Source organism: Gemmatimonadota bacterium (genome assembly GCA_016712265.1).
In the GTDB taxonomy this organism is placed as follows: Bacteria; Gemmatimonadota; Gemmatimonadetes; order Gemmatimonadales; family Gemmatimonadaceae; genus RBC101.
Map to the genome: position 1 here is coordinate 979,909 of JADJRJ010000031.1, position 57,268 is coordinate 1,037,176.

Genomic DNA, 57,268 nt, shown 5'->3' on the forward strand with positions numbered 1-57,268 from the left:
ACCTCCCCACGCTGCAGCTCTTTGACCCGGTGATGACCCGCGAGCTGACGGTGCGCGACCTGCTCACCCATCACACCGGGCTGCCCGGGTCCGACCTGCTCTGGTCCGGCGGCGACTACAGCACGGCCGAGGTGATCCGGCGGATGCGGTACCTGCGACCGGCGACGTCGTTCCGCAACTCGTATCACTACCAGAACGTGCAGTACGCCATGGCCGGCGAGGTCGTGCGGGTGGCGTCGGGCATGCCGTGGGAGCAGTTTGTGGCGGAGCGCATCCACCGCCCGTTAGGCATGGGGGAGACCGTATCGCTCCTGTCGCAGCTGGCCGGCGCGCCGAATGTCGCGGCCCCCCACATGATCCTCGATGGCGCCGTGACGCCCATCGACAACCGTTCAGTTGACCCGGTGGCCGCGGCAGGTTCGGTCTGGTCCAGCGTGCACGACATGGCCAAGTGGATGCGCTTTGTCCTGGATTCGGGCCGCGTGGGCGGCCGCCGCCTGGTCTCGCCGCGCGGGTTTGCCGACTGGCTCTCGGCGCAGGTCGTCGTGCCCCTGGCGGACTTTTATCCCACGCGCACGCTCACACGGGCCCACCAGGTGAACTATGGCCTCGGCTGGTTCCTGCACGACTACCGCGGCATGAGCGTGGCGATGCACACGGGAAGTATTGATGGCCAGGTTGCGATCATTGGGCTCGTCCCCGACCAGCGGCTGGGCGTGTATGTCCTGGCGAACCTGGATCATGCCGAGCTGCGTCACGCGATCCTGCACCGGGTGCTCGATCTTTATGGTGGGGGCGCGGCACGCGACTGGTCGGCCGAATTGCAACACCTGTATGGAGCCCTCGAGGCGGCAGGCAAGGCGGCGGAGGCACGACAGATGGCCTCACAGGTCAAGGGAACCCGTCCGTCGCTCGACCTCGCGCAGTATGCCGGCACCTACAGTGACTCCTTGTATGGCGACGCGACGGTGGAGCTGCGCGACGGGCGGTTGCGGTTCGCCTTTGGCAAGGGGTTCACCGGTTGGTTGTCCCACTTTCACTACGACACCTTCGTGGTGCCCTGGGACGATCGCCGCGCCGGCCGGGGGCTGGTCTCGTTCTCGCTGGACGCCACCGGACAGCCGACCGCGATCGAGGCGCTGGGCACGCGCTTCGTTCGGCGCCCTGTCTCAAGTCGTTAGGTCGTTCCTTTACCCTCACGCCTCACGCCACCACCATGCGCCGACTCGCCCTCCTCCTTGGCGGTTTCGTCCCCGTCGCCCTCCTCGGGCAGGCTGCACCGGTCAAGCCGGGGTGGCAGTGGTCCACGGACACCGTCATGCGCGTTGTGAATGCCGTGCGCGCCGGCAAATCGCTCAAGCCGCGCACCTGGCCCGGCGGGGCACGCGTGGCCGTCCTGCTCTCGTTTGACGTCGACAATGAGACGGTCTCGCTGCGGTTCGGTGAACCAACCGTTGGGGCGTTGTCCCAGGGTCAATACGGCTCCCGCGTCGCCCTCCAGCGAGTCGTCGACCTGCTGGATCGGAACCGCATCCCGGCGTCGTTCTTTATTCCTGCCATGAGCTTGATGATCGCGCCGCAACAGGTGGACGTGATCAAGCGCTCCGGACGTCACGAGTTTGCCGTGCATGGGTGGATTCACGAGACCAACACCACGTTACCGGGACCGATCGAGAAGGAGCTGGTACAGCGCGCCATTGACACACTCACGGCGATGACCGGGACGCGGCCTGTCGGGTATCGCGCCCCGTCCTGGAACTTCTCCCCGAATACCCTGCGGATCGTGCGCGAGCTCGGCTTTACCTATGAGAGCTCGCTGATGGCCGACGACTCCCCGTACGAGCTCCTGCAGGACGGACAGCCGACGGGAATCGTGGAACTCCCCGTGGAGTGGATCCTCGACGACGCGCCGCTGTTCAATCCGCAGGGCAATGCCTATATGAACCCGCGCGACGTCGCGCAGGTGTGGATCGACGAGTTCGACCGCGCGCATGCGGAGGGCACCATGTTCCTGCTGACCATGCATCCGCACATTTCGGGACATCGGTCCCGCATCGTGGCGTTGGAGAAGCTCATCGCCCACATCAAGACCAAGCCCGGGGTCTGGTGGGGGACACACCGCGCCGCCGCAGAGTACGTGAAGGCGCAGGCGGGCATGCGCTAAGGTCACCGGTCGGCGCGATGGGCGTGTCACCGAAGACGTCGCCCCGATCTCACCACTAGGTCGGACGCACTCAGCCGGATCTCCCGAAACGCAGGGGCGCATCGCACGAGGGAGGGGATTGCTCGTGAGTGAGGTTTAGGATAGACTAACAAAAAGTTACGCCGGCCCACTCCGGGGCGTCGACCGTGAAGACCAACACCCAACCAACCGCCGTGTCCGCACCACCAGTTCTTGCGACACCTCCGTCTGAGCCCGGCTGGCGCCGGGCCCGCGAGGCACCCTCGTTGGCCGAAGTGCACCGCAGCGTCTCGGTGCATGGCTTGTCCAGATGGCGAAAGCTCCTGGCGTTCGCCGGCCCGGGGTATCTCGTGGCCGTCGGCTACATGGATCCCGGCAATTGGGCGACGGACCTCGCCGGGGGCTCGCGATTCGGCTACACGCTGCTGAGCGTGATCCTGATCTCCAACCTCATGGCGGTGTTGCTGCAGGGGTTGTCGTCCAAGCTGGGCATTGTCACCGGGCGCGACCTCGCGCAGGCCTGTCGCGACCACTACTCCGCGCCGGTGAACTTTGCGCTCTGGGCCCTGTGCGAGGTCGCCATCGCGGCCTGTGACCTGGCGGAGGTCATCGGGACGGCGATTGCGCTCAACCTGTTGTTCGGCATCTCGCTGCCCTGGGGGGTGGCGATCACGGCGTTCGATGTGCTCATCGTCCTCTACCTCCAGAACAAGGGATTCCGCCTGCTGGAGGCCCTGGTCATCGCGCTGGTCGCCGTCGTGGGGTTCTGCTTCCTCTTTGAATTGTTAGTCTCGCGTCCGGACATGGTGGCGGTCGCCCGGGGTTTCATCCCCACGGCGGAGATCCTGCGGAACCCGGAGATGCTCTACATCGCCATCGGCATCCTCGGTGCCACCGTGATGCCGCATAACCTCTACCTGCATTCGTCGATCGTGCAGACACGCAAGTACGAGGAATCGGTGGAGGGAAAGCGCGAAGCGGTTCGTTACGCCTTCGCGGATTCGACCATCGCCCTGTCGATCGCGCTCTTTATCAACGCGGCGATCCTGATCGTGGCGGCGGCCACCTTTCACCGATCGGGGAACACGCAGGTGGCCGAGATCCAGGATGCCTATCAGCTGCTGACCCCGCTGCTGGGCGTGGGGGCGGCGAGCACCGTGTTCGCCCTGGCACTCCTGGCCTCCGGGCAGAACTCCACGCTGACGGGCACGCTCGCCGGGCAGATCGTCATGGAAGGGTTCCTCAATATCCGGATGCGCCCGTGGCTGCGGCGCCTCCTGACCCGCGCGATTGCCATTGTGCCCGCCGCAATCACGGCCATCTTGTACGGCGAGCAAGGGACCGCCAAACTGCTGATCCTGAGTCAGGTCATCCTGTCGCTGCAACTGTCCTTCGCGGTCTTCCCCTTGGTCATGTTCACGTCCGACAAGTTGAAGATGGGGTCGTTCGTGAACCCCGGGTGGGTGAAGGTGCTCGCCTACACCGTGGCGACGATCATCGCCTCCCTCAACGGCTGGCTGCTGTTCCAGACCGTGCGCGGGTGGCTGGCCTGATGTACACGCGCATCCTCGTTCCGCTCGAGAACAGTGCCACCGATGCCGTGATCGTCACGCACGTCTCGGCCCTCGCGCGCCACTGTGGGGCCTCGCTGGTCTTCATCCATGTGGCCGACGGCTGGGCAGCGCGGAACATCAATCACCTCAAGCTCCGCGAGTCCGAGGAGATGCGTCTCGACCGCGAGTACCTCGAGCGCATCACAGCGGAGGCCACACGGGGCGGCCTCCAGGCCGACAGCGTCCTCGCCAGCGGCGACCCGACGCGCGAGATCGTCGACGCGGCGACGCGGGAGCAGTGCGACCTCATCGCGATGGCGACCCACGGCCACAAGTTGCTCGGTGACGTGGTGTATGGCAGCGTGGCGAACGGGGTCCGCCATGCGACGACGGTGCCGGTTCTCCTGGTGCGCGCCTCGCGCGCGGACGCGTGACCGCGCGCAAGCGCCCTTCGAGCCAGTCGGCCTCGGCCAGCGAGCGTCCCCTCACCGAGCCGGTGGAGGACTACCTCAAGGCGATCTACGCGATCGAGCAGGCCGGCGATGCCGCGGGCACGAACGAAATCGCCAGTCGACTGTCCATTGCCGCGGCGTCCGTCAGCGGGATGGTGCGGCGCCTCGCCGACCAGGGGCTAGTGTCGTACGAGCGGTATCGTGGGGTGCGCCTCACCGGAAATGGGCGGCGGGCTGCCCTCCGGACCATTCGGCGCCATCGGGTGATCGAGGCGTACCTCGCCAAGGCGTTAGGCTACGCGTGGGATCGTGTGCACGAGGAAGCGGAGCGGCTGGAGCACGCGGCCTCGGACGAGCTGATCGACCGCATGGCTGCCGCCATCGGCGAGCCGCTGACCGATCCGCACGGGCATCCGATCCCGACGCGGGAAGGAACGATCGACGAGACTCCGCTCCAGACGCTCGCCGACCTCGGGATGGGACAACGCTCACGGGTCACCCGGGTGAGTGACGAGGACGGGGAGTTGTTGCGCTACCTGGCCAGGATCGGCATTCGTCCCGGTGTGATGGTGACGATCGCCGAGCGGGCGCCCTTTGAGGGGCCGATCTCGTTGCGGGTGGGGAAGGTGACGGTCCAGGTTGGTCCCGCGCTCGCTTCCCGGGTCATGGTGGAGACACTGGCGGACTAAGTCCCCCCAGCCGTCCTAGTCGTCCGCTCGGCGCCCGAGGATCACCCCCACGACGGCGCCCGTGATGGCCAGGCCAATCGAGACCCACATCACCGGCGATGCCGAGCCACCGCCGATGCGACCCTTGGACGCGCCCACCCCGAGACCAACCGAGACGAAGGCGCCGACACACGCGGCGATGACCGCGAGCGCGATGCGCAACTCGTTGGCGGACGAAGTCTGCATGAGCTTGATCGCCATCTGAACGTCCTGGTCGGTCACCTTCGCATCGCGCATTCGATAGTCGCCGATGGCCTTCTTGAGGTGTTCAGCCAGCTCGCGCGCCTTGCGGGTGGGTTCGGCGGCCACATGGGCACTCATGGGACCACCCCGGGCTTGCCCGCACGGGCCCGCGCGACCACCCAGTCGACGACCGGCCCGATCACATCCCCACCGATCCGCCCGCTGGCAAGCTTTCCATAGTTTGCCGGCGTACCATCCGGGTCGGCAAGGAAGAGGTGGTTCCGGTCGGCAAAGACCTTCACGGTCACGTCGCGGTTGCCGCCCGCCTTGAACGCCTGCTCGAGCAGGCCGGCCTGGTTCGCCGTGACCTGCTGGTCGGTGGCGCCCTGCACGATGTAGGTGGGCACCATCACCTGCCGCGCGACGGGGAGGGGATCGTGCTCGAGGAAGAAGCGCATCCAGGCGTTGTCCTTCTTGAGCCCGGCGATCGTCCCGTCGATCGTGCGTAACGCGGAGTCCTTCGCGGTGCGGCTCAACGACGACTCCTTTTCGATACCGTTGCGCAGCTGGAAACGCAGGATGGGCTCGCCCTTCTCCCCGGGGCCGGCCAGGAGCACAATGCCCGCCAGCCGTGCGTCCGTCGCGGCGACCATTGGGGCGATCATCCCGCCTTCGCTGTGCCCCATCAACATCACGCGGTCGGGGTCGATGTCCGGACGGGCGCGCAGCCAGGTCACGAGACTGCGGACGTCGTCCGCAAAGTCGGCGCTGGTCGCCTTGCCGTGGTCACCGGTGGATTCCCCGATGCCCCGGTCGTCAAACCGGAGGACGGCGATCCCGCGGCGGCCTAACGAGTCAGCCAATTGGCGAAACGGTCGGAATCCGGGGACGATCGGGATGTACTCGTCACGGTCCTGGCCACCGGACCCGCTGATCGTGACGACGACCGGGAGGCGGCCTGCAGCCCCCTGCGGCAGCGTGAGGGTCCCCGCCAGTGTATGTCCACCCTTGCCCGGCACCTTTACATGCTCGGCGCGATACGGGGCCCCGGCTGGTGGTTCGTAAGAGGGGCCCCCGACCTTTACGGCCGAGAGGGCGGCGCCCTCGAGACGCACGGCCTCCAGACGCTGCGCCGGGACGCTGGCGCGAAGCACCTTGCCAGCGGCGTCGAGGGTGAGGTTCGTCTGTGCCGGCCCGATGCTCACGGTGGCCGTGGTACCATCGATGGTCGTGACCGCCGGGACGGTCTGCCCACCGGACGCCATGAATAGTGGAATGGAGTCGGTGGCCCCCGGCGTGCTGCGCGCCCGCGCGATGACCATGTCCAGCATCGCGATCGACTGGGGCATGTAGATCAAGGCGCCGGCGCGGGTGGCAATATTCTGCTTGACCTGCTGGCCGCTGCCACTGATGTCCACGCGCACCGTATCGCCGTCCAGCGTCAGCACGGCGCGCTGCAGGACCGGGGCATCCGGAGAGGCGTTCTGGAACGCCACCAACGTCAGCGATTGCAGCACGCCGGGCGAACGCACGGCCCCGGTCCACTGCACGCGGGGTTGGCCGCGGAGCTGCAGGTCGCCCATCCAGCTCGTCGCGCCGGGCGTGACGCGCTCAATCCCGACCGTGTCCCCACCAACGATGTAGAGCATGCCGAACGAGCGGGGCTGTGCGACGGCGAGGCCCGAGACGAGGGCAAGGGCCGCGACCACCAGGAAGGTGATGCCAACCCAGCGGGGCAGCCGGATTCCGCGACGGTGCAACATGGCGATCAACATGGGGTTAGTCCGTGGGTGGTTCGTCGGCTGCGACGCGCGGCAGGCGGCCCGCCTGCTGCAAGGCGCGGCGGAGGAGGAACTCGATCTGGGCATTCAGGCTGCGCAGGTCATCGTTGGCCCAGCGCTGGACCGCGTCCAGGAGGTCGCGGTCCATGCGCAGGAGGAAGGGTTTCCGCTCAGCCACGGGACTGCTCCGTTAGTAGAGCGACCCCGCATTCACGATCGGCTGGGCGTCCCGGTCGGAACACAGCACCACCAGGAGATTGGACACCATGGTCGCCTTCCGCTCGTCATCCAGGGCCACGATCCCCTTGTCGGCGATCAACTCCAGTGCATTCTCGACCATGGACACGGCCCCCTCCACGATCTTCTGCCGCGCGGCAATGATCGCCGAGGCCTGCTGGCGGCGCAGCATCGCCGAGGCGATTTCCGGGGCGTAGGCCAGGTGCGAGATGCGCGCCTCGATCACCTCAACGCCCGCCTTCTGCAGGCGATCCGAGACCGCCTGCTGCAGGGCCTTGGACACCTCCGCCGCGTGGGTGCTCAACGCCACGTCGGTGGAGCTGTGCGCGTCGTACGGATACGAGGACGCGAGGGCGCGCACCGCGGCCTCCGACTGCATGACGACGAAGTGCGTGTAGTCATCGACTTCGAACATCGCCTCGGCCGTATCGACCACCTTCCACACCACCACCGCGCCGATCTCGATGGGGTTGGAATGGTTGTCGTTCACCTTGAGCTTGGCCGTCTCGAAATTCCGGACGCGCAACGACACCCGCTTCTTTCCATAGAAGGGGTTGGCCCACCACAGCCCCTGGTCACGCACCGTACCCATGTACTTGCCGAACAGCGTGAGGACCTTGCCGTCGTTGGGCTGGACCGTGAACAGACCGCTGAGTCCGATGATCGCGAGGACGATGACGGCGGCCCAAAGGAGCGCGCTGGCAGGGTCGCCCTCCGATCGAGCGACCTCGATGATGCGCCACAAGGCGACCGCGGCGAAGGCGAGAAAGAGGATGAGGGCGAGGAGCCCCGGAGTGCCCTTCTTGGGAATTTCGCGATACATGGCAGGCTCGGAAGGTGTTAGCGAAATGATATCACAGGGATATCGACAAGGCAAGGGGGATGGCAGTGGCTGGCATCTGGTAGCTGGCGCCAGCTTGGAGGGGCTGCGTGCCGGGACCTGGGGCTTGCGCTTGGGCAGGGGCGCGCGGACCATGGTCATCAGTCTGCCATCTCGCCCAACGACACGTGATTCGTCTCGGAACTCAAGGCTGGAACTACGACGCGTGGGTTGGCCCCTTTTATCCATCCGGTACACGTCCGGCTGACTACCTGCGCCACTACGCGAGGGCCTTCGATACCGTCGAGATCGACGCAACCTTCTACGCGGTTCCTTCGGCGGCGAGCGTACGTGGATGGCGCGCTCGGGTGCCCCACGGCTTCACCTTCGCGCTCAAGTTGCCCCAGGAGATCACGCACGTACGGCGCTTTCAGCAGGCGGCGGACATTCTGCAGGAGTTCTGCGACCGTGCCCGGGAGCTGGGTGACCAGCTCGGCCCCATCCTTATCCAGTGTGCGCCGTCGTTCGGCCCGTTGGAGCGTCCGGCGCTCGCCGAGTTCCTCCCACTGCTGGACCGGTCGCTCAAGTTCGCAATCGAGTTCCGGCACCGCGCGTGGATCACGGACGACGTATTGGAGCTGCTCCGGACGCACGGGGTCGCGCTGGCACTCTCCGACGCGCGATGGATCTCGCGAAAGGTGCTCCTGCAGCTCGTGGAGCGCCCCACGGCGGACTTCGCGTACCTGCGTTGGATGGGTCCGGACCGGGAGATCACCGACTACTCCCGCATCCAGGTTGACCGCGGCGCGGAGCTCGATGCCTGGGCCCGGGTGCTCCCTGGCCTCGTCGCGCGGGTCCGGACGGCCTATGGGTATGTCAACAATCACTTCGCCGGGCACAGCCCCGCCACCGTGCGGTCGCTGCAGGAACGAATGGGGCTCCCAGTCGTCGCCCCGGAATCGTTAGGCGAGCAGATCTCCCTGTTCGGCTGATATCATTCCGGCATGGCGACAACACGCCGTATGACCTGGCGGACCCGGGCCTTCGTCCTCACGGCACTCCTTGCGGCCGGGACCTTCGTGCGCCTCGGGTTCTGGCAGGTCGGGCGGCTCAATGAGACACGAGCCGCCAACGCGCAGCTCTTTTCGCGCCGCAATGCTGAGGCGTCCCCCCTGGAAGCGCTGCTGGCGACACCAGACAGCGCACGCTTTCGCGCCGTATCGCTCTCGGGTCGGTACGACTACGACCATCAGCTGATCTGGACGGCGCGCACCAGGTCGGGGGCACCGGGGGTGGTCTTCCTGACGCCGATGATTCCGGACGCTGGGGGGCCGGCGCTCCTGGTCCACCGGGGATGGGCGTACGCGGCGGACGGTATGCAGGTGAACGATTCGCTGTGGCGGGAGGGTGTGCAGGAACGGGTCGAGGGCTTCGCCGATGTCTTCTCGACGGGTGAAGGCCCCGTGCAGGTCCCCTCGGTGTCTCGCGGCATTCGGCGCCTCGACTTTGACTCGCTGCAGGCGATGATCCCGTATCCCATTGCGCGACTCATCGCCGTGCAACAGATCGGCGCGGGCATCCAGACCACGGTGGCGCACCCCTTCCGGCTCGAACGCCCGACGTTGAATGAGGGTCCGCATCGCGGGTATGCCCTGCAGTGGTTTGCCTTCGCCGGCATCACCATCCTTGGGACAGCGGCGGTGATCCTTCGGGAGCGGCAGCTCCAGGCGACCTAACGCACCTGACGCGCGTCGCCGAGCGAGAGCACCACGACGGCGGCCATGATCAGGGCGCCGCCGACGATCATCGGCAGGGTGATGGGTTGGCCGACCATGGCCGCCGCGAGCAGGGCGGCGAAGATGGGCTCCATGGTGGAGACGATGGACGTGCGCACCGGACCCAGGGTCCCCAGGCCCCGCAGGAAGAGCAGGAGTGCGAGCGCCGTCGATACAATGCCGGTGGCTATGGCCGCCCCCCACGCGCCGGGTGTGGCGTCGAGGGTGAGTTCGCCGCGAACCGGTGCGCCGACCAAAAAGACCAGGGAGACCCCGGCGGTGACGAGCCACGTGGCATGTAGTGCAGGCACTCCCACCATCACGCGGGACATGAGTGGGACGTAGATGGCGTAGACCATCGCGGCCCCGAGGCCGAGCGCCACGCCCCACGGGTCAAGGGCCTCGCGTCCCGGCCACCCGACGAGGCACGTCACGCCAATCAGCGAAAGCATCAGCGCGATCCCGCGCGCCACCGTGAGTCGCTCCGTCCCACGCCAGGCGGCGCCAAGGGTGATCCAGGCGGGGAACGTGTAGAACAGGGCGACGAGCGCGGCGGCGGGGATCCAGGCGAGTGCCGCGAGGGAGAGGACAGCGACCAGCGACTGGCCAACCGCGCCCAGCGCCATGATGCGGGCAGCCACGGCGCGACCTGGAGACAGGTGCGGGGCGCGCTGAACAAAGGGAGCAAGGACGACCGTCGCCGCGACGAAGCGGACGAGGAGGAAAAAGCTCAATGCCATTCCGTCGCGCGTCGCGACGATGGTCCAGATCGAGATGAGCGCGAACCCGAGTGCGGCGAGGGCCACGGCGCCCGCGGCACGACGTTCCGCGGGGGACCACCCCGTCATGCGACGCGCAGCAACGCGCGGGCAAGCGAGAAGTACACGACCAGCCCGGTTACGTCCACGAGGGATGCCACGAAGGGCGACGAGGCAATGGCGGGGTCGACGTTGAGGCGCTGGAAGCCTAACGGCAGCATGGCGCCGACCACCGCACCGACCACGACCACGCCCACGAGGGTGAGCGCGACGACGGCGGCGACATTGGTCTCGGTGCCCCAGAGCAACGCGCGCCCGAAGCCCAGGAGACCGAGGCAAGTGCCGAGCACGAGTCCTTGGCCCAGCTCCCGCGCGAGGATGCGCCACACATCGGACCCGTCCACGTCACCAACCGCGAGGGCCCGCGTGATGAGTGTCGCGCTCTGGGAGCCGGAGTTCCCGCCGGAGGAGATGATCAGCGGGATGAACACGGTGAGCGTGAGCACCGCGGCGAGGGTGCTTTCATAGTGCCGCATGGCGGTGCCGGTGAACATCTCGCCAATGAACAGGAAGACGAGCCATCCCACGCGCTTGCGGGCGACACTCCAGAAGCCGGCCTGGAAATAGGGCACCTCCAGCGGCTGAACGGCACCCTGCTTCTGCGCGTCCTCGGTCTGTTCTTCGACAATGGCGTCGATGACGTCGTCGACCGTGATGACCCCGATGATGCGGTCGAAGCCGTCGACCACGGGGACGGCGACGAGGTCGTACTCCGACGTGAATCGCGCGACATCCGCACGGTCCGCCGTGGCGGGCACCTTCACCACCTCGGTCCAGGCGATATCGGCGACCCGCGCATCATCTGGCGCGGCGACGAGCTCGCGCAGGGACAGCACGCCGGCGAGCGCCCCCCGTTCGTCGACCACATAGATCGCGTGCATGGCTTCCTTGCGCCCGCTGCGCGCGGCAGCGCGCACCACGGCGAGGGCGTCCTGGATGCTCAGGTCCTGCATCACCGCGACGAACTCAGTGGTCATCAGGCCGCCGGCGCTGTCGGGCTCGTATTGCAGGAGGCGCTCGGTCTCCTGGCGTGCCTCGTCCGAGAGGTCGTGGAGGATCTCGTCGGCCGTTTCTTCCTCGAGTTCCTCCAGGACATCGGCCCGTTCGTCCGGGGTCATCTCCGAGACCAGCGCAGCAGCCTGCGCGGGGCTCATCTCCTCCAGCAGGTCGATCCGGATCTCGTCGTCCAGGTACTCGACCACGTGGGCGGCGCGCGCGGGGCCAAGGACGCGGAGGAACTCGCCGAGTTTCTCGCGCGGCAACATCTCCGCAACATCTGCCAGGTCCTTCGGGTGCAACTCCTCGGTTTCTGCGGCAATGTCGCCCGGTGACTCCTCGAGCAGGGCGAGGATATCCGGGGCGAGGAGCGCCGCGAGTTCGCGGTCGTGGGAGCGCTGCGGTGGAGTCATGGGGCGCCTCGACTCAGGCGATGAAGCGTCGCGCGGGCGCGCACGCTGGCCGCGCAACTTACGGCTGTCGTCCCGGCTGAACAACGGGTTCCTCGGCTTCTACGGTTGTGTGACCCGCCGCCATCCAACCATCGACGGCGCTGTGGTGTCTCAGGGAGGCTTTCACCCTCGTGACAATGCGACGCCTCCTGTCCTTGACGCTTGTGGCCGCTGGTGCCGCAGGTCATGCCCAACAACTTGCCCCGACGTCCCCGCGGGCCCCGCGTGCGGTGGCCCCGTTCGTGACGGAAGCGGTGAAGGCGGGTACCGCGCCGGTGATCGATGGCCGGGATCGCGACGCGGTGTGGGCGCAGGCGCAGGTCCTGGATGCGTTCCGTCAGTTTGACCCGGTCGAGGACGCCGATCCGACGCTGCGGACGGAGGCGCGGTTCGCGTATGACGAGAAGAACCTCTATGTGCTCGTCCGCGCCTTTGACCCGCATCCCGACTCCATCATGGCGCTGCTCTCGCGCCGGGACGAGCGCACACAGTCTGACTACATCCGCGTCATGATCGACTCGTACCACGACCGGCGCACGGCGTACCAGTTCGTGGTCAATCCCGCCGGGGTGCAGCGTGACATCTACCTCTACAATGACGGTGAGCAGGACGAGACCTGGAATGCGGTCTGGGACGTGAAGACCGCGATCGACTCCCTCGGGTGGGTGGCGGAGTTTCGCATTCCCCTGAGCCAGCTGCGTTTCGCCCCGCGGGATGAACACACCTTCGGCGTGGGGGTGCAGCGTGAAGTGGCGCGGCTCAATGAGCGCAGCAGCTGGCCGTTGTACCGGCGGACCGCGTTCGGCATCGCCTCCCAACTCGGGGAAATCCGCGGGATCCGCGGGATCGGTGGGAACCGTCGCGTGGAACTGATGCCGTACTCGGTGCAGTCCAACGAGTCACGGGTCCGCGGAGCCGGCTGGGGGCGGACGCAACGATCAACTGCTGGCGCGGACCTCAAGCTGGGGATTTCGTCGAACCTGACCCTGGACGCAACGATCAATCCGGACTTTGGGCAGGTGGAGGCTGATCCCGCGGTGCTCAACCTCTCGGCCTTTGAGCAGTTCTTCGAGGAGCGGCGGCCGTTCTTCCTGGAGGGGACCGGGATCTTCTCGTTCGCCATTGACTGCAACGATGGCCAGTGCACGGGTCCCTTCTACTCCCGGCGGGTTGGGCGCGCGCCACAGACGGGCTTCCTCAGCCCGGACGCGAACGCGGTCCCGACGTCGAGCACGATCCTGGGAGCTGCCAAGCTGACCGGTCGCCTGTCGAACGGGATGTCCCTTGGTGTCATGAACGCCGTGACCGGACGTGAGGCGGTCGCCGATTCGTTGACGGTGGAGCCGCGCGCGAACTACTTCGTGGCGAGGATGCAGCAGGACCTGCGAGGCGGTCGCAGCGGCTTCGGGGCTATCGTGTCTGCCGCCAATCGCAGCCTGGATGCGCAAACGCGGGACTTTCTCCGCCGCGACGCCTACACCGCCGGCGTCGACTTCCGGCACCGGTTTGGCCCGGGCGACAACCTCCAGGTCTCCGGGCACGTGCTCGGCAGTGCCGTGCACGGGAGCGAGTCGGCGATCGCGCGGACACAACGGAGTGGGGTGCACTTCTATCAGCGCCCCGACGATGACATCGCCTACGACTCCACGCGCACCAGCCTCGGGGGGCTCAGCTCGGGGATCGGGATCAACAAGAGTGGTGGCGGCATTACGCGTTTTCACACCGGGCTGTGGTACAAGTCGCCTGGCCTGGAAGTGAACGACCTGGGGTACATGCAGAGCGCCAACAGCATGGGGCACTCGCTGTGGTTTGCGCTGGTGTTCCAGCAGCCGCGGGCGTTCTACCGGCGCTTGCAGGTGAACTTCAACCAGTGGAACTCGTTCTTTACCGACGGTGTCGCCAACGGCCGGGGTGGGAACATCAACCTGAACGGCCAGTTGAAGAACATGTGGTTCTTCTACGGCGGAGTGGGTGGCGAACTTGGGACGTACTGCGGTGCCTGCCTGCGCGGCGGCCCCGCATTGTTCGAGTTGCCTCGCATGTTCAGCTTCATGGGATTCGGCGGCGACCAGCGCAAGGCGGTCGTGCCAGAGTTCAACTTCAACTACAGTCGCGGCGACGTCGGGCGTTCCCACAACCTGGGATTGGGCCCCCGCGTGAATGTGCGCGTGGCGTCGAGATTCTCGGCCTCGCTGGGGGTGAACTACAATCGGAACGTGGACGACCGGCAGTGGATCGCGAACTACGGATCCATCGGGGCGGACACCACGAGGTACACCATCGCGCGCCTCGACCAGAAGACGGTCACGCTCACGTCGCGGGTGAACTGGACGGCGTCGCCAACGCTGTCGGTGCAGCTCTACGCGCAGCCTTTCGCCACCGGGGGGTCGTACACCGACTGGCGCCATGTGCGCGATCCGCGCAACCGCACCTACGACGCGCAATTCACGTCCTATGGTGACGGCGCGGCGCCCGAGGGATTCAACTTCAAGCAGTTTCGCTCCAACACGGTGGTGCGGTGGGAATACCGCCCGGGTTCCACGTTGTTCTTCGTGTGGCAGCAGGGGCGCACGCAGGACCATCTCGACCCGGGGTCGTTCCAGTTCGGGCGCGACTATCGCAACCTGTTCGATGCGCATCCGCAGAACACGTTCCTCATCAAGGCGAGCTACTGGATGGGATTGTAGCCGACGGTCGGCGGGTGGCCGCGTGCGGCGTGCGGTGAACCCAAGGGCGTGATTTCCGGTGGCTTCACTTCCGGCGGTCGCGCCCTGCTCCTATATTCGCGCAGACGCTTCAAAGGGACTGCGTGAGCTCCAGTCGTCGCACCTTCCTCAAGAACTCCTCGCGCGCCGCAGCCGCCATCGGCATCGCCGCGCACCTCCCTGCCCAGCACCTCACCACGGGTAACGGAGCCGCAATCACCGGTGGTCCCGGACCGATCGACCCCGGTGACCCGGTCCTTCGTGAGTTTGCGAAGGTGGCGCTGGACGAAGCGCGACGTGCCGGCGCCAGCTACGCCGACGTGCGGTTCTCCCGCAACCGGTCGCGCAACGTCTTCACCCGCGAACGGCGCGTCCAGGGGATTTCGGACAACGACACCTTCGGGTTCGGCGTTCGCGCGCTGGTCGAGGGGACCTGGGGATTCGCGGCATCGAGCAATGTGACCCGCGACGAAGTCGCGCGCGTTGCACGTCAGGCGGTCACGCAGGGGAAGGCCAACCGGGTCGCGCAGCTGCGTCCGGTACAGCTCGCGCCGGCGGACGCGACGCCCAATGGTGAGTGGAAGAGCCCGATTCAGGTGGATCCGTTCACCGTGGCGGTCGAAGACAAGATCGCTCTGCTGCTGGCAGCCAACGAGGCGGCGCTCAAGGTACGCGGTGCACGGTTCGTGAACTCCTCGATGTTCTTCCTTCGCGAGGAGAAGACCTTCGCGAACACCGATGGCACCTTCACGGCGCAGACGATTTACCGCGTCTCCACCGGCCTGAACATCACGGCGGTGTCGGCAGACAACCCGGATTTCCAGTCGCTGCAGTCGTATGAGACGCAGCCGATGGGGCTGGGCTACGAGTACGTGACCAACGCGAAGCTCGTCGAGAACGCGACCCGCTGGGCGGACCTGGCCGTGCAGAAGCTCTCGGCGAAGCCGGTGGATGTCGGGCGCTACGACCTCGTCCTGCACCCGTCACACCTGGGCCTCACGTTGCACGAGGCCATCGCGCATCCCACCGAGCTGGATCGGGCGTATGGCTTCGAGGCCAACTATGCCGGCACGAGTTTCGTCGCCCCGCCGGAGAAGGTCCTCGGCAAGTTTCGCTACGGCCCCGAGTTCATGAACGTGGTGGGTGACCGACACCAGGCGGGCTCGCTGTCGGCGGTTGGCTGGGACGATGAAGGGGTCAAGCCCGAGGAGTTCCACATCATCAAGGCGGGGCTCGTCAACGACTACCAGACCACGCGCGAACAGGCGATGTGGCTGGATTGGTGGTACAAGCAGCAGGGCCGCCCCACGCGGTCGCACGGTTGCTCGTACGCGCAGTCCTGGGCCGACGTGCAGTTCCAGCGCATGCCCAACGTGTCGTTACTTCCCGGTGAGAAGGACCTCTCGTTTGAGGACCTGATCGCGGCGACGGACCGCGGGATCGCCATCGTCGGCGATGGCTCGTTCTCGATCGATCAGCAGCGGTACAACGCCCAGTTTGGCGGGCAGCTGTTCTATGAGATTCGTGGCGGCAAGGTCGTCGGGATGCTCAAGGACGTGGCATACCAGATCCAGACGCCAGTCTTCTGGAACGCGATCGACATGATCGGTGGAAAGAGCAGCTACATGCTCTGGGGGGCGTTCGGGGACGGGAAGGGGCAGCCGGCCCAGTCGAACGCGATCTCGCATGGGTGCCCGCCAACGCGGCACCGCCAGATCAACGTCATCAACACGGGGCGGCAGGGATGAGCGACCTCCAGACGCTTCAGGGCGCGCGGGTGCTGTCGCGCGCCGAGGCCGAGTCGCTGGCCAAGCGCATTCTCGGATTCTCGCAGGCCGAGGCTGCGCGGGTGTCGATCAACTCGGGAAATCGCGGGAACACTCGGTTCGCGGTAAACCAGGTCTCGACGGGCGGCGACAACTTCAACACGTCGGTCACGATCCTGAGTTGGGTGGGGAGGCGCAGCGGTTCGGTGACGACCAACAAGCTGGATGACGCCGCGTTGCGCGAGGCGGTGCAGATGAGTGAGCGCATCGCGCGGTTGTCCCCCGAAGACCCGGAGGCGATGCCCGAGCTGGAGCCGCAGCAGTATGCGGCATACGACGGGTGGAGCGATGCCACGGCGGGACTCGATCCTTCCACGCGGGCGGCCGCGACGCGGGAGATCACCGAGGCCTCACGTCAGGCGGGGCTGGTTTCTACCGGCTACCTCGAGACCCAGGCCGGAGCGAGTGCCGTCGCGAACTCGAAGGGGCTGTTCGCGTACACGCGGCAGACGGGCCTCGCCTTCACCACGACGGTGCGAACCGAGGATGGGACGGGGTCTGGATGGGCGGGAACGGCATCCCATGACTGGACCCGCGTGAACCCTGGCGCGCTTGCTGCCCGTGCGATCGACAAGGCGAAGCGTTCCCAGAACCCTGTGGCCATCGAACCCGGACGATATACGGTCATCCTGGAACCCACCGCGGTGGGGAACCTCGTCCAGTTGATCAGCGGCGCGGTCAGCGCACGGAGCGCGGAAGAGGGCCGTTCGTTCTTCTCCAAGCAGGGCGGTGGGACAAAGGTCGGGCTCAAGGTGATCGACGAACGGGTGACGCTGACGAGTGATCCTGCCGATCCTGAAGCGTATGCGTCACCATTCTCTGGCGATGGACTCCCCAACCGGAAGACGACCTGGATCGAGAACGGTGTGGTCCGGAACCTCGCGTACGATCGTTATTGGGCATCGCGCAAGGGCGTCGAGGCGGTGTCGGCAGGGGGGACGCTGCGCATGAGCGGTGGCACCGCGACCATCGAGGAGTTGATTGCCTCGACACAGCGCGGCCTGCTAGTCACGCGCTTCTGGTATATCCGCGGGGTCGATCCGCGGACGATCCTCTACACCGGGCTTACGCGGGACGGCACGTTCCTCATCGAGAACGGGCGGATCACGCGAGCAGTGAAGAACCTGCGCTTCAATGAGTCGCCGATCTTCATGCTCAACAACCTGGAAGCGATGGGGCGGCCGGAGCGGGTGAGTGCCAGCGAATCGGGTGGTCCGGGAAGCGCTATTGTGGTTCCGCCAATAAAATGTCGCGAATTCAACTTTACGAGCTTGAGTGACGCAATATAGATTGTGGTGGTCTTATTGATGATCCTTGGTTCGTCAGGCACTGCACGCTGGTGCTGGAGGTTCACGGGACGCAATGAGACAAGCGGTTGGTTCGGGTAGTTTCGCAGAACAGCGCCGCAGTCTGGCGCGATCGAACAACCGGGTGAGCGATCATCCGGTTGCTGCCGACCACTCCACCGGGGGAATGGAACGGCAAAAACCACAGACCAGGAGATTTTCTCATGGCTGCCAAGAAGAAGACTGCGAAGAAGGCCACCAAGAAGAAGGCCGCGAAGAAGAAGAAGTAAGCGGTCAGTGGTCCCAACCAACAAAAAGGCCGACGCGAAGTTGCGTCGGCTTTTTTGTTTCCCGTTCGCTCGGCCGGGGACGGCCCTCGTCAGGCCGGCTGGGCAACCCCGGACGCCAGTCCCGGCTCTTCCTCTTGCTGGCCCCAGACGTAGGCCCAGAACCGCGGCTCCGGCTCGGGGAGGCTGCCACCCGAGATCACGATGCCCACGGGCTCGTCATCGATGTCGAAGGTCGTATTGAAGTGTTCCATGTCCCCTCACCCTGTATGTGGTTCACTGAGTGTCGCTGGAAAGACACCTATACCTACGCTCGACCCCGTGTTCCGGATGCGGGTGAAGGTCAGGCGCCAGACGACAAAAAAAACCGCAGCCGACGAGAACGGTTCGCCGGCTGCGGCTGCGGTGTTGAACCGCCTCTCAAGCAGACTACATCCAAGGCACAACCCGTGCCGAGATCAGGGTCGGGCCGGACCGCCTGAGCGCGTAACTTCTACGGCTGAAGCCGTTGCGAAGTGACACGGCCTTGAGTGGACAGCCGTGTCGGCCCGACACGGCTGTCAGGCGACGGCCTTCCGCGCAATGAACGAGTCGTGCGTCAGCTGGGAGACCGCCCAGCCATCGTAGCGCTGGACCATGTCCTCGCAGCTCACGGCTGACTGCCCGGCAACGAGCGTTCGGACGAGGTGAACGCCGCCGTCCAAGGTGGCGCTCTTGAGAATCTCGATCACCCGGATCCTCTCTTCCATGGAGAGACGCTCGAAGGCCGCAGGGGTAGACACCACGCAATGCAGGGGCTCGCGGGGGTACCACCGCTCCAGAGGCCCGTCCATACCATGGACGCGTGAGGCGAGCCCGACCTGTCCGGCGGCGGCAAGCACGCGGTCGACGGCGTCCGGGTCGTGTTCGACGGTTGTGACCTGGCAGCCGTGGGCGGTCAGGTACAGCGTGGTCGCCTCGTCCGGTGTCCCGACCACGAGCACGTTGGCGTTGGGGGTGGCGGGGGTCGCCTGGACCAGGGGGGCGTCGGCGGCCATGCCCCAGTGTTCGGGACGCCGGTACAGCTCCAGGAGCTTGAGCCGGCGTCGACGCCAGGTGGTAAACGAGGGCAGCCGAAGGCGGGCCCGGATGATGCGATCCACTTCGGCACAGAGGACGACCTCGCCGAGGAGGAGCTGCTCGCTGTCGCGCATAACCGCGACGGCTTCATCCCCGATGCGGAGGATCGCCGAACGCGGGATCGAGTCCTTATAGTTCTCGATCTCCTGCTCCACGTAGCATTCGTACTCGTGCTTGAGCGAACGCGTAAATCCGGTCATGCCCCTGCGCGATAGGCGTAGTCCCTAAATAAGGCCGTCTCGTCAGGCGCGCAAGTGTTAGGCACACCCTCGTCAGGCACTCGTCAGGCACCCATGGGGAAATCCTCGCTGGTTCGGATTCGCGAAGGCGTCGCCCTCGGCGACCTTCACTTCGAGGGACAGGTGGAGTCCGTCGCCACCTACCTCGTCGAGACCCGCGACGGCCTTGCCGTCGTCGACCCGGGACCTACCTCGTGTGCGGACGGCTTTCACGAAGCGCTCCGACGCTTTGGGGCTGAGCTCGGCGACGTCCGGCACGTCCTGTTGACGCACATTCACCTGGACCATGCCGGCTACACGGGGGCGCTGGCGAGGGCCGTGCCGCGCGCGACCGTGTACGTGCACGAGGTCGGTGCTCCGCACCTGGTGGACCCCACGCGCTTGCTCACGAGTGCGCGACGCATCTACGGCACGTATATGGACAGGCTCTGGGGAGAGTTCCTCCCGGTGCCGGCCGACCGCCTGCACGTCCTCGCCGGAGACGAGCGCCTCGCGCTGGGCGAAAGACGCTGGCGCGTGGCGGCGACGCCGGGGCATGCCATCCATCACCTCGCCTTCCTCGACGAACGGGAGGGGCTCGCCTGGACCGGGGACGTCGCCGGTGAAGCGACCCAGCATGGCACCCCGGCGCTGCCCGCGGCACCGCCGCCCGACATCGACCTCGAGGCCTGGCGTACCTCGCTCGACCTCCTGGAGGGGTGGCGCGCCGAGCAACTGCTGCTGACGCACTTTGGATCGGTGGCCGACCCGGCCGCTCACCTCAGTGAACTCTGGGGCCGGGTCGTCGATTGGGCCGAAAAGGTGCGGGTGTCACTCGATGAGCCTGGTACGGACGAGGAGCGCGCCGCACAGTTTGCGAATGCGGAGTGGGCGTTCCTGACGCGCGACCTCCCATCGGCGCAGGCTGCCTGGGTCCATCGCGCCACCATCGAGAGTTCGTGGCCTGGTCTCGCGCGGTACTGGCGCAAGCGGACGGCGGCGAGTGCCTGAGCTGCCGGAAGTCGAGGCGGCCTCGCGGGTCGCACGCCGCGCGGTCCGCGGACAAACGATCGCGAAGGTGGAGGTGCTGCACCCTGCGCAGCGACGGTCGTTGCCGAGGCGTGCGGCGCTCGCGCTCACGGGTGATCGCGTGACCAGCGTCGCCCGGCGGGCGAAGTACCAGGTGCTGCAACTGGCGAGTGGGCGGAGCCTCGTGGTGCACTTCCGTATGGCCGGGGACTGGGCCGTGCTGACGTGTGGGGACGCCGTGCCTCGATATAGTCGGGTGGTCCTGCGCTTCGCCTCTGGCGGTGCACTGGTCCTGGTTGATCCGCGCGCCCTGTGCACGGTCCAGCTCATTGAGGCCGGCGACCCTCAACTCCCTGACCTGGGTCCGGACGCGGATCGAGCAACCTTCACGGCGGCCTACCTCGCGGCGGCCCTTCGCGACCGGTCGACCGCCATCAAGCCGCTGCTGCTGCAGCAGTCGCTTGTGGCGGGCGTGGGGAACATCTACGCCAGCGAGGCGCTCTGGCACGCCCGCATCGATCCGAGGCGACCGGCGCGCGAGCTATCATCGGAGGAAATGAAGCGAGTGGTCGCGGGGGTCAAGCATGTCTTGCGGAGGGCCCTGTCAGATCCTGAGCGCTACTATCAGGACGGCGATGACTCGCAGCGCTTCTCCACCTACGATCGGGCGGGGCAGCCGTGTCGACGCTGCCGGGGGGCGATCCAGCGGGTCGTCCAGGCGGGGCGCAGCACCTACTGGTGCCCGAGCTGTCAGCGTTAGGCGCCGGCCCCGGTCGGGTCAATCCATGGCCTCGACCAACGCCCCCTTGAGGTAGCCGGTTTCCGGGATCGAGAGGATCTCCGGGTGGTCGAGCGGTTGGCCGGAGAGCTCTCGGAGGGCAATACGTCGTCCACTGTCCGCGGCAGCGCCCTCCAGCATCTCGAGGAAGCGCGGTTTGGTGAGGTGATAGCTGCAGCTGGCCGTGAACAGGAGCCCGCCCGGGGCCAGGAGTCGCATGGCGCGCAGGTTCACCTCGTGGTATCCACGCAAGGCGTTCCCGATGGCGCTGCGGTTCTTGGCGAAGGCTGGGGGGTCCACGACAATGGTGTCGAACCGCGTCCCGCCGCGCTCGGCCGTCCTGAGGTACTCGAAGGCATCGGCCTCGACAAACTCTATGGGGCTTCCCCTGTTGAGCGCGGCATTGGCGCGCGCACGCTCCAGGGCCTCCCGGGAGGTGTCCACGGCCGTTACGTGGTCGGCCCGCCGGGCGAGGTGCAACGCGAAGGAGCCGTGGTAGCTGAAGCAATCGAGGGCACGACCGCGGGACACCCGGGCGACACGCAATCGGTTGTCTCGCTGGTCCAGGAACGCCCCGGTCTTTTGTCCCGTCCATGGGGCGGCCAGGTACCGGACGTCTTCTTCGTGCACCTCGATTTCCTTGGGTACGTCGCCTCGCAGGAGCTCGGTGTTTCGCTGCAGGCCTTCACGCTCACGCACGGCCGCGTCATTGCGGGCCAGAATGCCCTGCGGGGCTGCCAGGGACTGCAAGCCCTCGATGATGGTGTCGCGCCACTGCTCAAGACCGGCCGACAAGAGCTGCACGACGAGCCAGCGGTCGTACCGGTCGCAGACCAACGACGGGAGGCCATCCCCCTCGCCATGAATCAACCGATATGCGTTCGCCACGGCCTCAAGTGGCCGACGGCGCTCGAGGGCACGGTGAATCCGTTCGTGCCACCACGTGGCATCGATTTGGGCTGTCGGGTCGCGATCCAGCAACCGCAACGAAATTTCTGATGTCGGACTCCATAGCGCCCACCCCAATGCCTGGTTCCTGACATCATGAACGGCGACGACGCCGGCGGGCCCGTCCGGTCGGGCGACCAGGTCGGAACGAAAAATCCAGGGGTGTCCCCCGTGCCACCGCAGGGCCCCTCGTGCACTTACTCGCGCAGCATCCATAGGTGCACAAGTTACAGAGTGAGTCGACGACCCGGATGAGCGCGTTCAAACCTGGGCCATGCTTGCGGCCGTTGCCTGCAGGCCACACAATGGTCGGACATGTCCGCTGACGACGCCCAGCTATTGGCGACCATCGAGGTCGCGATGGTCTTTTGCCTGTCTGGCGTGCTGCTGCTGTTTTCTGGCGGCGAGGCACGGCGCGTCCTGCGCTACTGGGCGGCGGCGGGGCTCGGCTTTTGTGTGCGCGAGTGGTCTGCGTCGCGGTTGGCGATCGACCTTTCCGGGTTGTTGTGGGACCGGGCTGGGATGGCGCTGCTGTCGCAATTTGCCGAGCACGTCGTCCTCATCGCGATCGTGGCTGGCGCGTATGAACTTCGCGGCGGCGCGCGGATCACGCGGACTGCACTCGGGGTGTTTCTGGTTGTTGGAGCGCTCGGCGCGCTTGCCCTCGTGTCGCTCCCGGGCATGACCATGGGTGACGCCGTGGCGTGGCGAGGTGTGATCGCCGTTGGGTGCGCCGCTGTCATGTGCGCCGCGGTGTTCCTGCTCCGGGGCGAGCTGGTCATCGAGTCCCGGGTTGGGCGCCGCGTCTTGCTGGTGACCGTCGCCCTCCTTGCCCTGGAGCGATTGGCCGCGGGATACCTCCGCCTCGCGGTCCCGAGGCAGTGGCCCGCGCCCGATTGGTTCGTGCTGCTCCCGATCCTCGAACTGCTGCTCATCGTCGTGGGGCTTGTGGCGACGGTGGTCGTCCTGCTGGAGCGTGAGCAGGCGGAGGCGCGCCGACAGCGGGAGGACGCCGGGCGCGCGGAACGGGAACTCCACGCTCGCGATGCGTGGTTCGGGCAGCTCATCGACAGCGCCAGCGACATCATCACCGTGCTGGACGAGACCGCGACCATTCGTTTCGAGAGCCCCGCGGTGACGCGGGTACTCGGGTACGGGACCCGCGACAACGTGGGTGCATCGGCGCTGCGGCTGGTGCATCCAGAAGACCAGGCCGGCGTAAGTCTCGTGCTCGAAGGTGTGCTCAGCGGTCGAGTGGCGGTCGGGCAGGCGAAGTTTCGATACAAGGCGAAGGATGGGAGTTGGCGCGTCCTTGAATCGGAGGGACGCGAGCTCACGTGGGAGGGGAGCGAACGTCGTTTCGTCGTCACGACGCGTGATGTCACCGAGCGCGAACTCCTGGAGCAGCGGCTGGTGCATGCCGGAAAGATGGAGAGCATCGGCCGCCTCGCCGGTGGGGTGGCGCACGATTTCAACAACCTGCTCACCGTGATTATGTCCAACGCTGCCCTTGCCCAGGTGAATGGGATGGCGAAGGCCGCGGTGGGACGGGAACTGGAAGAGATTGCTGGTGCGTCAGCGCGGGCCGCACGGCTCACTTCTCAGCTGTTGGCCTTCTCGCGACGCCAGGTCGTGGCCCTGCAACCGGTGGACCTGCGGAGCACATTGCCCCCGCTCCTGGGCATGTTACGACGCCTGGTGGGTGAGCGAGTGGAGATTGAGGCCGACGTGGCCCCTGACCTTCCGCCGGTGCATGCCGATCCGGGCCAGGTGGACCAGGTGATCACCAACCTGGTGATCAATGCGCGTGACGCCATGCCGGACGGCGGACGCGTCACGCTCGTGGCCTCGCTGCGGCATCTCGAGGCGCACCCCGTCCCGGCGAACGAGGAGGTGGTCCCGGGTCGCTACGTCCTGGTCCGGGTGACGGACACGGGGCCGGGCATTCCGGCGGCCGTTCGCGATCACTTGTTCGAGCCGTTCTTCACGACCAAGGATCGGGGCCGTGGGACGGGACTTGGTCTCGCGACGTGTTACGGTATTGTGCGGCGCCATGGCGGACACATCTGGCACGAGGACGCCGCAGGCGGTGGGGCCTCATTTGTGGTCTGCCTGCCGCTCTCGGCAGATCCGGTCCCGCGCGCGCGGCAGATCGGCGCGCCGTCAGCGGACGCGGTGCGTGGGTCGGAGACCATCCTGCTCGTCGAAGATGACGCGCACGTGCGTGCGACGACCGAGCGGATTCTCGCGGAGTTTGGGTATCAGGTCCACACCGCGGAACATGGGGAGGACGCCCTGCGCCTCCTGCCCGGCATCCCGACGCCGGACCTGGTCGTGACCGACGTCGTGATGCCGCAGATGGATGGGGTGGCGCTCGCGGAGCGGCTGCGGGAGACCATGCCCGACCTGCCCGTGGTGTTCGTGAGCGGCTACAACGAACATGCTGAGGTGATGGACCGCACGGTGCCGGGCCAGACGCGCCACGTGAGCAAGCCGTTTACGCCGCTCGAGCTGTTGCTGGCGATCCGCGGGCTCCTGGACGTCCGCGTGTCATCCGCGGCGCACTAGCGGCGCTCTGCCTGCGCGGCGGCGCGCCGCACCGCGCGAATCGCCTGGGTGTGCTCACTGAAGGTCTCGCGGAACTCGTGGTGCCCATCGGGGTGGGCGACGAAGTAGAGCCACGGCACCTTCGCGGGGTTGGCGGCGGCCGCCATGCTCGGCGCACCAGGCGAAGCAATGGGTCCTGGGGGGAGCCCCGAGTTCCGATAGGTGTTGTACGGTGAGTCGATCTCCAGGTCCTTGTAGAGGACGCGGCCGACATGTCGACCGAGCGCGTACTGCACCGTCGGATCGGCCTGCAAGCGCATGCCGATCTTCAGTCGATTGTGGTAGACGGCCGAGATGATTGGCCGCTCTTCGGGGACCCGGGCCTCGGTTTCGATGATGCTGGCGAGGGTGAGCAGGTCATGCCGGGTCATCGCCATGGCACGGCCGCGCTCATCCCACTCGGTCTTCCACACGGACTCGAAGCGCTCGACCATGTGGCGTACCGCCTCTCGTGCGCTCGTGCCAGGCGAGAAGGCGTAGGTGTCCGGAAAGAGGTATCCCTCAATGGTTGGCGTCGGCACGTCGAGGCGACGCCGGAGTGCGGTGTCGGCGACCGCGGCCTGCACCGAATCGATCGGCACCTCGAGCACGCGCGCGAGTTGCGGGGCGATCCGAAAGAGGTTCCACCCCTCGGGTATCGTGATGATCCGGAGCAGCCCGCGCCCGGATTGCAGGGCATCGAGCACCTCACCCCAGGACTGCCGTGCGGTGAGTTCGTACGTCCCTGCCTTGATGCGGCGATCACGCCCGGTCCACGCCGCATATCGCATGAAGAGCCGCGGGAAGCGGATGACGCCCCGCGCATGGAGCGACTCGGCGGCCACCCGAAACGACGCGCCCGAGGGGACCACGATGCGACGCGGGGTGGGATCACCGCTACACGCCAACAGCATCCCGATGGTGATCGCCCCCAGGCCCGCCCGCCGCGTCACTCGGGGACCTCCCGGTCCGCGAACGACAGGGCGTGTTGCAACAGGACCGTGGCGGCGAGGGCATCCACGTCGCCCTTGCGGCCCTCCGTGCTGCCGCCCAACTCCCGGATCGCGCGGAGCGCGGCGGCCGTGGTGAAGCGCTCGTCCACGAGACGTACGGCCGCACCGGTCCGCTCCCCCAGCGTGCGGGCGATCTCGCGGACCTCGAGGGCGCGGGGCGTGTCGTTCCCGTCGCCGTCCAGCGGGAGCCCCAGCACGATGTCGGTGGCGTCGAGCGCCTGAAATTGCCGGACCAGCTCGGCTACTGGTGGGCGCTTGCCCGCGCGGCGAAGGATGAACCCGGCGGGCGTGGCGATCGTGCGTGACGGGTCGGAGATGGCGAGGCCGATGCGTCGCTCGCCGTAATCGATGGCCAGGACGCGTCCCGGCCCGGAGCCCGCCGACATCACCCCTGGGCCATCTGCACGAAGAACTCCCGGTTGGTCTTCGCGCGGGCCAGCTGCTTGGTGAGGAATGTGATCGCTTCGTCGGACGGCATGTCGCCGAGGAAGGTGCGGAGCAGGTAGACGCGGTTCATCTCTTCGCGATCGAGCAGCAGCTCCTCGCGCCGGGTGCCGGACTTGTTGATGTCGATGGCCGGATAGATGCGCTTGTTGCCGATTTCGCGGCTCAACACCAACTCCATGTTGCCGGTCCCCTTGAACTCCTCGAAGATCACCTCGTCCATCCGCGACCCGGTTTCGACGAGCGCAGTGGCCACGATCGTGAGCGACCCACCGTCCTCGATCTTGCGCGCCGAGCCAAAGAACTTCTTGGGCTTTTGCATGGCGGAAGCATCGAGGCCCCCGGACATGATGCGCCCGGACTGGGGCAACACGGCGTTGTGGGCGCGCGCGAGCCGGGTGATGGAGTCCAGCAGGATGACCACGTCGCGGCCGGCTTCCACCAGCCGCTTGGCCTTCTCGATGACCATCTCCCCAACCGCGACATGCCGTTCGGATGGCTCATCGAAGGTCGACGCGACGACTTCTGCCCCGGGGACATTCTCGAGGAAGTCGGTGACCTCTTCCGGTCGCTCGTCGATGAGCAACACGATGAGGCACACCTCCGGATGATTCGTCACGATGGCATTCGCCATCTTCTGCAATAGGATGGTCTTGCCCGCCCGCGGGGGGGCCACGATCAGGCCCCGTTGCCCCTTGCCGATTGGCGCGACCAGGTCGACCACGCGCATCGACAGATCCCCGTCTTCCAGGCGCAAGCGCTGGTCTGGATACCGCGGCTTGAGGTTCTCGAACGTCAGCCGCGGGGCCGACGGGTCGGGCACGTCACCATTGACCGTGTCGACCTTGAGCAGGGCGAGGTACTTCTCCCACTGCTTGGGCGGCCGCACTTCCCCGCGAATCGTGTCACCGGTACGCAGGTCGAAACGCTTGATCTGCGACGGCGAGACGTAGATGTCGTCGGGGCCGTGGAGGTAGCTCCAATCCTGGCTTCGGAGAAATCCGAAGCCTTCGTCCATGATCTCGAGGACGCCTTCGGAATGGAGGGGGACCTGTTGGTCGAGCAGCCTTTGCTCGATCCGGAAGATCAGGTCCTGCTTTCGCAGCCCGATGGTCTCCCCGACCTGCAGCTCTGTCGCCAGCGACTGAAGGTCGGGAATGGACTTCCGCTTGAGCTCGGCAATATCCACGGCGGGCGGCACGGTTGGCGGGGTCGCAAAGCGCGAACCCTCGCGAAGCTAGTGCTGGCGGGCGCTGCCGGGCAAGCACTGTGGGGGGATGCGCGAGGCGGGATTCGAACCCACGACCTTCGGCTCCGGAGGCCGACGCTCTATCCAGCTGAGCTACTCGCGCGGGATCCCGGGTGTGACCGGGACCGACCGGACCGGGGGGAACGCCCCTCGGGTAACCGGACTCCCAGTGTAACCCACCCCCGGGGGAGGTACAAGCCGGGTGTCGAGCGACCGATACTCCCAGGGAGCCCCCCGAGGCCCGCCCGCATCCCACACCCCCTGGCCCGTGACCGTGAAGACTGCCTCCGTCGAGGCCTCTCCCTGCTACGACGTCTTCGTCGCCCGGCAGCCGATTTTTGAGGCGGACGGTCGCCTCGCGGCGTACGAGCTGCTGTACCGGCGCTCGGGCGAGCACACGACCGCCGATGCACTCTCGGCTGAAACCATGGCTGCGGAGGTCCTGGTCCAGACCTTCCTGAACATGGGACTGGACAAGGTGACCGGCGAAGCACGCGCCTTCCTGAACTTCACGCGCGACATGCTCCTGCAGGGAGTGTTCGGCCTCTTTGATCCTCGCCAGGTGGTGATCGAGGTCCTCGAGACGGTCACCCCGGACGACGAGGTGCTGGCCACGATCGAGACCATGGTGAAGAATGGCTACACGGTGGCGCTGGACGACTTCGAGTATTCGCCGGCGTGGGACCGCTTCCTCCCGCACGTCGGGATCGTGAAGGTCGATGTGCTTGAACGGCCGTTCGCCGACCTGGAGGTGTTGGTCGGGCAACTTCGACCCTTTGGAGTGACGCTCCTCGCCGAACGTGTCGAGACGCGCGAGGTGGAGGCCAAGTGCAAGGCACTGGGCTTCACCCTCTTCCAGGGGTACTACTACCAGCGCCCCGAAATCCTCGTCAAGCGGGAAATGCAGGCGGGGCAGTTGACGATCCTCCGCCTGATGAACCTGCTCCGGGACGCCGATTCACCCGACAGCCGGCTCGAGGAAGCGTTTCGGGGTGACGTCTCCCTGACCATGAAGTTGTTGCGCACCGTGAACTCCGCCGCGATGGGAGGGCGCGGGATCGAGTCGATCCGGCACGCCGTGCGGATGGTGGGGCGGTCGGAGCTGCACAAGTGGCTGGCCCTCCTCCTGGTGTCCTCCGTGGCGAGCCGTGGCGGGATGGACCTCGAGGTGGTGCGGGCCGCGCTGGCGCGGGCGCGCTTTGCCGAGATGATCGGGTTGCAGAAGGGCGACCGACGGGCGAGCGAGTCGCTGTTCATGGTGGGGCTGTTTTCGCTGCTGGAGGCGGCGCTGCGGCTGCCGCTGGCCGAGATTCTCGAGAAGATCGACCTGGCGGAGGAGATCAAGCGTGCGCTGCTGGTTCGCAGCGGTCCCTACGCCGGTCCCCTGTCCCTGGTCGAGAGCTACGAGAAGGCCACCTGGGACGTAGTGACAGCCGAGGCGCAGGCAATCAACGTGGATCCCGCCCTGCTTGGCGACATGTATCTGGCTGCATTGCTCTGGGCGCGTGAGCGCCTGACGGACGCGTAGGGCCGTCGCCTAACGCGGCCCCGTGACCGGGGTCGCCAGTGGGGTTGGCGTGCGCCCCGCGATCCAGTGCCGGGCGTGGTCCAGCGCATCCTCCAGCGTCAGGAAGACTGCGTCGCCGCCAAGCTCAGGCCATAGTGCCGAGCGCTCGAGGGCCAGCCGGGGCTGCGCATGCACCTCCGCGACGAGGACCAGGATCCGTTCGGCGCGACTGCGACGGACGACATCTCGTAGCGCACGCAGGGCGGTGGCGTCGAGCAGCGTGACCTCGCGCATGCGGATGATCAGGACCTTCGGACGGCGCGCCACCTGTGCCAATGTGTCCTTGAAACGTTCAGCGGCCCCGAAGAAGAAGGCTCCGCTTACTTCGAAGACCTCAACCCCGTCCGGTATCGCCACGGCGGACAGCTCGCGGTCACTGCCCGCGGCCTCGTCCTGCAAGGCGCGCCGCATCGGGTTCACTCCGGTGGTATCCGCCATCCGGTACATGAACAGGAACGAGGCCAGGACCATCCCGACCTCGATCGCCACCGTGAGGTCGACCACCACGGTCAACAGGAATGACACCAACAGGACGGCGACGTCGGCCCGTGGCGCGCGCAGGTCATCGACGAAGTTCTGCCACTCGCTCATGTGGTACGCGACGAGGAGCAGGATGGCGGCGAGGGTCGCCAGAGGGATCAAGGAGGCCCACCGGCCAAAGAGGACTGTGATGAGGAGGAGGACCACCGCGTGCCACATCCCTGCGACGGGCGTTCGCGCGCCGTTCTTGATGTTTGTCGCCGTCCGTGCGATGGCCCCGGTCGCCGGGATCCCGCCGAAGGTGGCCGACGCCACGTTCGCGATCCCTTGGGCGACAAGTTCCATGTTGGATCGATGGCGTGAGCCGATCATCCCATCGGCGACGACGGCGGAGAGGAGCGATTCGATGGCTCCCAGCAGGGCGAGGGCAAAGGCTGGCGAGATGAGGCGGGTGGCTTCCGACAGGGTGATGGCTGGCGGCCGCGGCATCGGCAGCTCAAGGGTCAACGCGCCAAAGCGGGACCCGATGGTCTCCACCGGGAGCTGGAACGCCTGAACAACCACGGTCGTGACGATCAACGCGACCAACGGGGCAGGGATCCGGCGACTGATGCGCGGCCACAGCAGGAGGATGGCACCGGCGAGGCACGTGATTCCGATAGCCCACGGGTTGGTCGAGCCGACATTCTGAGCGTAGGCCTCCACCTTGGCGAAGAACTCCGCCGGCACGGGGCCCATCGAGAGGCCGAGGGCGTCCTTCACCTGGCCGAGGGCAATGATCACCGCGATCCCCGACGTGAAGCCCGTGATGAGCGGCTGCGGGATGAACTTGATGACCAGCCCCATCCGCGCGATGCCCATGGCGATGAGCATCAACCCGGCCAGCGTGGTGGCCACGCGCAGTCCGTCGATCCCGTACTCCTGTACGATGCCGTAGATGATCACGACAAAGGCGCCGGTCGGCCCCCCGATCTGCACCCGCGATCCACCGAGGGCGGAGATCAGGAAGCCGGCGATGATGGCGGTGATCAGGCCGGCCTGGGGCGTCACCCCACTGGCAATGGCGAAGGCAATGGCCAGCGGCAGGGCCACGATACCCACGATCGTGCCGGCCAGAAGGTCGCTGGCGAGTTGGGGGCGTGAGTACCCCTGCAGGGTCGTCGCGAGTTTCGGGACGAGGTCGCGCACCGTGACAATCTACGATGACTCGGCTGGAGACGGCGGGGCGGTGGGAAATGGGTTCAGCGCCACGCCGGTTCCCGTGCGGAGCGTGCGGGTGACGCTGCGTATCGCGCGGCTCGTCACGCCCGACCACGCGATGTGACACCGGCATGGCGGGGGGGTGTGTCGCGCGCGAACTTCCGGGGACTGCGTCCTTTTCGGAGCTGCCCTGATGACTCGCGCTGTTCGCGTCGCTACTCGCTTGTTGGTTGCCGCGCTTCTCCTGCCACAGCTCACGGCGGGCCAGACGCCGCCGCGCGCGGGTTTGCCGCTCCAGGCGGCACGGCGCCTGACGTACACCGCCACCCGGGGCTCATGGATCTCGGTCGACGTGAGCCCGGATGGCCAGCGTATCGTCCTGGACTTCCTCGGCGACATCTACACCATTCCGATCGCCGGCGGGTCGGCCACGCGCCTGACGAGTGGATTGGCGCACGACGCACAGCCGCGGTTCAGTCCCGACGGCCGACGCATCGCGTTCCTCAGCGACCGCAGCGGTGGCGACAACCTCTGGGTCATGGGCGCCGACGGTCGCGACACCGTGCAGCTGTCGAAGACCTCCGACGACATGTACGTGTCACCAGAGTGGACGCCGGATGGCAAGTACCTGGCCGTGACGCGCTCGGGGCAGGGCGCCCCGAAGATCTTCTTCTATCACGTGGACGGTGGGGCGGGGGTGCAGGTCATCCGCGAGCCGGCCCCGCTGTCGGCCATTGGGGCGACCTTCTCGCCCGACGGCCGCAACATGTGGTACGCAACCCGACAGGCGACGTGGACCTACAACGCCATCTTTCCGCAATACCAGCTGGCGCAGTACGATCGGCAGCTGGGCACGGCGACGACGATGACGGCGCGGTATGGGTCCGCCTTCCGACCGGCCGTCTCCCCGGACGGCAAGTGGCTCGCCTACGGCAGCCGGTACGAGGAGAAGACCGGCTTGCGTCTGCGCGAGCTGGCGACGGGAGAGGAACGGTGGCTCGCGTACCCGATCCAGCGCGACAACCAGGAGTCGATGCTCGAGATTGATGCGTTGCCCGGTTACGACTTCACGCCGGACAGCCGGGCGATCGTGATGAGCTATGGTGGCGAGATCTGGCGTGTGCCGGTGGACGGCTCGGCGCCGTCGAAGATTCCGTTCTCGATTGACGTCGACGTGGCCATTGGGCCGGAGGTGAAGTTCCAGTACCCGATCGAGGACACGCCGACGATCGTCGCGTCGCAGATCCGCGACGGGGTGCCGTCGCCCGATGGGCGGCGGCTGGCCTTCTCAGCGTTCGGCGACCTGTGGGTGATGGACCTGCCTTCGGGCACGCCGCGTCGCGTGGTCGGGAGCGCGGAAGGCGAACATCATCCGGCGTGGTCGCCGGATGGGCAGTGGATCGCCTACGTCACCTGGACGACGACCGGTGGTCACATCCACAAGGTCCGGTCCGACGGTACGGGCCAGCCGGTCCGTCTGACCAACGAGACGGCAACCTATTATGCGACGCAGTGGGCCCCAGATGGGGGCCGCATCGTCGCCATGCAGGCGGATGCGCGGGAACTTCGCGATGCGCTGCAGCGCTTTGGAGGCGGGCAGGCGGCGCGCTTTGTATGGGTAAGTGCCGATGGCGGTCCGGTGACGCGCATTCGGGGGGCCGGCGGGCTGGGCGACCCCCACTTCACCAGCGACGCGACGCGGATCCATGCCTATGGCGGCGGTGAGGGGTTGGTCTCGTTCCGGTGGGACGGGACCGACCTTCGGCAGCATGTGCGGGTGACCGGCCAGGCCGGCCCTGGCGGCGGGCAAGCCCCGAGCGCCTCTACCGTACGGATGGCGCCACGCGGCGATCTCGCCCTCGCCCAGGTCGGGTCGGACTTCTACACGGTGGTGGTGCCGCAAGTGGGTGGACCGGTCCCGGTGATCTCGGTGGCCAACCCCGACAATGCAGCCACGCCGGTCCGCAAGCTCTCGGACATTGGCGGGGAGTTTCCGGCGTGGCAGTCCAATGGCCGTGTGGTGCATTGGTCGATTGGCAATGCGCTGGTGACGTATGACCTGGATCGTGCGCAGGCCGTTGATGACTCGGTGCGGACGGCGCGACGGGCGGCGGCGGCCGACACGACGCGGCGCACGGCACGTGATTCCGCCGCGGCCTACAAGCCCACAGAAGTTCGCGTCCAGGTGACGGGGAATCGGGACACCCCGCGTGGGGCCGTCGTGTTGCGTGGGGCACGCGTGATCACGATGCGGGGCACCGAGGTGCTGGCCGGAGCGGACGTGGTCGTGCGCGACAACCGCATCGTGGGCGTCGGGCGCCGCGGGAGTGTGCCAGTGCCCGCGGGCGCGCGCATCATCGATGTGCGTGGCAAGACGATCGTGCCGGGCTTCGTGGACACCCATGCGCACTTTCGGCACTCGCCAGACATCCACACGGTGCAGCCGTGGGCGTTGCTGGCCAACCTGGCCTATGGCGTGACGACGACGCGCGATCCCCAGACCGGGTCGACCGACGTGCTGTCGTATGCCGATCGCGTCACGGTAGGTGAGCTGGTGGGTCCGCGGATCTACTCGACCGGGCCGGGGATCTTCGCCGGTGAACGCATCCGCTCGTTGGAGCAGGCGCGGAACGTCCTCAAGAGATATAGCGAGTACTACGACACGAAGACGATCAAGATGTACGGCGCGGGCAACCGGCAGATCCGCCAGTGGATCATGATGGCGGCGCGCGAGCTCAAGTTGATGCCGACCACCGAGGCGGGGCTGGCCTTCCGCACCAACATCACGATGGCGCTCGACGGGTATGCGGGGATCGAGCACAACCTCCCGATCACGCCGTTGTTCGACGATGTCCTCAAGTTGTTCGCCACGTCGGGCACCGTGTCGACCCCGACCCTGCTGGTGACCTATGGTGGGCCGTGGGCCGAGAACTGGTACTACACGCGCGAGAACCCCAACAAGGATCCCAAGCTGCGTCGCTTTACGCCGGATGATGACCTGGACGCGAAGACGCGGCGTCGAGGCACCGGCGCCGGGGGCTCACCAGGCCCGGCGGGGTGGTTCATGGACGAGGAGTTCCATTTCAAGGAACACGCGAAGGTCATCCGCGACCTGGTGGCCGCGGGCGGCAAGGCGGGGATCGGGAGCCATGGGCAGCTGCAGGGGCTCGGGTATCACTGGGAGCTCTGGACGGTGGCATCTGGTGGTTTGTCCAACCACGATGCCCTCCGGGTGGCCACGCTCATGGGGGCCACGGCCCTCGGCCTCGAGCGCGACCTTGGCTCCGTCGAACCGGGGAAGCTGGCCGACCTGGTCGTGCTGGACGCGGATCCGCTGGTCAACATTCGCAATACCAACACCGTGCGGTGGGTGATGCGGAATGGACGGCTCTACGACGGCAACACGCTGGACGAGGTGTGGCCGCGTCAGCGGGCCCTGCCGCCGCAGCCCTGGCGGCAGCCGGCACCACAGGTCAACGCGGGGGTCCGGTAGCGGGCGCGGCATCGCGGATCGCACTGTCGCGGGCCGCGCCTTCGATCTGGCTCCGCAACGCATCCACCGAGCGCGGCTCCGGCACCGTGGTGTAGGGGAGGAGGATCGAGATCCGCCGGTTCGAGGGATTCTGCGGGTCGCCCGGGTACTTGAGCTGGCGGTCCGCGAGGCCATTGACCTCGACGATCCGCGCCGGCGGGATGCCGCTGCGCTCAAGGATCCGCCGCGCCGCGTTGGCGCGGTCGCCCGACAACTCCCAGTTGGTGTAGTCCACCCGGCCGTAGGGGCGCGCGTCGGTGTGCCCCTCGATCACCATTGGGTTGTCCATCTCGTTCAGCTGGCCGGCGATGACGCCGAGGGCCGTGGCGCCGATGTCCTTCATGCTGGCGGAACCCACCTCGAAGAAGGTGTTGCCGCGCGAGTTCTCCAGCATCTCGATCCGCAGCCCCGCGTTGGTGATCGTGATCTCGATGTTGGAGGTCATGAGCCCGTCGCCGGCGATCGAGTCCATCTTGCCGGTGAGCACGCGCTTGATCTCCTCAAAACGGCGTTCCTCGAGCGAGCGCAGGGCGACCTGCATCGCCTCGCGCTGCACGGAGGCCGGGGATGATCCACTGGCCAGCGGACTCGAGCCGGACGAGTACCCCTTCTTAAAGCCGATCGGGTTGGAGAAGTACCCCTCGATCGCCTTCTTGGTGTTCTCGTCCATGCCGAGGATCCACATCACCATGAAGAAGGCCATCATGGCGGTCACGAAGTCGGCGTAGGCCACCTTCCAGGAGCCGCCGTGGTGGCCATGGCCGCCCTTCTTGATCTTCTTGATGATGATGGTCTTGCCGCCACCCTTGGCCACGTTACGCTGCCTTCTTGCGCGTCAGCCCTTCCAACTCGGCGAACGAGGGCCGGTCTGCGGGTTCGATGTTGCGACGGGCAAACTCGACGCAGGTCATCGGCGCGTCGCCGCGTGCAAACGAGAGGAGCGCCGTGCGGATGCAGGCCATGTACTGTCCCTCGGCGCGCTGGCGCGCCTCGACGGACTTGGCAAACGGGCCGATCATCCCGTAGGCGAGGAGAATGCCCAGGAACGTTCCCACGAGGGCCGCGGCGACTTTGTTGCCGATTTCCGATGCCGCGCCACCGATCGAGCCCATCGTGATGACCACGCCGAGCACGGCGGCGACGATCCCGAAGCCCGGCATCGCGTCGCCCATCAGGGTGATGGCATTGGGGACCTGGTGCTCTTCCTCGTGGTGTCGCTCGAGGTCCAGGTCGAGGATCTCCGCCAGGTGATGATCCTCGACGGCACCCGTCAACAACACCTTGAGTGTATCGCAGAGGAATACGACCGCGTGGTGGTGATGCAGGAATCCCTTGTACTTCGAGAAGATCGCACTCTTCTTCGGGTCCTCGATGTGGGGTTCCAGGGCGATCAGGCCGTCCTTGCGCGCCGTCTGGAAGACCTCGAACAGGACCTGCAGCAACTCCCCGTACGACTTCTTAGTAAAGGGATTCGGCTTGAGGGCGGCGATGGAGGCCGAAATGGACTGCTTGATGACCGTCGGCGGGTTGGCCAGGATGAACGCACCGATGCCGGCGCCGCCGATAATGATGAACTCGGTTGGTTGCCAGAGCACCGCGAGCTTGCCGTGGTGCAGCACGTACCCCGCAATGACGGAGCCGAGGACGACCACGAGGCCGATGATCTGGAACACGCGACGGGGAGAGGCGGGTGAACGAAAGAGTGGGGCACTTCGGAGTATCGGCGCATGGGCACGCCGGGGTGAGTCCTGGCCGTCAGGGCGACGCGCGTGGCTTTACGCCGCCAATCAGGTCGCGGGCCGCCGCGTCGGCGCCAGCCCGGCGATTCTGGTCCGCGACCTGACTCGCGATCTCCTCACGAACAATCGAGACATGCGACGGCGCGTCGATGCCCAGGCGCACGCCCCGGCGATCGCTCGCCAGGACGACAATGCGAATGCCGCCGTCGATCATGACGGCATCCCCGGGCTTTCGGCTGAGAATCAACATCGCTACACCATCGCGAGAATGGCGGCGGCCATCTCGTCGGCCGTCTGGACGAGCTTGGTGGCGGCCGCGTACGCCTGCTGGTGTCGCATCAGGAGTGTGAGTTCCTCGTCAATCGAGACCCCGGCCACGGACGCCCGGCGGTTATCTGCCTGCTTGGTCAGCGCGTCGTAGACCTCGTGCTGGTGCGACGCGTCAGCGACCGACACCCCGAGTCCGGAGATCGTCTGGGCATGATGGTCGATATACGACTCCCCTGTGGCGAAGCCGATGACCGTGGCGAAATTGGCCCCCAGCCGAGCTTGCAGGGCAGCCATGCCGCTATCGTCGCGCAACGCAGACAGGGCCAGCGCGACGTTGTTGTTCCCCGCCGCATTTTGTGCGTCACCGGCTGCGATCACGGCGGCGCTGGTGGTGACGGCCGCTGAGAGTCGGATCCCGCCGGCGGTGGTCCAGGCCGGGTCGAAGAAGTCCACCATCGAGCCGGTGGGGCCGTTGACCGGGTTCCAGTTGCTGCCGCCTAACGCGTCGCCCGCGGTCGTCCACCCGCTGCGGTGGTACTCGTTGACGCCGTTGACCAGGCCCCGCGCGAAACCATCGAGGCGCGCGGTCAGCGCGGGCAAGTCGACGTTAATGACGTCGACCATGGCTTGCAGTGGGCCGGTCACACCCACGAGTGGATCGGGGTCACCCTTCAGGCCGAGCGAGACGGTCGTCCCGCCCCGGAGCTCGAGGGTACGCGCATTCGTCGCGTCCACCAGCATCGTGGAGCGAATGTAGACCGCCATCGTCCCGTTGGCCTGGATCTCGGTGCGCGCCCCTGCGATCTGTGCCAGTCGGTCGGCGATGCGGTCTCGCGCATCGCGCAGGTCCGGTGCCTGCAACCCGCCCACTTCCGCCGAGGTGATCTGCCGATTGAGGTCTCCGAGTTGCCCGGCAAGGACATTGATCTCGGCCACCGTCTCCCCGAGTCGCGAGCGCGTCCGGGTGGAGAGGTCGGCCAGGCGCGTGGCGTACGAATTCAGCGACGTCGCCAGCTGGATGCCCCGTTGACGCACCACACTCTGTGCCGCCGGGCTCGACGGCGCATTGGACAAGTCGCTCCACGCGTTCCAGAACTGGTCCAGGGTGGTCGAGAGTCCGTTGTCGCTGGGTTCGGCCAACACCTGTTCCGCTTCCGCGAGCACGTCGTAGCGCAGCAGGAACGCGTCGCGCGTGCCAACTTCGCGTCGGTAGCTGTTGTCGAGATGTTCCGAGCGGAGCCGGATGACATTGGAGACCGTGGCACCGGTCCCGACATTGCCGAACGAGAACGCCTGCGGCCATCGCGCGACCAGCTCGGCGCGCTGCCGGGAGTAGCCCTCGGTCTCAGCATTGGCGAGGTTGTGCGATACCGTCTGCAGCGCGGTCTGGTGGGCGGAGATCGCCGTCCGCGCGATGCTGAGGATGCTCCCGAAGGTCGACACGTCAGGCGCGCCGGTTGACGAGGTAGGCCTGGCCACCGCCCGACGCGTTCGCGGGACCGTAGCCGACCTTCTGGTCCGGGACGCCGGCCAGGGCGCGCACCATGTCCTCGCCGGTCGCGAGGGCCTCGCGGAGCAATTGGCGATTGGTCGCGACCTCGCGGGCCAAGCGTTGGGCGGCACCCTGCAGTTCGTCCCGCGCGACACGCAGGGCTTCGGTGGCATGGGGCCCGAGCCGCTCGAGCAGGTCACGCAAGGCGAGCGCCTCGGGCTGGCCCAGACGCGCATTGAGGGTGCGCCGGCGCTTGCGTGCCTCGCCTAACGTCAAGAGGATCCGCTGGACCGCGAAGACCGAATCGTCGATGGCCGCCAGGTCATCCGCGGCGACCGCCTCGCGCTGCTGGTGCATGGCGGTCACCAACTCCTCGATGAGGCGGCGCTCGGAGACGAGCGCATCCGTGAGTCCGCTGATCAGCGTCGGCCAGTTGGCCACCGCCGTCGCGGGGGTATCAGCGGTGGGATAGACGGGGACGGCCATCATTGGGGCGGTGTGGTCGAGAGAGCGCCGGCGGCGCGAAAGCGCTCGACGAGGGCGTCGGCGAAGGTGCTCGGCCACTCCTGGGGAACCAGGGCGGCCAGGTGTTGGTCCATGAGGCTGTTGAACATCTCTTCGCCCGCTCCGCCGTTGGTCAGTCCATCGGTGGGCACGGTCTCCCGCATCGCCTTGAAGAGCTGCTCGACAAACACGCCTTCGAGCTGCCTTACGGCGTGCGCGAGGCGCTGTTCATCAGCCGACGGCGCGACCGGGCCGGTGGGAGCAATGGTGGGAATGGTCATCGGGCCACGACCTCCGCGGAGAGTGCGCCAACGGTCCGCAGCGCTTCAAAGACCTGCGCCACGAGCTGCGGTGGTGTGCGGACGGCGTGGAGCGCGGCCGCAAGCTGCTGCACCGTCGCCCCGGTGGGCATGCGCAGCCCGTTGGGCGTGGCGGCCGCGGCGGCGATGGTATCCACGGGGACGCCCCCAATGGACAGCGAGATGCCGCCGACGCTGACCAGGCCGGGGCCGAGGGTCAGGTCGCCACCCGCGACGACCGTGCCATTGCGTTGGTCAATCACGATGCGCGCCGGTCGGCGCAGCTCAACAGTCAGGTTGCGAATGCGCTCGAGCGCCATGGCCGGGCCGCCGGCGCTGTCCGGAATGGTCAAGGTGATGGCGCCGGGATCCTCCACCTTGGCCGTTTCCTTGCCCACGACCGAGTCGATCGTCGCGGCAATGCGGGCAGCCGTGCCGATGTCGGGGCTCCGGAGGATGAGGCGCGTGGCGGTAGCAAAGGCCGGTCGCGGCAGCTCGGCCTCGACCACGCCTCCGCCGACAATGCGGCCGCTGGCCCCAGTCCATCCGACCCGTCGCCTCACGAGGTCTCCATCCTCGATCAGCAGGGCGCCCTGGGCCGTGCCCATGGCGGTGCCGCCCACTTCAGCGACCAGTGGGGTCATCCACAAGACGCCATCGCGGAGCGAGCGTGCATCGCCGACGGAACTCACGTGGACGTCAAAACGACCGCCGGGGCGCAGCCACGGGGAAACTTCCGCGGTAACGAGGACCGCGGCGACATTGCGCGTGCGGAGTAGCTCCGGAGGCACGATAATGTCAAAACGCCGCAGCAAGTTGGCCACCGACTGCACGGTGTGCTGGGCGTTGCGCCCGGTGTAGGCGATGTCCCCCGTCCCGGCGAGTCCGGTGACGAGGCCGTACCCAACCAGCCGCAGCGGGACGCCCTGATCGTCGACCACCAGGTCGCGCACCGGCACACGCTGGGCGGCGGCTGCCCCGGGGCCGAAGAGAAGCCCCGCGACGAGGAGGGTCCGCACCACGGTCAGGAGCGTCTTCATGGCCAGAACAGCCCGAGGAGCTTGCTGATGATCCCGTTTTTCGGCTTGCCCAGTCCCTTCGGCGCGGCGTAGCTGATCTGCGCGTCGGCAATGGCCTCGGAGCGGATGATGTCGCGAGCCCCGACGTCGATCGGGCGCACGAACCCGGCGATCGTGAGGGTGGTCTTGTTCTTGTCGACGTCGATGGTCTTGGTACCGCGCACCTGCAGCAGTCCTTCAGGGGTCACGGCGATGATCCGGACGGCAAGTTCACCGACGTAGCGGGTGTCGCGGGTCGCGTTGCCGCGCTGGCGCGAGTCGCCGCCATCGCCGGTCTCGATCGAGGCGTCGATGGCTCCGAGCGGGGCGGCCGCGCCCGGCATGGCCGGCGGGGTGAGGCCGACATCCATGCGGCGCCGGCGTGAGGCCGTGTTGGCCGTCGATTTGTTGGCCTCGGCCAGCGCGTATTCGTCGACCCACACTTGCAGGATGTCGCCGACGCCAAACGCCCGACGATCGGAGGTCCAGTTCGTGAGGCGCGCCACGGGGGCCTTGGCCGAATCGGGGCGAGCGGCACCCTGCTGTGCGCCCATGGCACGCGCCGCGCTGGCCATCAGCAGCAGGACGCCGCCGAGGATGGCGAGGGGGCCCCAGGCGCGCCGCCGACGCGCGGCCGGCGGGACGGCGGGAATCACGGTCACACGGCGTGGCGTCGTGACGACATCGCAATGGTGAATCATGGGGTCCTCAGGGAGTCAATGAGCAGGACGTGGCCCGGTCCCTGGACCCGACCCTGCACGGTACGTTTAGGGCCGAGGCGCACCGCCACGGCATCGTCCATCTCGGCATCGCGGGTCGCGACGCCGCGCGTCATCACCTCGACCTCTCCCACGCGAATCGCCACGTCGACCGTGCTGCCCCTTGGAACCAGCGGTCGCCGGGCGATGGCCGGCGGTCGAAGGACTTCCCCAGCGCGGATCGTGCGCCGTGTGACCCATCCCGAGAGTGTTCCGGGGAGGTCGGCGTGCAGGCCCCGGACCGCGACGCGCGCGACCCTCAGGTCGCTCTCGCTGAGCACCGTTCCACGTGGGAGGTGGCGCGTCGCGACCGGGGCAAGAAAAGTCTGGCAGTCCGCGCAGGACGTGGTGGCCGCCCGGTCCTGCGCCGGGACGTCGGCGACCGCGCCGAGGAGGAGGCCCAGGACGGCCGCCACCCGCAACACGCCGGGTGCGGCGATCGCCCCGGGGATGACCGGGACGCCGCGTGTGGCACGTTGGCGGAGGCGCATTACCGCACCATGTTGTTAGCCACCTGCATCATCTCCTCGGCGTTCTTGATGGCCTTGGAGTTGATCTCGTACGCGCGCATGGACGTGATCATGTCGACCATCTCCTGCACGATTTCCACGTTGCTGCCTTCCAGGTGCCCCTGCAGTACGCGGCCGAAGGCGTCGTCCTGCGGAAACCCGACAATCGGTGCCCCGGAGGCCGGCGTCTCGCTGTAGAGGTTCTCGCCGAGTGCGGTGAGTCCCGTGGGGTTCATGAACCGCGCCAGCTCAATGCGGCCAACCTCGACGACGCGGGTCGTGTCGTTGCCTTGCTGAACGGACACGGTGCCGTTGGATGAGATCGACAACTCGGAGGCATCCGTCGGCAGCTTGATGCCGGGGACCACGGCGTAGCCAGCGGACGTGACCAGGGTGCCGGTGTCGGAGATGCTGAAGGAGCCATCTCGCGTGTAGGCCACGGCCCCACTGGGCAGCTGGACCTGGAAGAACCCCTGACCCTCGATGGCCAGGTCGAGTTCGCGGTTGGTCTGTTCGACCGGTCCCTGCGCATGCATCCGCTGCACCGCATTGAGCCGCGTGCCGCGCCCGACCTGGATCGCCGGGCTCGTGTTGGCGTCCGGGGTACCGAGCACGGCGGGGTTCTGCACCGTCTGGTACAGGAGGTCCTCGAAGTGCGCGCGGCTCCGCTTGAACGCCGTCGTGTTGACGTTCGCGAGGTTGTTGGCAATGACCTCGGTGCGGAGCTGCTGGGCGGCCATGCCGGTGGCGGAGGCGCGAAGGGCGGGATTCATGCGGGGTACCGGGTCGCAGGTGAACGGTGGGGAGGGGCGGTCAGCCCAGCGGCTTGGCCAGGTCGTGCGTGATCGTGGAGCGAATGTCGTCGAGCACCGTGATCGCCTTCTGCGCAAACGCGTAGTTGCGCTGGATGGAGATCATGTCGACCATCTCGTTGATCGGGGCGACGTTGCTGGCTTCCAGGTGCCCCTGCCGGACGTCACGGGCGTCCATCGGTTGTACCGTGCGCGTTGCGGGAGGGACCCACAACACGCCATCCTGGTGCGGCAGCGGGGTGTTGGGGGCAACCGTCTCGACCCGCAGCCGATCGACCCAGACGTCATCGACGGCCACACGACCGGTCCGATCAATGGAGATGTCGCTGCCTCGCACCGGGATCGGGCCCTTCTCGCCAAGTGCGCGGTGTCCGTTGGCATCGGTCAGGAACCCCTCGCGATCCACACTCCAGGAGCCGCCGCGGCTATACCGCTCGCCGTCCGGCGTGTTGACCACAAGGAAGGCCTGGCCGCGAACCGCGAGGTCGAGCGGATTGCGCGTCGTCGTCAGGCTTCCCTCGCTCCAGTCCGTCTGTGCACCGATCGCCAGTTCCGAGGTGCCGACCAGCTGGGCAAAGGCACGCTGCGACTTGAACCCATCCGTGTTCGCGTTGGCCAGGTTGTGCGCTGCGACCTCCTGACGCCGCTCCCAGTAGCGGAGCGCGCTGGCAGCGCTGGCGATTCCGTCGGTCGGCATCGGGGTTACTCGGGGTACGGGAGGGAGGCAGGCGCGATCACTGCAAACACAAAGGGCAACCGGTGTGCCGGTCGCCCTGAAAATCGTGAAGTTGTGTAACAGGTTGTCACGCAACGACTTGCGGTCCGTGTGAGGCGCTCGACCGTCGGGCCCTCCACCGTGACAGGAAGGAAGTTCCTGCCGAAGTGGGCGGCATTTGCCGGGCTCCCTGCGTCCGACCATTCAATAGAAGGGACAGGCCGTCGCGCGAGAGGCCGGTACGGCGCGCGATGTCGATCGGGGCATGCCCCTCGGCGGCAAGCGACCGCGCGGCGGCCGAGCGTGCGGCTCTGGAGGTGGGATTTGCAGGCACGTCGGTCGACGGCCAACTGATGACGAGGAGCAGGCCGACAACCGCGACCGCCAGTACGCCGGTGGCCGTGAGGGTCAACGGGTCGCTGGTGATCAGATCGAGGAGGTGTGAGAGGGTACGCATTGGCGTCAGGCGGGGGTGCGGAAGGAGGCGAGCTGGGAGCGCAGGCGACCGAGTGCCTTGGTGCGGATCTGCGACACGCGGGACTCGGTCAGGCTGAGCACGTCGGCGATCTCGTGCAGCTTGAGTTCTTCGAAGTAGTACAGGGTCAACACGATGCGCTCCTGGTCCTTGAGCTGCCGCAGTGCCGCCTTGAGGAGGTCCCGCTCCTGTTCCCGGTTGAGGTCCTCTTCGGCGGACAGGTCCGGATCAACGCTGAGGAACTCGGGCGGCAGCCCCGGGCCGTCGTGATCGGAGCTCGAATGATCCAGTGAGACGTGGACCGCACTCTCGGCATCGGTCTGCCAGCGCCAGAGCGTCCCGCGGTCGATTCCCAGGTGTTCGGCGACTTCGTCGTCGGTGGGTTGTCGCCCGAAGATCCGGGTGAGGGTTTCCCTCGTTTGTGCAATGTCGCGAGTCTTCCGTCGGATGGACCGCGGCACGTGGTCCTGGCGCCGCAACTCGTCGAGGATGGCCCCGCGAATCCTGGGCACGGCGAAGGTGGAGAAGGCCAGCCCGCGGGCCGGGTCGAACGCGCCGAGCGCACTCATTAATCCCAGGGTGCCGCACGAGACCAACTCGTCAAAGTCTGCCGGGGCCGCGAGCGCGCGCGAGAGCTGCCGCGCCACGTGGTGGACAAGGTTCAGGTTGTCGCGGAGCAGCTGGTCGCGGGCCGCGAGGTCACCGGCGGCGAATGCGAGCCAGAGGGCGTCGGAGGACATGGACTCAACCCTGTCGGAGGAGGCGGAGGAACGGTGGAGCGCCGGTGTCGGCGAGGAGCTGCTCACCCAGGTTCCGGACCACCTGGAATGCGGGGGAGCCGTGGGCGGCCTCGTCGGCCCCGAGGGTCGCGACGGTGCGCGCGAAGGCGGGGTCATCTGGAATCGAGCCTCCAAAGGGGACGGTACGGGCGAGAAAGCGGACGCTCGCCGCATTGAGGTATTCGTGAAGTCGCGAGGCGTCGGTGTCGCTCACGCGATTCGCGATGACGTCCACACGCAGCTCCGGCGCCTGCTCGTGCAGGAGCTTGAGGACGGCGTAGGTGGCCGTGAGGGAGATCCGGTCATGGGTCGTCACGGTCAGGGCGCGGGTGGCGCCAAAACGGACGGCACTGCGCAACGAGGCCGCGCTGGCACCCGCGTCGATCAGGACCAGGTCGTACCCGCCGATGGAGCCGGCGAGGCGACGCAACATCAATTGGTGCTCGGTGTCGGTCAGCTGGTCGGGCACCCGCGCAGCGTTAATGAGCGACAGCGAAGGCGTGACAGCCACCGCGAGGGTCTCCGGTGGGAGGCCGGCCTTCACGTCCGCGAGCGTGTGGCCGGGCCGAACGTCGAGCAGCTCGGCCAACCCGCCGAAGTGCGGGGCAAGGTCGACGAGCAGGACGCGCGACCCCGCGGCGGCGGCTGTACAGGCCAACAGGGCAGTGACCGTGGACGTGCCGACCCCACCCTTGCCGGCCCCCACCGCCACCCGCGGAGCACGTGGGCCTGCGGCTCCGCCGGAGCGGAGTCGCGGGTCCGGGCCCAGGGGAGCGAGCGGCAGGCTCACGCGGCGGCACTCCGTGTGGCGACCGTGGGCAGGCCAAGGGCGCCAAGGATCGCGGCTTTCGCCGGGTGCAGGTCGTTAGGCACCGCCTGGCCGGTGGTGACCCAACGCATCGGCCAGGTGAGGCGAGCGGCGAGGTCGGCGACCGCGCGATCGTCGTGGAGTTCGTCCAGCTTCGTGAGGCAGGCGTGCGTGATCCGGCACTCGGCCAGGGAGGTGACCAGCGACGGCAGCAGGTCGGGGCGCATGGAGGCCGGGACCACGAGGTGTACCTCGTCAGGGGCTGCCGCGCGGAACATCGCCTGCCATTGCTGGTTGGCGTCTTTCGACCGTGGGCTGCGCCCCGGGGTATCGACGATCACGACATCACAGGCATCCAGGCGCTGCAGGGCGCCGGGCATCTCGCGCGCGTCGTAGACGACCTCAAGGGGGAGGTCGGTGACCTCGGCGTACTGCGCCATCTGTTCGAGCGCTCCCACGCGGAACGTGTCCAGCGTAATGAGGCCGACCTTGCGGCTGCCGAACGCGCGGGGGTGGAGTGCGAGCTTGGCCGCCGTGGTCGTCTTTCCGGCGCCGGTGGGCCCGACCAGTCCGACGACCAACGGTCCGCTGCGCCCGCGTCCGCCCGTCGCCCGAGGGTAGGCAAACGGGGCGGGATCGAGTCGCTGGCGCAACGCCTGGATCTCGGCGGCCGGTGCGGCGACGAGTTCCACGCGGGTGCGCCGTCCGTCGCGCTGGATCGCGGTGCGCAAGACCAGCACATCCTCGCCGAGGGCGCGCCGGGCCTCATCAAAGACGAGGCGAAGGTCGGAACCGGTGAAGGTCTCAAGCATAGGGCAACTCCCAGGTGGCAACCGAGTTCAGCTTGACGGCAGGCGGCAGCTCGGCGAGCGAGATGACGGGCAGGGCACTGAGGACCGGTTCGACCAACCGTCGAATGCCAGTCCGCAACGACGGCGGAGTGATCAGCGGCAGCAGGCGACCCTCGATCGCATGGGTCGTGGCGAGCAGGTTGAGGTCGCGCAGGAGCGCGGCGAGCGAATCCGGCGTGAGCGGGGTGGCGCTGGCGTTGGCGTTGCGCGGCGAGAACAGGCCGAGCAGGGCGCCCTCGAGCCGGGGGCCGAGGGCGATGCCGCGGACCGCGCCGGACTCGTCGGCGTACAGGCGCGCGATGACGTTGGACATGGAGCGTCGCACCATCTCGGTGAGCACCTCCGCATCCTTGGTCTGCTCGACGCCATCGCCGATCGCCTCGAGGATTGTGACGAGGTCGCGAATAGGCAGCCGTTCCTTGAGCAGGCGCTGCAGCACGCGATGCAGCAGCCCCAGCGAGACCTTGGCGGGCACCAGGTCCTCCACGAGGGCCGGGTGCGTCTGCTTGAGCATCTCGACCATCTGCTGCACGTCCTGGCGACCCAGCAGCTCGGCGGCGTTGGCCTTGAGCGCTTCCATGAGGTGCGTGGCCATGACGGTGGTGGGGTCCACGACGACATAGCCTAACGATTCCGCCTCGACGTTCCGGGAGCCGGCGATCCAGCGCGCGGTCAGGCCGAACGCCGGGTCGATCGTCTCGATGCCCTCGATGGGGTGGCTGACGGATCCGGTATCGAGGGCCAGGTGGAAGCGCGGCATCACTTCGGCGCGGGCGATCTCCACGCCGCGCAGCTTGATGACGTATTCATTGGCGGGAAGGCTGATATTGTCGCGCACGCGGATCGAGGGGATCAGGATCCCCACCTCGAGGGCGGCCTGTTTGCGGAGCAGCTGGATGCGCTCCAGGAGCGTGCCGCCCTGGCGTTCGTCGACCATGGGGATCAGCGCATAGCCCACCTCGAGCTCGATGGGATCTACCTGGAGGAACTCGCGGACCGGGTCGTTGACCGGCGGTGGTTCGGGGAGCGGTGCTTCGCGCGCGGCCGTGTCTGCGGCCCGCTGTTCGGCGGCCGTGGTCGCGCCACGCGCGAGGAACGCCATCAGGCCGCCTAACGCCAGGAAGGGTGTCATCGGCAGCCCGGGGATCAGCGCGAACGACATGAGCACCGCGGTGGCGACCCACATCGCGCTCGGGTGCCGGGCGAGCTGTCCGGCCAGTTGCATCCCCATCCGCGTCTGGCCGGATGCGCGGGTCACCATGATACCGGCGGCCGTGGACACGATCAGGGCCGGGATCTGCGCCACCAGGCCCTCGCCCACCGTCAGGACGGTGTACTGCGACGCCGCGCGTGCCAGCGGCATGTTCTTCTGCACGACCGCGATGAAGATCCCGCCCACGATGTTGATCCCGGTGATCAGCAAGGCGGCGATGGCATCGCCCTTGACGAACTTGGAGGCACCGTCCATCGCGCCGTAGAAGTCGGCCTGGCGCGTGATCTCCTCACGGCGGCGCCGCGCTTCGTTCTCGTCGATGAGGCCGGCCGACAGGTCGGCGTCGATTGCCATCTGGCGGCCGGGCATGGCGTCCAGGGTGAATCGCGCGGCCACTTCGGCCACGCGCCCGGCACCTTTGGTGATGACAATGAAGTTGATCCCGATGAGGATCAGGAACAGAACGAGCCCGACGGCGTAGTTTCCGCCGATCACGAAGCTCCCAAAGGCCTGGATGACCTCCCCCGCGTGGCCCTCGCTCAGGATCAACCGCGTGCTGGCGACGTTCAGGGCGAGGCGGAACAGGGTCAGGAGGAGCAGCAGGGCGGGGAACGAGGAGAACTCCAGCGCGTCCACCGTCTGCATCGCGGTGAGCAGCACCACCAGCGAGAGCCCGATGCTGGTGGCGAGAAACAGGTCGAGAAGGAAGGCGGGGAGCGGGACGATCAGCAGGGCAATGACAAATACCACCGCGATCGCGAGCCCGACCTCCGCGTTGCGGCGGGTCGGGTCGAGCGCCGGGAGCGGCTGGACGGCGGTACTCATGCGACGCGCGGCGTGAGGGGACGACCGCGCACGAGGCGACGGCGGATCACGAACGCCAGGATCTCAGCAACGGCGGCGTAGAGTTCCGCGGGGATCATCTGCCCGAGGCGCGCACTGGCGAGCAGTGCACGCGCGAGCGGCTTGTTCTCGATGCACGGCACGCCATGTTCACGGGCGACCTGCTTGATGCGCTCGGCCACCTTCCGCTGCCCGATCGCCAGGACCACAGGCGCTGGCGCCGTGAACGGATCGTACCGGAGGGCGATGGCGATGTGCGTCGGGTTGGTGATCACGACGTCGGCCTTGGGGACGTCGCGGATCATTTGTCGCCGCGCCAGGGCGCGCGCGAACGAGCGCATCCGCTGCTTCATGAGCGGGTCGCCCTCCGACTGCTTCATTTCCTCGCGGATGTCGTCGCGGCTCATCTTGAGCTGCTGCTCATGCTGCCACAGCTGCCAGCCATAGTCGAAGGCGGCGAGCGCGAGGTAACACAACCCGGCCGTCATCAGCAGCTTGACAGTGTAGAGGTGGGTCGTGGCGACAAAACCGAACGGCCCCTGTTGCGCGAGAGCCATGAGGTCGGGCCAGGCCCCACCGATGGCGCGATACACGGCCAGCGCGACGAGGGCCAGCTTGACGAGTGACTTGATGAGCTCGCCGATGGCCTGGGTCCCGACGACGCGTTGCAGGTTGCGCCCTGGGCTGAGTCGGGAGAAATCGGGCGAGAGGGGCTTGAACGTGAGGATGCCGCGGGCCTGCGGGGCAGCGATCGCCAGTCCGGCCAGGAGGAGGGCACCACCCCAGATCCCGATGATGGCGACCGAACGCATGCCGGTCCGGCGCAGCAGGCCGGTGGCGGTTTCCGGCCCCATTGGCCCTCCGGCGAGGGCGGTGAGGCCGTCGGCAAAGAGCGCCATCAACTGTTGCCCCAGGGGCGCGGCCGCGTTCAGCAACATCGCGCTGCCGAGCAGCACAAACGATGTCGTCAGCTCCGGGCTGCGGGGGACACGACCTTCCTGTCGGGCGTCTTCCCTGCGTTTGGCTGTTGGGGCCTCGGTCTTCTCCTGGTCGCGCAGTGCCATCTAGCGGGTCCCTCCGGCGATGGCGGGCAGGACCCGCGACAACATGGCGTCGTAGGTCCCCTCCCAGCCGAGGAACCACGACGCGAAGATCGGGACCAGCGCGAGCAGCGCCGCGAGCCCGGCGATGATCTGGATCGGGAAGGCCAGCGACAGGATATTGAGCTGTGGCGCGGCCCGCCCAAGCACGGCGAGCGCCACGGTGATCAGCAACACCACCGCAATGACCGGTGCCGCGAAGCGCAGGCCGAGGACAAACAGCTGCCCGCCGAGTGTCACCAGGCGCCAGAGGCCGTCCCGCAGGTGCCCCGCCGTTCCCACCGGGATCAGCTCGGCGCTCGAGCGCAGCGCGTCGAGCATCACCAGGTGGGCGTTGAGGGTCAGCAACAACGTGACGGCGAACAGTTGCAGGAACTGCCCCGTCGCCGTGCTCTGCTGCATCGAGAGGGGGTCGACGAGCGCGCTGCCCTGCAGGCCGATCTGGATGCCAAGGAGTTCGCCCGCGGCCTCCGCGGCCCCGACGAGAAAGGCTGCACCAATGCCGATCGTGAACCCCACCAGGGCTTCACTGAGCACGGCGGGTACCGTGGTCGCCGGGACTGGCGTGCGCGTGGCGACCGGGACCATGAGGATCGTGAAGGCGACGATGAGGCCGGCGCGCACCATCGCGGGCACCGGGCGCCCCGAGAAGAGGGGGGCCACCAGGACCAGGCCACTGACGCGCGCTCCAAAGAGGAACAGCGCCGCGGCGGCTCCGGGGGCGAAGGGATCGAACGCCGGGTTCATCCGACCATGCCGGGCATCGCCCGGAAGAGGCGGGCGGTGTATTCCACCAGCAGCTGCAGCATCCACGGGAGCGCCACGAGGAACGTACCCCCGACCCCGATCAGCTTCGGAACGAAGGAGAGCGTCTGTTCCTGGATCTGCGTCACGGTCTGAAACACGCTGACCAGGAGCCCGATGCTCAGCGCGACGAGGAGCAGCGGGGCAGCGAGCAACGCCGTGACCAGGATGGCGTCACGCGCCAGGTCGGTGACGAGGGCGTAGGTCATTTGAAGCCCTGCACGAGGCCCTGCACGAGCAGCGTCCACCCATCCACGAGGACAAAGAGGAGCAGCTTGAAGGGGAGCGCGATCATCGCCGGCGGGAGCATGAACATGCCCATTGACATCAGCACGGATGACACGACGATGTCGATGACGATGAACGGGAGGAACAACACAAAGCCCAGCTGGAACGCGGTGCGGAGCTCGCTGGTCACAAAGGCCGCCATCAGCACCACGGTGCCGACGTCCTCAGGGGTCGCAGGGGTGGCGCCGGCCATCTCGGTGAAGGTGGCGAGGTCGCGCTCACGGACCTGGCGGAGCATGAAGCCCCGCAGGGGGACGACGGCGGCGCGCATCATCGCGCCCTGTTCCATGCGGTCCTCAAGCCACGGGGTGATCGCCGTGTCATTGACCTCCTGCATCGTCGGGGCCATGACAAACCCCGTCAGGATGAGGGCCAGCGCGGCCATGAGCTGGCCGGGCGGGGCGTTCTGGGTACCTAACGCCTGCTTGACGAAGTTCAACACGATCAGGATGCGTGTGAAGCTCGTCATCATCAGGATCAGCGACGGCAGCAGCGTGAGCAGGCCGAGCATGATCACGATGCCCACGGAGCCGCTGAGCCGCAGCCCGCCGGCATCGCCGCCGCGCGCGACGTTCAGGTCGAGCTGCGGCATCGCCCCCTGCAGCGCCTTGTCCAGCGCACTGGCGTCCGGGGCCACCACCTGCGCCGGCGCCGCCACCGGCCCAGGGCGCGGCACGGCGTTGGGGGCGGTGGCGCGTGGGCTCGCCGCCGGTGCCTGACGAGTGGCCGGTGCCGCAGGAGGGGGCGCGGCCTGGGCCATGCCCACGACGGGGAGCGACACGGCCAACGCGAAGGCGATCGGGATCCCGGAGCTGCGTAACCGCGCGAGCAGCGACGGGGCAAAGGCCGGCGGGGTCGCGGCGGTCGCCGCGTCCACCGTTGCGGGCTGCGGCGGGGTGTCGATTTCCATGATGTGCCGCACGCCACCCTCGCCCACGGACACCGCCACCAACTGCTCCCCGATGCGCACGATGGCAATCCCCTGGCGTGGGCCCAGGGGCAGCCGGTGCACCACCTCCAGTGGCACGGCGCCCGAGCGCGACGGCGCCGAAAGCGCCACGCGGCGGAGAAAGCGCAACGTCACCGCGACCAGCGCGAGGACGACGGCCAGGGTCAGGCAGACACCAACAAACGATCCGAAGGTCACGCCGCCGCCTCGGTGGCGCCCTTCTTGGCAATGATGCGGGTCAGGCGGACACCGAAGTGTTCGCCCAACACCACCACCTCGCCCTCCGCGAAGCGGCGATCGCCGACGTAGACGTCGATCGGTTCGCCGGCGAGGCGCTCCAACTGGATCACCGAACCACGCCCGAGCCGCAGGACTTCCTGCACGGTCATGGAGGTCCGGCCGAGTTCGATCGAGACCGGGAGGGTCAAGTCGAGGAGCATGCCGAGGGGGACTTCGCCGCCGTTGGCGATGACCTGCTGCAGCTCCTCGAAGGCCGCCTCCATGGGATCCTGGGTCTGGCTCATGAGATCGGGCTCAATTGGTGAGGCGTGTAAGGGGGAGGGCGTCGGGCTCCGGGGGATCCATCAGGCCGTCCGTCAACCGCACGGCGAGCGCGCTACCGAGTCGCCCCGGGGTGGCCAGGAATCGGCGCTGACTGCCGACGAAGACTTCGAGCGGCGCACTGGCCAACAGGGGGGTCGCCAGCACTTTGCCTGGGGCAAGCGACATGAGCTCGCGCATGGGCAGTTGGAATACCGGCAGGCGCGCGGCGATCGGGGTGCGCACGGACCGGAGGGAGCCCTCGGTGAGGTCCCGGTTGACCGTGCGTTCCTCACTCGTGCCTTGCGAGTCGGGACGCCCTTCTGCGCCGCCGGCGAAGAACTTCTCGAGGACGGCAAACGGCAGGCAGACCAGCAGGAGGCTGCGGGTTTCGGCGGCCGTGACTTCGATGTTGGCGACCAGGACCGGGTCCTCGCGGTTGGCCACGCGCAGGATCTCGGGGATCGACTCAAAGCCAACGAGCGTCGCATCCAACTCCACGTAGTCCTGCCACACTTCGTGGATCACGGCGATGACCTTGTCCGCCACCATGCGGACCGCCATCCGCTCGATCGGCGTGAGTGATCGGCTGGGAATGGCCGGCGTGCTCCCGCCGCCAAACAGGCGATCCACGAGGAAAAAGGCGAACTCGTGGCCGAAATCGATCACCCCGTGTTGCCCACCGCTCCGCTCGACCTCGAACGTGTAGGATGCGCAGGGGGTCGGGAGCGACAGCGTGAACTCGCCGAACGAGAAGTGCTCGACGCTCTGCAGTTGGAGTTGGACGCCGCCGCGGACCCGGCCGAGCAGCCAGCTCTCCAGCGACTTGGCAAAGCGCTCGTAGATGGCCTCCAGCGACCGCAGCTTCTCCTTGGAGATGCGGTTGGGGCGGCGGAAGTCGTAGACCTGTGTCTCGGTCTGGACCGGGCGCGCCTGGGCCGCCGGCTTCGCGGCCTTCGAGATCGCCCCGCCCAGGAGGGCGTCGATCTCGTTCTGTGAGAGGGACTCCGAGGCCACCGGCGCCTACTGGATGACAAACTGTGGGAAGAAGATCCGCGTGATCGCCTTCTTGCGGCTCTTTTTGGGCACCAACATGGTGAGCGAGTCGCCGATTTCCTTGCGGATCAGCTCGCGGGTCGGCATGTCGGTCAGTTGCTCAACGGACTTCGCTCCCATCACGCGCAGGACCAGGTCGCGTACCTCCGCATCCCGGGCCTTGAACGCGTCGACCATCGCGGCGTCCTTGAATTCGATCGCTGTCGACAACATCAGGAACCGCGTTCCGCCGGAGCCGGCCGGGTTCATCACGAGGTTGTCGATCAGGTGGAGGTTGGCACCCCCACCGGCCGCCTCGCCCTCCTTGTGCTCGCCGCCACCCTCCTCCGCCGCGTGCTCCCCTTCTTCGCCCTCTTCTCCCTCGCCGTGATCGCCGCCCTCTTCGCCCTCCTCGCCCTCTTCGGCGCCGTTGACGAGCTTGGCTTGGGCCTTCACCCGCGCCAGCATTTCCTCGGTGACGGCGTAGCCGGAGCTCTGCGCGACGACGGGACCGACGGTGAACAATCCAATGGCGAATCCGCCACCAAGACCGCCGACGAGTGCCGCGATCATCACAAGGCCGGCCTTGCTCTTTTTTGCTGGAGGCGGCGGCGCATCGGCAGCGCCCTCGGCTGGCGGGGTGGCGTCGTCAGACATGGCAACGGGGTGGAGGTGGTCTCCCCCCGGTAAAGGCATTCCGCAGGCCAACGCGGACGCCGAGGGACAGGGAGCGCCGCTGAGCGCCTAAGTGACTGTCCTGCAACGGGTTGCGGTTCTCGTGGCCGGCGCTACGCGATTCCCCTCACCCGGTGATTTCGCGCTCTGGCGGAAGGTTGTGCCGGGCCCTAAAGGGCGATCTTTGCCGAGTGATGCGAACGCGAACGGCCGACCCCGGAGGGCCGGCCGTTCCCACTCTGCCTCGTGCGGCCTATCGCTTGAGGTTCACCAGCTCCTGCAGCATTTCATCCGAGCTTGTGATCACACGGCTGTTGGCCTGAAAGCCGCGTTGCGTCACGATCATGCTCGTGAACTCCTGGGCGAGGTCCACGTTCGACATTTCGAGCGCGCCGCTCGTCAGCGTGGACTGAATCCCCTCGAGGGCGTAGCCGAGTACGGCACCGCCGGAGTTGCCCGAGACGGCGTACATGTTGTCGCCGACCCGCAGGAGGCCGCCCGGGTTGTTGAAGTCGGCGAGGACAATCTGGCCGAGGACGACATTGGTCCCATTGGTGAACGCGCCGGTGATGAGCCCGGTGCGGTCGATGGAGAAGTTCTCCAGCTGGCCGGCGGCGTAACCGTTCTGGTCCTTGAGCACGGCGGTGGAGGTCCCGGCAAACGACGTGATGCCGTTCACCGTGTTGCCGCCCAGGTCGAGGGTGACGGACACCAGGTTAGCGCCCGGCGGCTGGAAGGTGATGATCGGCGGGTCGGTCGGTGCCACGGTCTGGAGGACGCCCTGCGCATCGAATTGCAGCGTCTGGGGGGTGGAGTTCGGCGGCGTGAAGCCGGCGGGGAGGTTCGTCCCGTCGACCTGCCACGACCACGTGTCCGCGGCCGTCTTCCAGAATTGCAGCTTCAGGTCGTGCTGGTTCCCCAGGGAGTCAAAGACCGTGATCGATGTCTCCGTCCAGGAGGTCTTGTTGAGCGGGTCGGCGCGTCCGGTGGCATCGAACGTCCCGGTGAAGATTGGCGCAGACGCATTCAGGTTGCCGGCGAGTGACACGCCGTCGGTCGCGCGAGCGGCCGTCTTCTGGCCGACGGGCAGGATGATGTCGCGGATGCCGTCCAGGAAGACTCCGTTGTCCGCCATCTTGCCCTGCACGACGAAGCCGTTGGTCGGCGACACCAGGTTGCCCTGGGCGTCCAACTGGAAGTTGCCGGAGCGGGTGTAGAAGTTCTGCGTGCCCTTCTTTACGACGAACATGGCATCGCCCTGGATGGCGAGGTCGGTTGCGAGGCCGGTGGTCTCCAGGTTGCCCTGCTGGTACATCATGTCGACCGAGCCGATCTGCATGCCGAGCCCGATCTGGATCGGGTTCGTGCCACCCAGGTCACCGGGTGGGCGCGAGGCGCCCTGCAGCAGCTGGGCAAAACCTTCCTTGAAGGTCACGCGGCCGGCCTTGAAGGCCACGGTGTTCACGTTCGAGATGTTGTTGCCAATCACGTCCATGCGCACCTGGTGGTTGCGCAAGCCGGACACGCCGGCAAACAGCGATCGCATCATGGGAGTGGATTCCTCGGAGGGTGGAGGTCAGGCCAGGATCCGGATGATCGACCGCACGTCGATCATCAGCGACCCCGCGGTGAGGCGGGGGGCGCCATCCGGGCCCCAGGACATGCCGTCGACGACGGCGATGGTGTACGTCTGCTGCGGCACGTCCTTGCCGCTCGCGTCAGCGACCGTGATGCGGTAACTCCAGGGTCCCTCCGTGGACACCGTGGAGGCGGCCGAGCCCACATCGAACTCCTGCCGTCCCGCCGTCACATACCCTAACGTCCGTGAACCGACTTCCTTGCCGGACCGATCGAGCAGCGTCAGCTTCGCGATGCCGCTCGTCGCAATGTCAGCGGTGACCTTGGCGTCAAAGGCGCCGGCGGCGTCCTTCGTTAGTACCACCTGGTCCCCGGATGCCATGACGGTCTTGCCGATCGTGCCCAGGGCGACATTGCTGTTCATCGCCGCGAGCAGGGAGGTGTACTGCCCCTGTTGAGCCTCCAGTTGTTCGTTGATGTTGAGGAGCTGCTCCAGCCCCGAGAACTGCGCCAGGTCGGCCGCCATGTCCTTCCCGTCCATGGGATCCAGCGGGTCCTGGTACTTCAGCTGCGTGGTCAACAGCTTGAGGAACTCGTTCTTGCCCAGCCGGCCTCCCGGTCCAACGGGTGCCCCATTGCGCGTGGGGGTCGCCAGCAGGCTGTCGGTCAGTGGCGCGGTCATCGTCGGTCTCCCTGGTCGCGTCGCTGGCGCGACGCGGGCTGGTCGTGGTCTCGCTGCGAATGGTTGGACTCGCGGGAGGATCGTGGGTCGCGTGGTGACGCGCCGGTCCCGCTACTTCCCGATGGGGTGGACGCGGCCCGGACACTGTCGCGCTCGGCGCCTGCCGCACTCGCCAGGGACTGGCTGCTGTCCGCCGCGGCCCGGACGACGAGCCGCTCGCCCTCGAGTCCGGCGCGCTCCAGCGCCTGCTGCAGCTCACGGGTATGCGCGCGCAAGTGGTCCGCGGCGTTCGCATCGGCCACGTCGAGGGTCGCCCCCACGCTGCGGCCGCGAAGGTCCACGCGAATGCGGTCCTCGCCGCCTTCCGGGTGGTCGAGGCGCAACATCACGGACGACACCGGCCGCTCGCCCGCATCGTCCTGCAGGCGCAACGCGCGGGCGATGCGTTCCGCCGCGTCCGTCCGCTCGATGGCCTCTGGTCCGTCCGCGCGGTCGGGGCGCAACACGCCCTCACGTTCCGGGGTCAGCGCCCCCCACGCATCGCCGTCCGGGGTAAACGACGGCAACAGGTCCGCGAACATCTCTTCCGTCGGTTCCATTCCGGCCCGGACGTCCTGCTCTGGCCGAGCGGTCTCACCAGTCGAGGGCGGACTCCACAAGCGCGCAGCGACTGCCTGCTCGGCGCTCGCGACCACCTCGCGGGGGGAAACCACCGGGGCGAGGGGTGCCTCGCGAACGATCCGCTCAACCGAAGTGGGCCCTTCGGGTGCTTGGCGCACCGCGCGCGCGGCGCGTCCGGTTCGCGAACTGTCACCGGAGACAGCACCAGGTGTTGCGACGGCGGCCACCTGAGCCGTTGCCGCTACCTGGGCAACCGTCGCCACGGGGGCCACCTGCGCGACAGCCGGCGCTGCCGGACGGCCCTCCAGGACACCAAACGGTCCGCCCAGCTCAATGTTGGCAGGCCCGCGACGAGAACCACTGCGTCCACCAGGACCTGCCGGCACAAGCTCCGCCGCAGGCAGGATACTGACCCGGCCCTCGTCAGGCACGCGGGGACGCGTGATCGGCCACGGCTGCTCCTCGTGCGGTGTCGCGGGAAGAATGTGCATCAGGCCGTCCGGGGCACTCCCCCGAGGCGGTCGCGTCGGAAGGATCGAGACGTCGCCCGAGTCCACGGGGAGGATCTGCATCAGCCCGTCCTCCTGGCGAGACCGCGGCGATCGCACCGGGAGGATCGACACCGCGTCTGCACCAATGGGGAGGATATGCATCATCCCGCCGGGCTCAGGCGCGCGGCGCGTCCGCACCGGGAGGATGCTGACCTCCCCACTGTCGACCGGTTGGATGGACATGCGTCCGTCCGACGGACGCGGTTGCCCCCGCTCGAACAGGCGGCCCACTGGATCGTCGGTTGGTGCCGCGTCGGTGGACGGCAACGACCGAGCGGGGGGCTCGACCTGTGGCACGGGCCGGGCCATGCGCGCGCCCTCCCCGACCCGCAGCTCAATATGGCCAGGGTCACGTGGGCCGAGGGTGCGGAGCCCCTCCTCGCGCGCAATGACGGCGAAACGCTCGAAAGCGGTGCGGTCGGTCCAGCCCCCATCGATGGCGACATCCGCGGCGAGGCCGTGCGTGTGTCGCGACGACCGCGTCCATGTCACCACCGGACCGGGGGCCGTACGGCCTTGCGCGTACAGCGCATCCTGTCGTTCCTGCGTCCGACCAGTCTCGATCACCTCGACGGTGTAGCCGTACTCCTGCTCCATGCGGGTGATGACCCGTTCGAGTCGCCCCCGGAACTCCGGCACGAGGACGTCGCGAGATTCGTTCCGCGCGGCCAGCGGCGCGGAGATCGGGGTGACAACGGGGAGGGCTGGGACCGCGACCGGCGTGATGACGATCGCCGGCGTCCAACTCTCGCGTTCCAGCTCAAGGCGGGTGGCGCCTTCGCTGCGATGAGCGCGTCGTCCGGCGACCACGCCGGGCTCCACGACGCCTGAACCAGGCGTCGTCTCGTCGTACACCGGCCCGCCCGATCCCTCTGCGGGGAGGCCGCCGGTGCTGTCGCCGCTGGTGCGTCCGGGCGTCTCCTCGACCTCAGGCGAGGGGACTTCGCCCGCACGCGCGTCGGCGAGGGTGCCGCGGCGTGCGTCTGCAGGCCGAGGCGCCTCGCCTGCCCCCGCCGCGCGCTGGCGCAGACGCGGTGCCGACGGCTCGCCTAACGCGACGGCGAGCGCGTCGCGAA

At 67.5% G+C, this 57,268-nt stretch carries 54 protein-coding genes and 1 tRNA gene (2 of these 55 running past the window's edge); 15 read left to right on the forward strand and 40 right to left on the reverse strand.

Translation table 11 applies throughout. From position 1 onward, the window contains the following. The 5 genes from IPK85_25025 to IPK85_25045 all read left to right on the forward strand — a co-directional run. Nucleotides 1-1,181, forward strand: partial view of a serine hydrolase gene (locus IPK85_25025; protein MBK8250632.1) — the 3' portion only. It extends 331 nt beyond the left edge of the window; the window shows 1,181 of its 1,512 coding nt (coding positions 332-1,512); its start codon lies beyond the left edge, outside the window; the stop codon is at nucleotides 1,179-1,181. A gap of 35 nt (nucleotides 1,182-1,216) precedes the next feature. Continuing rightward, nucleotides 1,217-2,164 carry a polysaccharide deacetylase gene (locus IPK85_25030; GenBank protein MBK8250633.1) on the forward strand — a complete coding sequence of 316 codons (948 nt, stop codon included), beginning with the start codon at nucleotides 1,217-1,219 and terminating at the stop codon, nucleotides 2,162-2,164. A gap of 212 nt (nucleotides 2,165-2,376) precedes the next feature. Next, nucleotides 2,377-3,735 carry an Nramp family divalent metal transporter gene (locus IPK85_25035; GenBank protein ID MBK8250634.1) on the forward strand — a complete coding sequence of 453 codons (1,359 nt, stop codon included), beginning with the start codon at nucleotides 2,377-2,379 and terminating at the stop codon, nucleotides 3,733-3,735. Next, a complete protein-coding gene (locus IPK85_25040) occupies nucleotides 3,735-4,169 on the forward strand; it encodes a universal stress protein (GenBank protein ID MBK8250635.1) in 435 nt (144 codons plus the stop codon). Before IPK85_25035 ends, IPK85_25040 begins: the two co-directional genes overlap by 1 nt. Continuing rightward, a complete protein-coding gene (locus tag IPK85_25045; GenBank protein MBK8250636.1) occupies nucleotides 4,166-4,876 on the forward strand; it encodes a metal-dependent transcriptional regulator in 711 nt (236 codons plus the stop codon). Before IPK85_25040 ends, IPK85_25045 begins: the two co-directional genes overlap by 4 nt. Nucleotides 4,877-4,891: 15 nt before the next feature. Here the strand turns inward: IPK85_25045 and IPK85_25050 are convergent, their stop codons facing one another. From IPK85_25050 to IPK85_25065, 4 genes are read right to left on the reverse strand one after another with little or no spacing between them, the layout of a single operon-like run. Next, nucleotides 4,892-5,236, reverse strand: a complete 345-nt coding sequence (locus IPK85_25050; protein ID MBK8250637.1) for a hypothetical protein — start codon at nucleotides 5,234-5,236, stop codon at nucleotides 4,892-4,894. Continuing rightward, nucleotides 5,233-6,873, reverse strand: a complete 1,641-nt coding sequence (locus IPK85_25055; GenBank protein ID MBK8250638.1) for an alpha/beta fold hydrolase — start codon at nucleotides 6,871-6,873, stop codon at nucleotides 5,233-5,235. The genes IPK85_25050 and IPK85_25055 overlap by 4 nt, the downstream gene beginning before the upstream one ends. A 4-nt stretch (nucleotides 6,874-6,877) precedes the next feature. After that, nucleotides 6,878-7,057, reverse strand: a complete 180-nt coding sequence (locus IPK85_25060; protein MBK8250639.1) for an Arc family DNA-binding protein — start codon at nucleotides 7,055-7,057, stop codon at nucleotides 6,878-6,880. Nucleotides 7,058-7,069: 12 nt separating this feature from the next. After that, on the reverse strand, nucleotides 7,070-7,939 hold the full coding sequence (locus IPK85_25065) for an SPFH domain-containing protein (protein ID MBK8250640.1): 870 nt from the start codon (nucleotides 7,937-7,939) through the stop codon (nucleotides 7,070-7,072). A gap of 185 nt (nucleotides 7,940-8,124) precedes the next feature. Here IPK85_25065 and IPK85_25070 point away from each other — a divergent pair, with 185 nt between their 5' ends. Together IPK85_25070 and IPK85_25075 are read left to right on the forward strand one after the other, a co-directional pair. Continuing rightward, the gene (locus IPK85_25070; GenBank protein MBK8250641.1) at nucleotides 8,125-8,928 is read left to right on the forward strand and encodes a DUF72 domain-containing protein; all 804 of its coding nucleotides are present in this window, start codon (nucleotides 8,125-8,127) and stop codon (nucleotides 8,926-8,928) included. Between the two features lie 30 nt (nucleotides 8,929-8,958). After that, complete coding sequence (locus tag IPK85_25075; protein ID MBK8250642.1) at nucleotides 8,959-9,672, forward strand: SURF1 family protein; 714 nt, start codon at nucleotides 8,959-8,961, stop codon at nucleotides 9,670-9,672. Here the strand turns inward: IPK85_25075 and IPK85_25080 are convergent. Both IPK85_25080 and mgtE read right to left on the reverse strand, forming a co-directional pair. Beyond that, complete coding sequence (locus tag IPK85_25080) at nucleotides 9,669-10,559, reverse strand: DMT family transporter (protein MBK8250643.1); 891 nt, start codon at nucleotides 10,557-10,559, stop codon at nucleotides 9,669-9,671. The genes IPK85_25075 and IPK85_25080 overlap by 4 nt on opposite strands. Continuing rightward, a complete protein-coding gene (gene mgtE / locus IPK85_25085) occupies nucleotides 10,556-11,938 on the reverse strand; it encodes a magnesium transporter (GenBank protein ID MBK8250644.1) in 1,383 nt (460 codons plus the stop codon). Before mgtE ends, IPK85_25080 begins: the two co-directional genes overlap by 4 nt. 176 nt (nucleotides 11,939-12,114) lie before the next feature. Here mgtE and IPK85_25090 point away from each other — a divergent pair, with 176 nt between their 5' ends. From IPK85_25090 to IPK85_25100, 3 genes are all read left to right on the forward strand, one after another. Next, nucleotides 12,115-14,664, forward strand: a complete 2,550-nt coding sequence (locus IPK85_25090; protein MBK8250645.1) for a carbohydrate binding family 9 domain-containing protein — start codon at nucleotides 12,115-12,117, stop codon at nucleotides 14,662-14,664. Nucleotides 14,665-14,786: 122 nt separating this feature from the next. Continuing rightward, nucleotides 14,787-16,430, forward strand: a complete 1,644-nt coding sequence (locus IPK85_25095; GenBank protein ID MBK8250646.1) for a TldD/PmbA family protein — start codon at nucleotides 14,787-14,789, stop codon at nucleotides 16,428-16,430. Next, nucleotides 16,427-17,797: a TldD/PmbA family protein gene (locus tag IPK85_25100; protein ID MBK8250647.1), complete on the forward strand. Its 1,371-nt coding sequence runs from the start codon at nucleotides 16,427-16,429 to the stop codon at nucleotides 17,795-17,797. Before IPK85_25095 ends, IPK85_25100 begins: the two co-directional genes overlap by 4 nt. A gap of 376 nt (nucleotides 17,798-18,173) precedes the next feature. Here the strand turns inward: IPK85_25100 and IPK85_25105 are convergent, their stop codons facing one another. Next, a complete protein-coding gene (locus tag IPK85_25105) occupies nucleotides 18,174-18,335 on the reverse strand; it encodes a hypothetical protein (GenBank protein ID MBK8250648.1) in 162 nt (53 codons plus the stop codon). 306 nt (nucleotides 18,336-18,641) lie between these two features. Continuing rightward, entirely contained in the window at nucleotides 18,642-19,400 is a 759-nt protein-coding gene (locus IPK85_25110; protein MBK8250649.1) for a hypothetical protein, read from the reverse strand. A 93-nt stretch (nucleotides 19,401-19,493) separates the two neighbouring features. On the opposite strand from IPK85_25110, the gene IPK85_25115 reads away from it, so the two are divergent. Continuing rightward, nucleotides 19,494-20,429 (forward strand): MBL fold metallo-hydrolase, encoded by a 936-nt coding sequence (locus tag IPK85_25115; GenBank protein ID MBK8250650.1) that lies wholly within the window; start codon nucleotides 19,494-19,496, stop codon nucleotides 20,427-20,429. Then, entirely contained in the window at nucleotides 20,422-21,207 is a 786-nt protein-coding gene (mutM, locus tag IPK85_25120) for a bifunctional DNA-formamidopyrimidine glycosylase/DNA-(apurinic or apyrimidinic site) lyase (GenBank protein MBK8250651.1), read from the forward strand. The genes IPK85_25115 and mutM overlap by 8 nt, the downstream gene beginning before the upstream one ends. Nucleotides 21,208-21,225: 18 nt before the next feature. Here mutM and IPK85_25125 read toward each other — a convergent pair whose 3' ends face one another. Further along, the gene (locus IPK85_25125; GenBank protein MBK8250652.1) at nucleotides 21,226-22,389 is read right to left on the reverse strand and encodes a class I SAM-dependent rRNA methyltransferase; all 1,164 of its coding nucleotides are present in this window, start codon (nucleotides 22,387-22,389) and stop codon (nucleotides 21,226-21,228) included. A 99-nt stretch (nucleotides 22,390-22,488) separates the two neighbouring features. Between IPK85_25125 and IPK85_25130 the strand changes: the two genes are divergently transcribed. After that, nucleotides 22,489-24,741, forward strand: a complete 2,253-nt coding sequence (locus tag IPK85_25130; protein MBK8250653.1) for a response regulator — start codon at nucleotides 22,489-22,491, stop codon at nucleotides 24,739-24,741. On the opposite strand, the gene mltG is transcribed toward IPK85_25130, so the two are convergent. The 4 genes from mltG to IPK85_25150 all read right to left on the reverse strand — a co-directional run bounded on the left by mltG (nucleotide 24,738) and on the right by IPK85_25150 (nucleotide 27,568). Beyond that, entirely contained in the window at nucleotides 24,738-25,712 is a 975-nt protein-coding gene (gene mltG, locus IPK85_25135; GenBank protein MBK8250654.1) for an endolytic transglycosylase MltG, read from the reverse strand. The genes IPK85_25130 and mltG overlap by 4 nt on opposite strands. Beyond that, nucleotides 25,709-26,158 carry a Holliday junction resolvase RuvX gene (gene ruvX / locus IPK85_25140; protein MBK8250655.1) on the reverse strand — a complete coding sequence of 150 codons (450 nt, stop codon included), beginning with the start codon at nucleotides 26,156-26,158 and terminating at the stop codon, nucleotides 25,709-25,711. Before ruvX ends, mltG begins: the two co-directional genes overlap by 4 nt. Beyond that, nucleotides 26,158-27,405, reverse strand: a complete 1,248-nt coding sequence (rho, locus tag IPK85_25145) for a transcription termination factor Rho (protein ID MBK8250656.1) — start codon at nucleotides 27,403-27,405, stop codon at nucleotides 26,158-26,160. Before rho ends, ruvX begins: the two co-directional genes overlap by 1 nt. An 89-nt stretch (nucleotides 27,406-27,494) precedes the next feature. After that, a tRNA-Arg gene (locus tag IPK85_25150) sits at nucleotides 27,495-27,568 on the reverse strand. Nucleotides 27,569-27,739: 171 nt separating this feature from the next. Here IPK85_25150 and IPK85_25155 point away from each other — a divergent pair. Then, on the forward strand, nucleotides 27,740-28,993 hold the full coding sequence (locus IPK85_25155; protein MBK8250657.1) for an HDOD domain-containing protein: 1,254 nt from the start codon (nucleotides 27,740-27,742) through the stop codon (nucleotides 28,991-28,993). 9 nt (nucleotides 28,994-29,002) lie between these two features. Here IPK85_25155 and IPK85_25160 read toward each other — a convergent pair whose 3' ends face one another. Continuing rightward, the gene (locus IPK85_25160; protein ID MBK8250658.1) at nucleotides 29,003-30,709 is read right to left on the reverse strand and encodes an STAS domain-containing protein; all 1,707 of its coding nucleotides are present in this window, start codon (nucleotides 30,707-30,709) and stop codon (nucleotides 29,003-29,005) included. A gap of 196 nt (nucleotides 30,710-30,905) precedes the next feature. Between IPK85_25160 and IPK85_25165 the strand changes: the two genes are divergently transcribed. Beyond that, nucleotides 30,906-34,205 carry a PD40 domain-containing protein gene (locus tag IPK85_25165; protein MBK8250659.1) on the forward strand — a complete coding sequence of 1,100 codons (3,300 nt, stop codon included), beginning with the start codon at nucleotides 30,906-30,908 and terminating at the stop codon, nucleotides 34,203-34,205. On the opposite strand, the gene IPK85_25170 is transcribed toward IPK85_25165, so the two are convergent. From IPK85_25170 to IPK85_25295, 26 genes are all read right to left on the reverse strand, one after another. Continuing rightward, the gene (locus IPK85_25170) at nucleotides 34,186-35,058 is read right to left on the reverse strand and encodes an OmpA family protein (protein ID MBK8250660.1); all 873 of its coding nucleotides are present in this window, start codon (nucleotides 35,056-35,058) and stop codon (nucleotides 34,186-34,188) included. The genes IPK85_25165 and IPK85_25170 overlap by 20 nt on opposite strands. Nucleotide 35,059: 1 nt before the next feature. Continuing rightward, a complete protein-coding gene (gene motA / locus IPK85_25175) occupies nucleotides 35,060-35,917 on the reverse strand; it encodes a flagellar motor stator protein MotA (protein MBK8250661.1) in 858 nt (285 codons plus the stop codon). A gap of 82 nt (nucleotides 35,918-35,999) precedes the next feature. Next, nucleotides 36,000-36,233, reverse strand: a complete 234-nt coding sequence (locus IPK85_25180) for a carbon storage regulator (protein ID MBK8250662.1) — start codon at nucleotides 36,231-36,233, stop codon at nucleotides 36,000-36,002. A gap of 2 nt (nucleotides 36,234-36,235) precedes the next feature. After that, nucleotides 36,236-37,696: a flagellar hook-associated protein FlgK gene (gene flgK / locus IPK85_25185; GenBank protein MBK8250663.1), complete on the reverse strand. Its 1,461-nt coding sequence runs from the start codon at nucleotides 37,694-37,696 to the stop codon at nucleotides 36,236-36,238. A gap of 1 nt (nucleotide 37,697) precedes the next feature. Continuing rightward, nucleotides 37,698-38,234: a flagellar export chaperone FlgN gene (gene flgN / locus IPK85_25190; protein MBK8250664.1), complete on the reverse strand. Its 537-nt coding sequence runs from the start codon at nucleotides 38,232-38,234 to the stop codon at nucleotides 37,698-37,700. Further along, nucleotides 38,231-38,530 carry a rod-binding protein gene (locus tag IPK85_25195; protein MBK8250665.1) on the reverse strand — a complete coding sequence of 100 codons (300 nt, stop codon included), beginning with the start codon at nucleotides 38,528-38,530 and terminating at the stop codon, nucleotides 38,231-38,233. Before IPK85_25195 ends, flgN begins: the two co-directional genes overlap by 4 nt. Beyond that, nucleotides 38,527-39,588 carry a flagellar basal body P-ring protein FlgI gene (locus tag IPK85_25200; protein ID MBK8250666.1) on the reverse strand — a complete coding sequence of 354 codons (1,062 nt, stop codon included), beginning with the start codon at nucleotides 39,586-39,588 and terminating at the stop codon, nucleotides 38,527-38,529. The genes IPK85_25195 and IPK85_25200 overlap by 4 nt, the downstream gene beginning before the upstream one ends. Further along, nucleotides 39,585-40,307, reverse strand: coding sequence for a flagellar basal body L-ring protein FlgH (locus tag IPK85_25205; protein ID MBK8250667.1), 723 nt, complete (start codon nucleotides 40,305-40,307; stop codon nucleotides 39,585-39,587). Before IPK85_25205 ends, IPK85_25200 begins: the two co-directional genes overlap by 4 nt. Next, complete coding sequence (flgA, locus tag IPK85_25210) at nucleotides 40,304-40,855, reverse strand: flagellar basal body P-ring formation protein FlgA (protein ID MBK8250668.1); 552 nt, start codon at nucleotides 40,853-40,855, stop codon at nucleotides 40,304-40,306. The genes IPK85_25205 and flgA overlap by 4 nt, the downstream gene beginning before the upstream one ends. Continuing rightward, the gene (gene flgG, locus IPK85_25215; GenBank protein ID MBK8250669.1) at nucleotides 40,855-41,646 is read right to left on the reverse strand and encodes a flagellar basal-body rod protein FlgG; all 792 of its coding nucleotides are present in this window, start codon (nucleotides 41,644-41,646) and stop codon (nucleotides 40,855-40,857) included. Before flgG ends, flgA begins: the two co-directional genes overlap by 1 nt. Nucleotides 41,647-41,686: 40 nt before the next feature. Continuing rightward, nucleotides 41,687-42,382: a flagellar hook-basal body protein gene (locus tag IPK85_25220; protein MBK8250670.1), complete on the reverse strand. Its 696-nt coding sequence runs from the start codon at nucleotides 42,380-42,382 to the stop codon at nucleotides 41,687-41,689. Nucleotides 42,383-42,488: 106 nt separating this feature from the next. Continuing rightward, nucleotides 42,489-42,857, reverse strand: coding sequence for a hypothetical protein (locus IPK85_25225; GenBank protein MBK8250671.1), 369 nt, complete (start codon nucleotides 42,855-42,857; stop codon nucleotides 42,489-42,491). A gap of 5 nt (nucleotides 42,858-42,862) precedes the next feature. After that, entirely contained in the window at nucleotides 42,863-43,615 is a 753-nt protein-coding gene (locus tag IPK85_25230) for a FliA/WhiG family RNA polymerase sigma factor (protein ID MBK8250672.1), read from the reverse strand. Between the two features lie 4 nt (nucleotides 43,616-43,619). Beyond that, nucleotides 43,620-44,444 (reverse strand): P-loop NTPase, encoded by an 825-nt coding sequence (locus IPK85_25235; protein MBK8250673.1) that lies wholly within the window; start codon nucleotides 44,442-44,444, stop codon nucleotides 43,620-43,622. Beyond that, nucleotides 44,441-45,274, reverse strand: coding sequence for a hypothetical protein (locus IPK85_25240; GenBank protein ID MBK8250674.1), 834 nt, complete (start codon nucleotides 45,272-45,274; stop codon nucleotides 44,441-44,443). Before IPK85_25240 ends, IPK85_25235 begins: the two co-directional genes overlap by 4 nt. Next, entirely contained in the window at nucleotides 45,267-47,351 is a 2,085-nt protein-coding gene (gene flhA / locus IPK85_25245) for a flagellar biosynthesis protein FlhA (protein ID MBK8250675.1), read from the reverse strand. Before flhA ends, IPK85_25240 begins: the two co-directional genes overlap by 8 nt. Continuing rightward, nucleotides 47,348-48,433 (reverse strand): EscU/YscU/HrcU family type III secretion system export apparatus switch protein, encoded by a 1,086-nt coding sequence (locus IPK85_25250; GenBank protein MBK8250676.1) that lies wholly within the window; start codon nucleotides 48,431-48,433, stop codon nucleotides 47,348-47,350. The genes flhA and IPK85_25250 overlap by 4 nt, the downstream gene beginning before the upstream one ends. Then, on the reverse strand, nucleotides 48,434-49,216 hold the full coding sequence (gene fliR, locus IPK85_25255) for a flagellar biosynthetic protein FliR (GenBank protein MBK8250677.1): 783 nt from the start codon (nucleotides 49,214-49,216) through the stop codon (nucleotides 48,434-48,436). It lies immediately after the preceding gene. Continuing rightward, the gene (gene fliQ / locus IPK85_25260) at nucleotides 49,213-49,482 is read right to left on the reverse strand and encodes a flagellar biosynthesis protein FliQ (GenBank protein ID MBK8250678.1); all 270 of its coding nucleotides are present in this window, start codon (nucleotides 49,480-49,482) and stop codon (nucleotides 49,213-49,215) included. The genes fliR and fliQ overlap by 4 nt, the downstream gene beginning before the upstream one ends. Beyond that, a complete protein-coding gene (gene fliP / locus IPK85_25265; protein ID MBK8250679.1) occupies nucleotides 49,479-50,708 on the reverse strand; it encodes a flagellar type III secretion system pore protein FliP in 1,230 nt (409 codons plus the stop codon). Before fliP ends, fliQ begins: the two co-directional genes overlap by 4 nt. Next, complete coding sequence (gene fliN, locus IPK85_25270; protein MBK8250680.1) at nucleotides 50,705-51,034, reverse strand: flagellar motor switch protein FliN; 330 nt, start codon at nucleotides 51,032-51,034, stop codon at nucleotides 50,705-50,707. Before fliN ends, fliP begins: the two co-directional genes overlap by 4 nt. Nucleotides 51,035-51,044: 10 nt before the next feature. Next, complete coding sequence (locus IPK85_25275) at nucleotides 51,045-52,067, reverse strand: FliM/FliN family flagellar motor switch protein (protein ID MBK8250681.1); 1,023 nt, start codon at nucleotides 52,065-52,067, stop codon at nucleotides 51,045-51,047. 6 nt (nucleotides 52,068-52,073) lie between these two features. Next, the gene (locus IPK85_25280) at nucleotides 52,074-52,742 is read right to left on the reverse strand and encodes a flagellar basal body-associated FliL family protein (GenBank protein ID MBK8250682.1); all 669 of its coding nucleotides are present in this window, start codon (nucleotides 52,740-52,742) and stop codon (nucleotides 52,074-52,076) included. 271 nt (nucleotides 52,743-53,013) lie between these two features. Further along, nucleotides 53,014-54,309, reverse strand: coding sequence for a flagellar hook protein FlgE (locus IPK85_25285; protein ID MBK8250683.1), 1,296 nt, complete (start codon nucleotides 54,307-54,309; stop codon nucleotides 53,014-53,016). Between the two features lie 27 nt (nucleotides 54,310-54,336). Then, nucleotides 54,337-55,020, reverse strand: a complete 684-nt coding sequence (locus IPK85_25290) for a hypothetical protein (GenBank protein MBK8250684.1) — start codon at nucleotides 55,018-55,020, stop codon at nucleotides 54,337-54,339. After that, nucleotides 55,017-57,268 carry the 3' portion of a flagellar hook-length control protein FliK gene (locus IPK85_25295; protein ID MBK8250685.1) on the reverse strand. 97 nt of this gene lie beyond the right edge of the window, so 2,252 of the gene's 2,349 nt are visible here — the last part of the coding sequence; the start codon falls outside the window, past its right edge; the stop codon is at nucleotides 55,017-55,019. Before IPK85_25295 ends, IPK85_25290 begins: the two co-directional genes overlap by 4 nt.

Bases quoted from the DNA above. Each gene is read 5' to 3' on its own strand.
- IPK85_25230 (MBK8250672.1), bottom strand. From the start codon at position 43,615: ATGTCCTCCGACGCCCTCTGGCTCGCATTCGCCGCCGGTGACCTCGCG.
- IPK85_25105 (MBK8250648.1), bottom strand. From the start codon at position 18,335: ATGGAACACTTCAATACGACCTTCGACATCGATGACGAGCCCGTGGGC.
- IPK85_25115 (MBK8250650.1), top strand. From the start codon at position 19,494: ATGGGGAAATCCTCGCTGGTTCGGATTCGCGAAGGCGTCGCCCTCGGC.
- IPK85_25205 (MBK8250667.1), bottom strand. From the start codon at position 40,307: ATGATTCACCATTGCGATGTCGTCACGACGCCACGCCGTGTGACCGTG.
- IPK85_25165 (MBK8250659.1), top strand. From the start codon at position 30,906: ATGACTCGCGCTGTTCGCGTCGCTACTCGCTTGTTGGTTGCCGCGCTT.
- IPK85_25050 (MBK8250637.1), bottom strand. From the start codon at position 5,236: ATGAGTGCCCATGTGGCCGCCGAACCCACCCGCAAGGCGCGCGAGCTG.
- IPK85_25290 (MBK8250684.1), bottom strand. From the start codon at position 55,020: ATGACCGCGCCACTGACCGACAGCCTGCTGGCGACCCCCACGCGCAAT.
- fliR (MBK8250677.1), bottom strand. From the start codon at position 49,216: ATGAACCCGGCGTTCGATCCCTTCGCCCCCGGAGCCGCCGCGGCGCTG.
- IPK85_25080 (MBK8250643.1), bottom strand. From the start codon at position 10,559: ATGACGGGGTGGTCCCCCGCGGAACGTCGTGCCGCGGGCGCCGTGGCC.
- IPK85_25100 (MBK8250647.1), top strand. From the start codon at position 16,427: ATGAGCGACCTCCAGACGCTTCAGGGCGCGCGGGTGCTGTCGCGCGCC.
- IPK85_25250 (MBK8250676.1), bottom strand. From the start codon at position 48,433: ATGGCACTGCGCGACCAGGAGAAGACCGAGGCCCCAACAGCCAAACGC.
- IPK85_25195 (MBK8250665.1), bottom strand. From the start codon at position 38,530: ATGACCATTCCCACCATTGCTCCCACCGGCCCGGTCGCGCCGTCGGCT.
- fliN (MBK8250680.1), bottom strand. From the start codon at position 51,034: ATGAGCCAGACCCAGGATCCCATGGAGGCGGCCTTCGAGGAGCTGCAG.
- IPK85_25220 (MBK8250670.1), bottom strand. From the start codon at position 42,382: ATGCCGACCGACGGAATCGCCAGCGCTGCCAGCGCGCTCCGCTACTGG.
- IPK85_25055 (MBK8250638.1), bottom strand. From the start codon at position 6,873: ATGTTGATCGCCATGTTGCACCGTCGCGGAATCCGGCTGCCCCGCTGG.
- IPK85_25180 (MBK8250662.1), bottom strand. From the start codon at position 36,233: ATGTTGATTCTCAGCCGAAAGCCCGGGGATGCCGTCATGATCGACGGC.
- IPK85_25075 (MBK8250642.1), top strand. From the start codon at position 8,959: ATGACCTGGCGGACCCGGGCCTTCGTCCTCACGGCACTCCTTGCGGCC.
- IPK85_25130 (MBK8250653.1), top strand. From the start codon at position 22,489: ATGTCCGCTGACGACGCCCAGCTATTGGCGACCATCGAGGTCGCGATG.
- IPK85_25200 (MBK8250666.1), bottom strand. From the start codon at position 39,588: ATGAAGACGCTCCTGACCGTGGTGCGGACCCTCCTCGTCGCGGGGCTT.
- flgN (MBK8250664.1), bottom strand. From the start codon at position 38,234: ATGATGGCCGTCCCCGTCTATCCCACCGCTGATACCCCCGCGACGGCG.
- flhA (MBK8250675.1), bottom strand. From the start codon at position 47,351: ATGAGTACCGCCGTCCAGCCGCTCCCGGCGCTCGACCCGACCCGCCGC.
- IPK85_25285 (MBK8250683.1), bottom strand. From the start codon at position 54,309: ATGATGCGATCGCTGTTTGCCGGCGTGTCCGGCTTGCGCAACCACCAG.
- IPK85_25040 (MBK8250635.1), top strand. From the start codon at position 3,735: ATGTACACGCGCATCCTCGTTCCGCTCGAGAACAGTGCCACCGATGCC.
- flgG (MBK8250669.1), bottom strand. From the start codon at position 41,646: ATGAATCCCGCCCTTCGCGCCTCCGCCACCGGCATGGCCGCCCAGCAG.
- flgA (MBK8250668.1), bottom strand. From the start codon at position 40,855: ATGCGCCTCCGCCAACGTGCCACACGCGGCGTCCCGGTCATCCCCGGG.
- IPK85_25280 (MBK8250682.1), bottom strand. From the start codon at position 52,742: ATGTCTGACGACGCCACCCCGCCAGCCGAGGGCGCTGCCGATGCGCCG.
- mgtE (MBK8250644.1), bottom strand. From the start codon at position 11,938: ATGACTCCACCGCAGCGCTCCCACGACCGCGAACTCGCGGCGCTCCTC.
- IPK85_25225 (MBK8250671.1), bottom strand. From the start codon at position 42,857: ATGCGTACCCTCTCACACCTCCTCGATCTGATCACCAGCGACCCGTTG.
- IPK85_25110 (MBK8250649.1), bottom strand. From the start codon at position 19,400: ATGACCGGATTTACGCGTTCGCTCAAGCACGAGTACGAATGCTACGTG.
- ruvX (MBK8250655.1), bottom strand. From the start codon at position 26,158: ATGTCGGCGGGCTCCGGGCCGGGACGCGTCCTGGCCATCGATTACGGC.
- IPK85_25090 (MBK8250645.1), top strand. From the start codon at position 12,115: ATGCGACGCCTCCTGTCCTTGACGCTTGTGGCCGCTGGTGCCGCAGGT.
- IPK85_25240 (MBK8250674.1), bottom strand. From the start codon at position 45,274: ATGCTTGAGACCTTCACCGGTTCCGACCTTCGCCTCGTCTTTGATGAG.
- IPK85_25030 (MBK8250633.1), top strand. From the start codon at position 1,217: ATGCGCCGACTCGCCCTCCTCCTTGGCGGTTTCGTCCCCGTCGCCCTC.
- IPK85_25125 (MBK8250652.1), bottom strand. From the start codon at position 22,389: ATGGATGCTGCGCGAGTAAGTGCACGAGGGGCCCTGCGGTGGCACGGG.
- IPK85_25065 (MBK8250640.1), bottom strand. From the start codon at position 7,939: ATGTATCGCGAAATTCCCAAGAAGGGCACTCCGGGGCTCCTCGCCCTC.
- fliQ (MBK8250678.1), bottom strand. From the start codon at position 49,482: ATGACCTACGCCCTCGTCACCGACCTGGCGCGTGACGCCATCCTGGTC.